The 57671-nt window shown below is 37.8% G+C and carries 47 protein-coding genes and 4 tRNA genes (1 of these 51 running past the window's edge); 38 read left to right on the top strand and 13 right to left on the bottom strand.

The genetic code is table 11. The features are described 5' to 3' along the window. Together AC27H3_RS08925 and AC27H3_RS08920 are read right to left on the bottom strand one after the other, a co-directional pair. On the bottom strand, window positions 1-77 hold the start of the coding sequence (locus AC27H3_RS08925; RefSeq protein WP_487105472.1) for a site-2 protease family protein. The gene continues 1003 nt to the left of window position 1, outside the view; the window shows 77 of its 1080 coding nt (coding positions 1-77); it begins with the start codon at window positions 75-77; its stop codon lies beyond the left edge, outside the window. A 130-nt stretch (window positions 78-207) separates the two neighbouring features. Further along, window positions 208-1533, bottom strand: a complete 1326-nt coding sequence (locus AC27H3_RS08920) for a DEAD/DEAH box helicase (protein ID WP_487105470.1) — start codon at window positions 1531-1533, stop codon at window positions 208-210. Window positions 1534-1875: 342 nt separating this feature from the next. Between AC27H3_RS08920 and AC27H3_RS08915 the strand changes: the two genes are divergently transcribed. After that, window positions 1876-5175: a DEAD/DEAH box helicase gene (locus AC27H3_RS08915; protein WP_487105468.1), complete on the top strand. Its 3300-nt coding sequence runs from the start codon at window positions 1876-1878 to the stop codon at window positions 5173-5175. Window positions 5176-5348: 173 nt separating this feature from the next. On the opposite strand, the gene AC27H3_RS08910 is transcribed toward AC27H3_RS08915, so the two are convergent. Further along, window positions 5349-5954: a DUF1294 domain-containing protein gene (locus AC27H3_RS08910; RefSeq protein WP_487105466.1), complete on the bottom strand. Its 606-nt coding sequence runs from the start codon at window positions 5952-5954 to the stop codon at window positions 5349-5351. 240 nt (window positions 5955-6194) lie between these two features. Here AC27H3_RS08910 and AC27H3_RS08905 point away from each other — a divergent pair, with 240 nt between their 5' ends. After that, on the top strand, window positions 6195-7331 hold the full coding sequence (locus AC27H3_RS08905) for an acetate--CoA ligase (RefSeq protein WP_487105464.1): 1137 nt from the start codon (window positions 6195-6197) through the stop codon (window positions 7329-7331). A gap of 57 nt (window positions 7332-7388) precedes the next feature. Here the strand turns inward: AC27H3_RS08905 and AC27H3_RS08900 are convergent, their stop codons facing one another. From AC27H3_RS08900 to AC27H3_RS08885, 4 genes are all read right to left on the bottom strand, one after another. Next, the gene (locus tag AC27H3_RS08900) at window positions 7389-9293 is read right to left on the bottom strand and encodes a polysaccharide biosynthesis protein (RefSeq protein WP_487105462.1); all 1905 of its coding nucleotides are present in this window, start codon (window positions 9291-9293) and stop codon (window positions 7389-7391) included. Between the two features lie 142 nt (window positions 9294-9435). Beyond that, window positions 9436-10617 (bottom strand): DegT/DnrJ/EryC1/StrS family aminotransferase, encoded by a 1182-nt coding sequence (locus AC27H3_RS08895; RefSeq protein WP_487105460.1) that lies wholly within the window; start codon window positions 10615-10617, stop codon window positions 9436-9438. A 17-nt stretch (window positions 10618-10634) separates the two neighbouring features. After that, complete coding sequence (locus AC27H3_RS08890; protein ID WP_487105458.1) at window positions 10635-11273, bottom strand: acetyltransferase; 639 nt, start codon at window positions 11271-11273, stop codon at window positions 10635-10637. Continuing rightward, window positions 11270-11872, bottom strand: coding sequence for a sugar transferase (locus AC27H3_RS08885; protein ID WP_487105456.1), 603 nt, complete (start codon window positions 11870-11872; stop codon window positions 11270-11272). Before AC27H3_RS08885 ends, AC27H3_RS08890 begins: the two co-directional genes overlap by 4 nt. 233 nt (window positions 11873-12105) lie before the next feature. Here AC27H3_RS08885 and AC27H3_RS08880 point away from each other — a divergent pair, with 233 nt between their 5' ends. The 6 genes from AC27H3_RS08880 to AC27H3_RS08855 all read left to right on the top strand — a co-directional run bounded on the left by AC27H3_RS08880 (window position 12106) and on the right by AC27H3_RS08855 (window position 20686). Next, window positions 12106-13245 carry a glycosyltransferase gene (locus AC27H3_RS08880; protein ID WP_487105454.1) on the top strand — a complete coding sequence of 380 codons (1140 nt, stop codon included), beginning with the start codon at window positions 12106-12108 and terminating at the stop codon, window positions 13243-13245. Then, window positions 13232-14335 (top strand): glycosyltransferase, encoded by a 1104-nt coding sequence (locus tag AC27H3_RS08875; protein ID WP_487105452.1) that lies wholly within the window; start codon window positions 13232-13234, stop codon window positions 14333-14335. Before AC27H3_RS08880 ends, AC27H3_RS08875 begins: the two co-directional genes overlap by 14 nt. Next, entirely contained in the window at window positions 14322-15647 is a 1326-nt protein-coding gene (locus AC27H3_RS08870) for an O-antigen ligase family protein (RefSeq protein WP_487105450.1), read from the top strand. Before AC27H3_RS08875 ends, AC27H3_RS08870 begins: the two co-directional genes overlap by 14 nt. Next, window positions 15648-17162, top strand: a complete 1515-nt coding sequence (locus AC27H3_RS08865; protein ID WP_487105448.1) for an oligosaccharide flippase family protein — start codon at window positions 15648-15650, stop codon at window positions 17160-17162. An 84-nt stretch (window positions 17163-17246) separates the two neighbouring features. Then, a complete protein-coding gene (locus AC27H3_RS08860; protein WP_487105446.1) occupies window positions 17247-18356 on the top strand; it encodes a glycosyltransferase family 4 protein in 1110 nt (369 codons plus the stop codon). Between the two features lie 152 nt (window positions 18357-18508). After that, window positions 18509-20686: a TonB-dependent receptor family protein gene (locus AC27H3_RS08855; RefSeq protein WP_487105444.1), complete on the top strand. Its 2178-nt coding sequence runs from the start codon at window positions 18509-18511 to the stop codon at window positions 20684-20686. Between the two features lie 117 nt (window positions 20687-20803). On the opposite strand, the gene AC27H3_RS08850 is transcribed toward AC27H3_RS08855, so the two are convergent. Next, window positions 20804-21310 (bottom strand): TlpA disulfide reductase family protein, encoded by a 507-nt coding sequence (locus AC27H3_RS08850; RefSeq protein ID WP_487105442.1) that lies wholly within the window; start codon window positions 21308-21310, stop codon window positions 20804-20806. A 184-nt stretch (window positions 21311-21494) separates the two neighbouring features. Between AC27H3_RS08850 and AC27H3_RS08845 the strand changes: the two genes are divergently transcribed. Beyond that, the gene (locus tag AC27H3_RS08845) at window positions 21495-22001 is read left to right on the top strand and encodes a hypothetical protein (RefSeq protein ID WP_487105440.1); all 507 of its coding nucleotides are present in this window, start codon (window positions 21495-21497) and stop codon (window positions 21999-22001) included. Between the two features lie 7 nt (window positions 22002-22008). On the opposite strand, the gene AC27H3_RS08840 is transcribed toward AC27H3_RS08845, so the two are convergent. Then, window positions 22009-22374 (bottom strand): hypothetical protein, encoded by a 366-nt coding sequence (locus tag AC27H3_RS08840; protein WP_085303316.1) that lies wholly within the window; start codon window positions 22372-22374, stop codon window positions 22009-22011. Window positions 22375-22546: 172 nt separating this feature from the next. On the opposite strand from AC27H3_RS08840, the gene ompR reads away from it, so the two are divergent. Both ompR and envZ read left to right on the top strand, forming a co-directional pair. Next, complete coding sequence (ompR, locus tag AC27H3_RS08835; protein ID WP_085303318.1) at window positions 22547-23272, top strand: osmolarity response regulator transcription factor OmpR; 726 nt, start codon at window positions 22547-22549, stop codon at window positions 23270-23272. Window positions 23273-23411: 139 nt separating this feature from the next. Continuing rightward, complete coding sequence (gene envZ, locus AC27H3_RS08830; protein ID WP_487105437.1) at window positions 23412-24710, top strand: two-component system sensor histidine kinase EnvZ; 1299 nt, start codon at window positions 23412-23414, stop codon at window positions 24708-24710. A 232-nt stretch (window positions 24711-24942) separates the two neighbouring features. On the opposite strand, the gene pckA is transcribed toward envZ, so the two are convergent. Together pckA and AC27H3_RS08820 are read right to left on the bottom strand one after the other, a co-directional pair. Next, entirely contained in the window at window positions 24943-26553 is a 1611-nt protein-coding gene (pckA, locus tag AC27H3_RS08825; protein WP_487105435.1) for a phosphoenolpyruvate carboxykinase (ATP), read from the bottom strand. Window positions 26554-27012: 459 nt separating this feature from the next. Further along, window positions 27013-29601 carry a penicillin-binding protein 1A gene (locus AC27H3_RS08820; RefSeq protein WP_487105433.1) on the bottom strand — a complete coding sequence of 863 codons (2589 nt, stop codon included), beginning with the start codon at window positions 29599-29601 and terminating at the stop codon, window positions 27013-27015. A 131-nt stretch (window positions 29602-29732) separates the two neighbouring features. On the opposite strand from AC27H3_RS08820, the gene AC27H3_RS08815 reads away from it, so the two are divergent. The 9 genes from AC27H3_RS08815 (at window position 29733) to AC27H3_RS08775 (ending at window position 38596) form a co-directional block, all read left to right on the top strand. Beyond that, window positions 29733-30812 (top strand): pilus assembly protein PilM, encoded by a 1080-nt coding sequence (locus tag AC27H3_RS08815; RefSeq protein WP_487105431.1) that lies wholly within the window; start codon window positions 29733-29735, stop codon window positions 30810-30812. Continuing rightward, window positions 30800-31378: a PilN domain-containing protein gene (locus tag AC27H3_RS08810; RefSeq protein ID WP_487105429.1), complete on the top strand. Its 579-nt coding sequence runs from the start codon at window positions 30800-30802 to the stop codon at window positions 31376-31378. Before AC27H3_RS08815 ends, AC27H3_RS08810 begins: the two co-directional genes overlap by 13 nt. Then, on the top strand, window positions 31378-31983 hold the full coding sequence (locus AC27H3_RS08805) for a type IV pilus inner membrane component PilO (protein WP_487105428.1): 606 nt from the start codon (window positions 31378-31380) through the stop codon (window positions 31981-31983). Before AC27H3_RS08810 ends, AC27H3_RS08805 begins: the two co-directional genes overlap by 1 nt. After that, complete coding sequence (locus tag AC27H3_RS08800; RefSeq protein WP_487105426.1) at window positions 31983-32516, top strand: pilus assembly protein PilP; 534 nt, start codon at window positions 31983-31985, stop codon at window positions 32514-32516. The genes AC27H3_RS08805 and AC27H3_RS08800 overlap by 1 nt, the downstream gene beginning before the upstream one ends. Before the next feature lie 35 nt (window positions 32517-32551). Further along, entirely contained in the window at window positions 32552-34573 is a 2022-nt protein-coding gene (locus AC27H3_RS08795; protein ID WP_487105424.1) for a type IV pilus secretin PilQ, read from the top strand. Window positions 34574-34717: 144 nt separating this feature from the next. Continuing rightward, window positions 34718-35236, top strand: coding sequence for a shikimate kinase AroK (aroK, locus tag AC27H3_RS08790; RefSeq protein WP_085303335.1), 519 nt, complete (start codon window positions 34718-34720; stop codon window positions 35234-35236). A gap of 11 nt (window positions 35237-35247) precedes the next feature. Further along, a complete protein-coding gene (gene aroB, locus AC27H3_RS08785) occupies window positions 35248-36312 on the top strand; it encodes a 3-dehydroquinate synthase (protein ID WP_487105421.1) in 1065 nt (354 codons plus the stop codon). A 21-nt stretch (window positions 36313-36333) separates the two neighbouring features. Further along, complete coding sequence (locus AC27H3_RS08780; RefSeq protein ID WP_487105419.1) at window positions 36334-37695, top strand: hypothetical protein; 1362 nt, start codon at window positions 36334-36336, stop codon at window positions 37693-37695. Window positions 37696-37774: 79 nt separating this feature from the next. Next, window positions 37775-38596, top strand: a complete 822-nt coding sequence (locus AC27H3_RS08775; protein ID WP_487105417.1) for a Dam family site-specific DNA-(adenine-N6)-methyltransferase — start codon at window positions 37775-37777, stop codon at window positions 38594-38596. A 130-nt stretch (window positions 38597-38726) separates the two neighbouring features. Here the strand turns inward: AC27H3_RS08775 and AC27H3_RS08770 are convergent, their stop codons facing one another. Next, the gene (locus tag AC27H3_RS08770) at window positions 38727-38918 is read right to left on the bottom strand and encodes a DUF2970 domain-containing protein (RefSeq protein ID WP_487105415.1); all 192 of its coding nucleotides are present in this window, start codon (window positions 38916-38918) and stop codon (window positions 38727-38729) included. A 323-nt stretch (window positions 38919-39241) separates the two neighbouring features. Between AC27H3_RS08770 and AC27H3_RS08765 the strand changes: the two genes are divergently transcribed. After that, window positions 39242-40696, top strand: a complete 1455-nt coding sequence (locus AC27H3_RS08765) for a hypothetical protein (protein ID WP_487105413.1) — start codon at window positions 39242-39244, stop codon at window positions 40694-40696. 48 nt (window positions 40697-40744) lie between these two features. Here the strand turns inward: AC27H3_RS08765 and argE are convergent, their stop codons facing one another. Next, window positions 40745-41905, bottom strand: coding sequence for an acetylornithine deacetylase (gene argE / locus AC27H3_RS08760; protein WP_487105411.1), 1161 nt, complete (start codon window positions 41903-41905; stop codon window positions 40745-40747). A gap of 315 nt (window positions 41906-42220) precedes the next feature. Between argE and argC the strand changes: the two genes are divergently transcribed. From argC to AC27H3_RS08675, 17 genes are all read left to right on the top strand, one after another. Then, window positions 42221-43273, top strand: coding sequence for an N-acetyl-gamma-glutamyl-phosphate reductase (argC, locus tag AC27H3_RS08755; protein ID WP_487105409.1), 1053 nt, complete (start codon window positions 42221-42223; stop codon window positions 43271-43273). After that, the gene (gene argB, locus AC27H3_RS08750) at window positions 43273-44064 is read left to right on the top strand and encodes an acetylglutamate kinase (RefSeq protein WP_487105407.1); all 792 of its coding nucleotides are present in this window, start codon (window positions 43273-43275) and stop codon (window positions 44062-44064) included. Before argC ends, argB begins: the two co-directional genes overlap by 1 nt. 50 nt (window positions 44065-44114) lie before the next feature. After that, window positions 44115-45029 carry an ornithine carbamoyltransferase gene (locus AC27H3_RS08745; RefSeq protein ID WP_487105405.1) on the top strand — a complete coding sequence of 305 codons (915 nt, stop codon included), beginning with the start codon at window positions 44115-44117 and terminating at the stop codon, window positions 45027-45029. 113 nt (window positions 45030-45142) lie between these two features. Then, on the top strand, window positions 45143-46387 hold the full coding sequence (locus AC27H3_RS08740; RefSeq protein ID WP_487105403.1) for an argininosuccinate synthase: 1245 nt from the start codon (window positions 45143-45145) through the stop codon (window positions 46385-46387). A gap of 21 nt (window positions 46388-46408) precedes the next feature. Next, the gene (argH, locus tag AC27H3_RS08735; RefSeq protein WP_487105401.1) at window positions 46409-48370 is read left to right on the top strand and encodes an argininosuccinate lyase; all 1962 of its coding nucleotides are present in this window, start codon (window positions 46409-46411) and stop codon (window positions 48368-48370) included. 58 nt (window positions 48371-48428) lie between these two features. Then, window positions 48429-49736, top strand: coding sequence for an amino-acid N-acetyltransferase (gene argA / locus AC27H3_RS08730; protein ID WP_487105399.1), 1308 nt, complete (start codon window positions 48429-48431; stop codon window positions 49734-49736). Between the two features lie 217 nt (window positions 49737-49953). Further along, the gene (locus AC27H3_RS08725) at window positions 49954-51117 is read left to right on the top strand and encodes an outer membrane beta-barrel protein (RefSeq protein WP_487105397.1); all 1164 of its coding nucleotides are present in this window, start codon (window positions 49954-49956) and stop codon (window positions 51115-51117) included. A 156-nt stretch (window positions 51118-51273) separates the two neighbouring features. Then, the gene (locus AC27H3_RS08720) at window positions 51274-51783 is read left to right on the top strand and encodes a polysaccharide biosynthesis/export family protein (RefSeq protein WP_487105396.1); all 510 of its coding nucleotides are present in this window, start codon (window positions 51274-51276) and stop codon (window positions 51781-51783) included. After that, window positions 51780-53939 (top strand): GumC family protein, encoded by a 2160-nt coding sequence (locus tag AC27H3_RS08715; protein WP_487105394.1) that lies wholly within the window; start codon window positions 51780-51782, stop codon window positions 53937-53939. The genes AC27H3_RS08720 and AC27H3_RS08715 overlap by 4 nt, the downstream gene beginning before the upstream one ends. Window positions 53940-54041: 102 nt before the next feature. Beyond that, window positions 54042-55076, top strand: a complete 1035-nt coding sequence (gene murB / locus AC27H3_RS08710; RefSeq protein ID WP_487105392.1) for a UDP-N-acetylmuramate dehydrogenase — start codon at window positions 54042-54044, stop codon at window positions 55074-55076. Further along, window positions 55073-56047 carry a bifunctional biotin--[acetyl-CoA-carboxylase] ligase/biotin operon repressor BirA gene (birA, locus tag AC27H3_RS08705; RefSeq protein ID WP_487105390.1) on the top strand — a complete coding sequence of 325 codons (975 nt, stop codon included), beginning with the start codon at window positions 55073-55075 and terminating at the stop codon, window positions 56045-56047. The genes murB and birA overlap by 4 nt, the downstream gene beginning before the upstream one ends. Further along, window positions 56044-56778 carry a type III pantothenate kinase gene (locus AC27H3_RS08700; protein WP_487105388.1) on the top strand — a complete coding sequence of 245 codons (735 nt, stop codon included), beginning with the start codon at window positions 56044-56046 and terminating at the stop codon, window positions 56776-56778. Before birA ends, AC27H3_RS08700 begins: the two co-directional genes overlap by 4 nt. A 134-nt stretch (window positions 56779-56912) precedes the next feature. Next, window positions 56913-56988, top strand: a tRNA-Thr gene (locus tag AC27H3_RS08695). Between the two features lie 35 nt (window positions 56989-57023). Further along, window positions 57024-57108, top strand: a tRNA-Tyr gene (locus tag AC27H3_RS08690). 26 nt (window positions 57109-57134) lie between these two features. Further along, window positions 57135-57209: transfer RNA gene (locus tag AC27H3_RS08685), tRNA-Gly, on the top strand. 16 nt (window positions 57210-57225) lie between these two features. Beyond that, a tRNA-Thr gene (locus AC27H3_RS08680) sits at window positions 57226-57301 on the top strand. An 82-nt stretch (window positions 57302-57383) separates the two neighbouring features. Continuing rightward, window positions 57384-57671, top strand: a 288-nt coding sequence (locus AC27H3_RS08675) for a GTP-binding protein (protein ID WP_487105386.1), incomplete at its 3' end; no start/stop codon positions are given.

The following is a 57671-nucleotide window of genomic DNA, read 5'->3' as shown; positions in this document are numbered from 1 at the left end:
AATAGCTGTTGCCAGCCCGCCATAGAACCTTCTAATCTTAATGTTTTGCCTAAACACTCTGTTACTAATAACTGCACTGCATTACCTTTACGTGAAAGCTTACCTTAAAGCCTTACCTGACTATCGCTGGTTGTTTGCCGAAGTAGCGAAGGCCTTAGATTTTGGAAAATAATTATATTTTATAGCTAATAAATGATCCAACGTAGCTTATTCTTGGTCGCTATGATCGGCCCAAATATCAGCATTGATGGTTTTTTTCTTTTTACGTTTTTTCTTGCCGCTACCTTCAGGTGCTGCCATCGGCTTACTTTCAGCTAGCAATTGGGCTAATAGTTCGTCATTAAGGGCCTCGTCAACTTCAAAACCCTCAACTTGTTCGCGCTCTAAACGAATTTTATGCTTCTTTTCTATCACTTTAAAGTGATGATAATCTTCATAATCGATCAGTGATAAGGCTAAACCAACTTCACCAGCGCGACCACTTCGGCCAATACGATGCATGTAATCTGACGGGCTTCTTGGCAGATCAAAGTTGATTACAACTGGCAGTTTTTCAATGTCTAAACCACGGGCAGCAATGTCGGTAGCAATTAATACGTCAATCTCACCAGCTTTAAATGCTTCAAGCACTCTACTACGTGCACCTTGGCCTTTATCGCCATGAAACACTTCAGCAGTAATGCCACGTTTAGAGAGTTTTGACGCTAAATGTTCACAGCTGTTTTTAGCATTAACAAAAATAAGCGCTTGTCGCCATTTATGTTGCTGAATTAGATAAGCTAAAAGGGCGGTTTTTTCGCCTTTATTTACGGTGAAAACTCGCTGTACTAAAGTACTGCTATCAGCACTTTGTACTTGTATTTCAATCGGGTTCTTGAGCAATTTTTGCGTTAATTCTTTTACTTGCTCAGGAAATGTCGCTGAAAAAAGTAAGGTTTGTTTTTTAGTTGGCAATAACGCTAACAGTGCAGACAACTCTTCAGTAAATCCTAAACTTAACATTCTGTCGGCTTCGTCAAGCACTAAGGTATTTACTTTATCGAGCTTAATTGCATTACTTGAAATTAAATCGAGTAAACGGCCAGGTGTTGCTACTAAAATATCACTACCGCCACGTAATGCTAGCATTTGTGTGTTGGTAGATACGCCGCCAAAAACCGCAACGGTTTTAATTTTTCCGTTAAAGTGTGCGGCGTAAGACTTAATGCTATCAGCCACTTGTTTAGCTAGTTCGCGGGTAGGTACTAAAATAAGACCCGTAACAAAATTACCTTTTTGTGCTTGCTCTGTGTTTGATTTTTCTGCCTGCACTTTTTGCAAGTGTATTTTTTGCAGCATAGGCAAGGCAAAAGTGGCGGTTTTACCTGATCCGGTATTTGCTCCTGCAATTAAGTCTCGTCCAGCTAACACACTAGGAATAGCTTGCGCTTGAATAGGTGTTGGTTGCTGATAATCTAGCTCGGTTAAGCGAGCTAATAAAGCTGGCACAAGGTTAAGTGCTTTAAAGTTGGCAGGCAAAGTTGCAGTGGTCATTAATGTTGGGGCTCAAACAAGGGTAATTGGGTATTATTTTAGCGTATTTATGGCTTGCTGAGTAAGTTAATTTTGTTAATGCTAACGAGATAAACAGGTTTGCCATTTAGCTAAATTAATGATGATATTGGTGAATCTTTAAATTTAAATTTATTTTTATCGTTTATGCCAATGCTGTACTTATGCATAAGTAGTGATTATGTTACTATTCGTATGAAATATGAGTAATCTGTTGTTAGTTATAGCGCTTAAAAGTACTATAGCTACTTTATCTTTTGAGAAGAAAATCGTCTTAACTTTTCAACTTACCAATAGGCTTAAGTTCTTAATAATTAAAATCTTATGGCAATAAATATCTTCACACCTGAACTACTTGAACGACACTTTAGTAAAAATGAATGGAAAAAAGGCGCGAGAATTTTTCAATCTAAAGGCGTAAAAACATGTGCGCTTGACGGTGAAACTATTCGCGGTGTTGTATCAAGTGAGCGCGCCAATCAGTCAACGTATTTAACACGTTTAGTTTTTGAAGGAAAAAACGGTGATATTGCCAGTTATTGTGATTGTTATATTGGCCGAGACTGTAAGCATGGAGCAGCGCTAGCACAACGCTTTATCGATCAACACTTTGATCCAAACAGCACGGCTTCGCCAGAAAAGGTCATTGAAAAATGGCTTAATCGTTTTCAAGCACAACCGACGAGATATCAGCCGAATAATCTCCAAAAATCGTTATTATATTTCTTAAAGCCAAATAGTTACGTTGACGACGATTATTACACTTTATCGATTAAATCTTCGCGCGCCAAAGTCAGTGGTGGTTGGAGTCAAACATTAAGCACTGAACATTCTGCCAGCTCATTAATCAATAGCGCATACGCGAATAACGATGACGTAGCGATAATTACCGAGCTTATGCGTACTAATCAGTTTGGCGATAATATTAAGTATTTTGATTTATTTGAACAAATTATCAAAACTAATCGTTGTTTCTGGCAAACAAGCTTTCATTTAGACGAAGCGATTACCTTAGGTGAACCTTTAGAGGCGCAATGGCAATGGCAAGCACTGGGTAACCATTTGCACACCTTAGAGCTCGTTTTTAACAAGCCAACTGACCATATTATTATCATTAAAGCGCAGCCACTGTGTTACTACGATGAGCTAGAAAATTGTTTCGGAAAAATTAATACCAATACCCAATGTGACTTTGAAGCTGATTTACTTAATTCGCCGATTTTTGAAGAAGATAAATTACCTTGGGTAATGAATAAACTGTCGATGTCGTTAGGTGATGCAGTACAGCGCTTACCTAAGCCGAAAACAGAATTCTCGCAAGAATTAACTAAACCTGAAGTTTATTTACATTTTTCAACGCCTTCAGAAACTAATCCTGAAACCGGTTATGTAAAAGTTAATTTTTCTTATCAGGGAAGCTTAGTAAACCCACATGATAAAAATGTCACTATTTCGCCAGACAATATCAGCAACGCTAAGGTTAAGCTATATCGAGATTTAGCCTATGAACAAAGTGTTGTAGATAAATTAACGAGCCTAAAATTTAGTGTGCAGCCTGAGCCGAAGCGCTACACTTTTACTAATGAAGACTATTTAAATAAAAAGAAAACCCCGAAATTTTCAATGCTAATGCAAGGGCGATTTTTTTGGCAAGCACTTGTGCATCAAGAAATTCCGTTACTGAAAGAACTCGGTTGGCATATTAGTTTTGCTGACAATTTTTATTATAAAGCCCTTTCAACGGATAGTATTTTTGATGCAGAAGTTATTGAAACCGATGATCATGACTTTTTCTCGTTAGGGTTAAACTTAACGGTTGATGGGAAAAAAATGCCGGCGTTCCCTATTTTACTTGGCGCCATTGAACAATTACCAAAGTCAGCTTTGCTTGATCGAGAAAAAGAGCAACTTATTGCGCCAGAGTCACTTATTTATGTTGATTTAGACAAAGGCGATTTTGTTGCTTTGCGTTACAAAAGTATTCAGCCCTTATTGAAACAGTTTATAGAATTGTTTATGCCGAATGCTTTAAATAGTGACGGTACATTGCAGCTTTCGCGTTTTCAGGGCCATCAAACATTATCAATGTTAGACGATCAAGGCATGATCGCTACGGGTACCAGTAAACTAAGAGCATTGGCTGATAAATTAAAAGGTTTTCAAAAGGTCACCACTGTACCTGTACCTACGGGTTTAAACGCAACCTTAAGAACATATCAGCATCAAGGGTTAAATTGGTTACAGTTTTTGCGCGAATACCAGTTAAACGGTATTTTGGCTGACGATATGGGTTTAGGTAAAACTATTCAAACCTTGGCGCATTTGTTGATTGAAAAACAGCAAGGCCGATTAACCAAGCCTGTTTTAATTGTTGCACCCACCAGTGTTATTTTTAACTGGGCCAACGAAATTGAGAAATTTACGCCACAGCTTTCATATCAGGTTTTACACGGTAGTAAACGCCAGCAGCACTTTAATTGTTTAGACCGAGATGAAGGCCAAGAGCCAGTTGATATTATAATTACTAGCTATGCACTGATTATCAAAGATTTAGAGCTATATCGTGAGCAGCCATTTTATTACCTTATTCTTGATGAAGCACATTACATTAAGAATACAAAAACACAATTGTACCAAGCATTTTTGTTACTTAAAGCTCAACATAAGTTGTGCTTAACCGGTACACCCATGGAAAATCATCTTGGTGAATTTTGGGCACAATTTAACTTTTTATTACCGGGCTTTTTAGGCGGGCAAAAGCAATTTACTAAACTCTTTAGAACGCCAATTGAAAAGCATGCTGATCACGAACGTAAATTATTGCTAAATCAGCGTATTAAGCCATTTATATTACGTCGAACTAAAGACAAAATTGCCACAGAATTGCCGCCAAAAACCGAAATAATTCAAAAGCTGCGTATTGAAGGTAAACAAGCCGAACTGTACGAGTCGGTTAGGCTTGCAATGGACAGTCGCTTAAAAGATATTATTGCTGAAAAGGGCTTAAAACGTAGCCAAATTGAAGTACTTGATGCACTGTTAAAATTAAGACAAGTTTGTAACCACCCTAAGTTGTTATCGCTTGAAGGCGCTAAAAAAGTGGAGCAGTCAGCAAAACTTGATTATTTAATGGAAACATTGCCTGAGCAAATTGATGAAGGCCGTAGAATATTAATCTTTTCGCAGTTCACTAGCATGTTGGGCTTAATTGAAGAGGCGTTAATAGCCGCTAACATTGGTCATGTGAAATTAACCGGCTCAACCACGAAAAGACAAGATGTTGTTGATAAATTTCAGCGCGGTGATGTGCCGGTATTTTTAATCAGCTTACGTGCCGGTGGTGTAGGTTTAAACCTGACGGCTGCCGACACAGTGATACATTTTGACCCATGGTGGAATCCTGCAGTAGAAAACCAAGCCACAGATAGAGCGCATCGTATTGGGCAAAATAAACCTGTTTTTGTTTATAAATACATTATTGAAAATTCAATTGAAGAAAAAATTCAACGTATACAACAAAACAAGGCAGAGCTAGCAAAAGCGCTATTGTCAGAAGAGGTTAGTGATAATAAGCTCAGCTTAACCGATGATATTTTAACGTCGTTACTAGCGCCATTAGATTAGTGCTGTTGGTTTTGTCGTTATTAATATATCGCTAAAACTGCTGGGTTAAGCATATACCGCTAGTTATACTAAGTTATTTCTTACCTGAAAGACTTAACGCTATTTCAGTAGTATAAATCTTAGAAGTTATTGATTTATATTACTGAATTTATATCGACATTTTTGCTTAAACCTCAGTTAAAAATTGCTAAAAATTTAGCTCCAGCCGAAGTTTGTAACCCTATTAACATGCCAAGGTTAATCATAACGGTTAGCCAAAATATAACGCGAAAGTCACGCTTTGATGATTTATGTCGTAATAGTTGCTGGGCTAATGCCGCACCTGGCCAACCGCCAGCTAAAGCAAGTATATGTAAAGTGCCTTCAGATGTTCGCCAAGCTTTGCGCTTTGCTTTAGATTTATCAAAGGCATAAATGAGATACGTTATAAAGCTGAGAGAAAGATAGAACAGCATTATTTTTTGCGGAAAATAACCTAAAAACGCTGTAATCACGAGTAACGCAAGAAAAGTAAGTGATAAGAAAATTGAGAATAGACTAACTTTTTTAGGCTTTTTTTGCTTTAATTTTTCACCGGAAAATGTTGCCTCACACGCGCAATATCTATTGTCGCTATCTTTGGTGATTGAAAAGGTAATAACGTCTTTTAATTTTGGCTCTCTTTGGCGATTTTCAAAAGCGGATTTATGAATAAACACATGGCTTCCGCCGCCAGTAGGGGCAATAAACCCATATGCTTTATCAGCATGCCATTTAATTAACTGTCCTTTTAAACGCACTGTATTGATCCTTCTATACGATATCATCCATGATAAGTTTATAATGAGGTTCCTGGTAAACCAGTTTGGTTTACTTATTCAAGACTACCCCATAATGTAAAAAAAAACACTATGGCTAAATATGAATTTAGTAACAAAAAATATCAAATAATATTTAATTATGATTTATAGATGTCTGTGCTAGCGTAGTTTTTTAGATTGTCATACCATGGTGTTCTGTTTTAATTGGTGATTTTACTGATGCGATTTTCTTTTTCTTTATATTTTTCTTTGCTCTTCTCTATAACAGCAACAGCTCATGCCTTCACAGAAGCCCCAGTGAGCTTTTTTGCGCTAGATAAAGCCCCTGAACTTGGAAAGATGGCGAACTTTAAAGCTAGTGCACTATGCAATGTAGCGGATAAAACTCAGTATTATTTAGCGCATTTTAGTGAAGATAAATTTGCAGTACATGCTGGAAAGGTGTTTGATGAAAGCGTTACGCTTTCGAGGGTTGAGCAAACTTTAGCATTTATTTGCCAAACTTATCGTGAAGATGTTCGAGCTAATCGCCATAGTCGTTTACATGACCCTGACTTTCTCACTAGTCACTTTGATTTCTATCGTTGGACACCTGATATTGCAAGCGCACGCTCAATCGCCCTTAAAAGTACGAACGCTAGAAAAACAAGTATGTTAAATGATATTCCTACAGACAAAATATTTTTAACTAAGTATTACACTAAATTATTAACTGCCAGCGATGTTAAAACGTCGGTTTATAATCAGGCTTTATATGCGTTGCCCTATGATGAGCTAGGCTTAACGTTAGCTGAAGCGAATAATGATCCAACCATTACCCGTAATAAGTTTACGCGCCAAGAAATAATTTCTGGCGTATTAGAAGAGAAAAAATTAGCTAAAGCGTTAATTTGGTTAACAGAAGAAGCACTGCATGACGTGCTATTGCAAGGCACAGGTGTTGTTGACGTTAATGGTGTGCGACGTTACTTTAATGTTCATCGTAATAACGGCATTGCTTATGATTATGCGATAGGTAAGCGTGATCAAGCGCGCTATTGGTATTTTTCAGAAGTGCCTAGCATTATGGGTTATGGTGAAAAGCTTGAAAATAAAATAGCGATTCAACCACAAGTGTCTTTTGCAGGCAATGTTGCTGATCTCGGTTTAGGTAAGTTATTTTTGGTGAGCTATAAACAAGCAGGTAATGATGTATCACGTTTAGGGGTACTGTCTGATCAAGGTGGTGCTTTTGACAATAATTTATTTCAATTAGATTTATTAGTTGATAGTTACTTTGGCTGGAAAGATTATCATCAAGCTAATAAACAGTTACCTGATTATGCCAACGCTTGGCTAATGCTTATTAAGCTGTAGCTCACATTTTAGTGCTAACGGCGTAAGCGCTATTTAAATAGAGCAAGAGAGTATTAGCTAAGCCACAATACTACAAACAGGTTGCTTTTTTTCTGCTTGGTTTATAGTTTCAATTGTTGGTTTGTAATCAAGTGGTGCCGCGATTAATATTTGACGAATTTTAGCTTCATCTTCATCACACATAGCGTCTTTTAATTGATCAATTATTTTTGCTACATCACTATAATGCAATGAACGTTCGTTGGCGGTTAATATACGCTGGTGTTTAGTTTTACTTGCCTGATCACCAATAAGTAATTCCTCGTACAGCTTTTCACCCGGTCGTAAACCGCTGTACTGTATTTCAATATCACCGAGTGGGTTTGCAACATCTTTAACTGTTAAGCCCATTAAATGTGTCATTTTATATGCTAAGTCGACTATTTTTACTGGCTTACCCATGTCTAATACAAAAACGTCACCACCAGTGCCCATAGCTCCTGCTTGAATTACTAACTGTGCAGCTTCTGGAATGGTCATAAAGTAACGAATAATGTCGGGATGGGTAATGGTGATAGGGCCGCCACGCTTAATTTGCTTTTTAAATAACGGCACTACTGAGCCAGAAGAGCCTAATACATTGCCAAAACGTACCATGATAAAACGCGTGTTATGATCTTTTTTAGCAAAACCTTGTAGTACCAATTCAGCTAAGCGTTTAGTGGCACCCATTACATTGGTGGGCCTTACCGCTTTATCGGTAGAAATAAGCACGAAAGTCTCTACCTCACAGTAGATAGCAGCTTGAGCGATTTCATATGTGCCCAATACGTTATTAGTTACCCCAGCAATAACGTTATTCTCAACCATAGGAACATGTTTGTATGCCGCGGCATGATAGATAGTTTGTACTTTGTGCTTATGAAAAATATGGCTCATTAACATGCCATTTTGCACATTGCCAATTAAAGGCTCTATGTGCAGAGGGTTAAGGCTTTCTGCTAATGTTTCAGTTAATTCTTGGTGAATTTCGTATAAGAACGCCTCACTCACATCAAGTAATATCAGTGCCTTGGGCTTGTTTAGTACGATTTGTCGACAAAGCTCTTTACCTATTGAACCACCAGCACCCGACACCATAACGACTTTGTCAGTAATATTGGCACTGAGTAATTCTGTAATTGGCTCAACCGGTTTTCGGCCAAGTAATTCATCAACAGAAACTTCTCTTAGCTCATCAATACCACGTTTACCTGATACTATGTCTGACATATCAGGCACAATTAATAACTCAAGGGCATAGGGCTCTAAGTGCGCAACTATTTGTTTTAAGCGCGCTGGGTCAACGGTAGGTATGGCAATTAATACTTTGAATTGTCCATGCTTTTTAATTAACTTTGCAATATTGTGATGCGAGTGGATTTTAAGTCCTAAAACTCTACGACCTACATAGCGTTTCTTTTCATCGAGAAAAGCTAATGGTTGATACTTTTTACCTTGAGATAAGGCATGCACCAGTTGCCTGCCTGCACTACTAGCCCCATAAATAACCACACCTTCTCGTTCATCAAATAAATTTTTTCTTGAAATTATGCTAACTAATGCTCTTGCCCCAGCAATGTTGATACTGGCAATAACGAAAAATACTATCGGTACAGAACGAGGAATGAATGCGTCAAAAACTAGGCTGCTTAAATAAAAAATAAAACAGGCAACAAGTAGTAATACTTGAACTTTAAGGAAGGCTTTGGCATTGAAAAACCGTACAAAAGAGCTGTAAACATCGAAGATATAAAAGAGTGTAAGTGTTGATGTTGCTACCGCAACGAAAGCAATGTTCTCATGAAGAGAAAACTCAATGTTCTCGATGCCTAAGCGAATAATATAAGCAAAATAAAATGCCACTGCCAATGAGAATAAATCGTATACTAATGCTAATAACAACTTAATAGCACTTGGAATTAAGTCAATTCGTCTAACCATGAAAATGTACCCTACTACACTACACGCCGTTTTTAATGCAAACTGCATCAACGATCTTTGTTAGGTATTCTTGCAACATATAGTTACATTGTCATTACTTAATTTAACTAAAACTATAGATATTTACTCTTACTATAGCGCTTTATAATTTGTTATTAATAATATCAAGCGCTTGGGTGAGTGATTCACATACATTACTTATTTCATTATGAGTAATTGTTGGATGTACTAAGAACATTAAACTTGTCTCACCAAGCGTTTTTGCCTGCTTTAGTGCCACTTTTGGCTGAAGATCGGTGTTATTGAAGGCTTTTTCTTTATAAACTTCTGAGCAGCTTCCAGAGTAACAAGGCACATTAAGCGCATTAATAGCGGTAAGTATATCGTCACGTAAGACACCAGCAGGTAATTTGCTTTGATCGACAAATACGTAACACTTGTAGAAAGCATGTTGAATATAATTTGGCACTGTCGGTACGATTAACCATGAATACTGACGACATACTTGGAATATTTTTTCAGCATTTTCATTACGTAGTTTGGTCCAAGTAGGCATACGCTTAAGTTGGATGCGACCAATGGCTGATTGCATTTCAGTAAGTCGCCAATTGGTACCAAAACTTTCATGTAACCAGCGATAACCAGGTGGGTGCTGTTTTTCATAAACCGCCTCATACGATTTTCCATGATCTTTAAAAGCCCACGCTTTACGCCAAAGGTTTTCGTCGTTAGTTGTTAACATTCCGCCTTCACCACCTGTGGTCATTATTTTGTCTTGGCAAAATGACCAAGCACCAATATGGCCAATACTTCCAACCGATTTTCCTTTGTACTTGGTACCATGAGCTTGCGCACAATCTTCTATTACATATAAATTATGCTGCGTGGCAAGGGCCATAATATCATCCATTTCACAAGGCCAACCGGCTAAGTGAACACATATAATTGCTTTGGTTTTTTCGGTTATTACGGGTTTAATTGTTGCAGCGCTTATGTTTTGACTGTCCAGTTCAACATCAGAAAAAATAGGCGTTGCACCCGCATTAATAATACTACTGATGGAAGCGATAAAGGTTCTGGAAGTTACAATAACTTCATCACCTTGGCTGATATTTAAAGCATGTAAAGCCAGGTCTAACGCCAAAGTACCATTAGCAACAGCCACGGCATATTTACAGTCAGTATACTCGGCAAACTCTTTTTCAAACTCTCGCCCTTGTTGGCCAGTCCAGTAATTAACTTTATTTGATTGTAATACTTGGCTAACCGCAGTTATTTCTTCTTCGCTAAAGCTAGGCCATGGTGACAGATGCGTATTGAGCACAGGTGATCCTATAAAATTTAAATGAGTGAACGAACAGGAAGGGCTGGTACGCCCATGTACAGTTGATTACTTTGGGTAGATTTGGTGATTACTGCGCCTGCACCAGATTGGGTATTTGGGGCAATGGTAATATATTCAACAACGGCACTGCCGATACCCAACCATGATAATTTGCCAACCTTAACACCGCCGGCAATATTCACTCCAGGAGAAATATGGCAATAAGCCTGAATATGACAATCGTGATCTATAGTTGCCGCCGTGTTAATAATACAACCTTCATCAATGCGTGCGCCAATATTAACCACGGCATTGGCAAAAATAACGACGCCATAGCTAATCGAACTATGTTGGCTAACAAAGGCCGTAGGATGAATTAATGTTGCTAGGTAGCACTGTTTGGCCACGAGCTGCGCTATTAATTTAGCCCGTATTGTGTTGCTGCCAATAGCAACAATAAAATCGGCGTTTTCACGGTAATTAACCCAGTTGGCGGTAGGGCCAGACACTTGCCAATGGCTATTCGCGTTGAGTCTATCTAAGCAGTCATCAAGAAATATAATGTCATTGTAGTAACCTAGACTTAAGGCACAGTCGGCGACAACCAAGCCATGACCACCAGCACCAATAATTACTAAGGTTTTATTTTTATTCATGATTGGCCTGTAAATTTGCTCATGGTAGCTTCACCTTCGGCGTTAATGTCGGCTTGTGAGAAAACCTTTTTAATGGTCAGGTAGATAATTTTAATATCTAACCACAAAGATTGGTTCTCAACATACCAAACATCGAGTTCGAATTTTTCTTGCCAGCTGATCGCGTTACGGCCATTAACCTGTGCCCAGCCGGTAATACCTGGTTTTACATCATGCCTTTTTGCTTGTACTTCAGAATATAATGGCAAGTATTCAACCAGTAACGGTCGAGGACCCACTAAGCTCATATCACCTTTTAGTACTGACAAGAGTCCTGGTAGTTCATCTAAACTGGAATTTCTGAGTTTTATGCCAAAAGGCGTTAAACGTTCTTGATCTGGTAAAATATTACCATTTTTGTCTTGAGCATCTCGCATGGAACGAAATTTTTTCATGGTAAAGATTTGACCATTCAATCCAGGGCGTTTTTGGCTGAAAAGTACCGGTTTACCAAGGTTTTTAGCAACTTTAAAAGCAACAATAATATATACGGGTGAGAGAATAATTAGCGCTGATAAAGCCGCTAATATATCAATAATTCGTTTGATAATTTTATACATAATAACTGGCCAGCCTTCAGGAAACCGAAAGCTGAAATGTTCCGTTTTCGCTTTTTGACTTTATTTTCCAATATAACAGGAGTAAATTGAACAGTACAATAATAACAAATCGATTTTCATATCTAAGTTTTCTTATGCACGCTGTTGTTCGTTTATATGATTTATTACGTTGCTGCTCACTTCATGTTAGTTCTATCGCCAGCCAAGCTCATTTATAAAGGCTAACGATTATTATGTTGAATAAAACTGCGCCAAAGCGCGTTTTGCATGTGTTTATGAATTTAAATCTTGGCGGGGCAGAAAGCCGTATTATGGATTTATTTCGTAGCCAAGATGCACATGTTTTGATCAATGACTTTGTGATCATGACTGATGAGCATTGTTATTTTACTGATGAAGTTCTCGATAAAGGCGGTAATATCCATGTAATTGATAGTCCGCGTAAGGGGATTGTCAGAAACCTTAAGCAGTTATATCAACTACTCAAGACTAACCCTCAATATGATGCGCTGCACGCTCATACTTCTTACTATTCTGGTTTGTGTGTTTTTATTGCTTTTTTGGCAGGCATTCCAGCGAGAATAACCCATGCTCGCAATACGAGTACTGGCGCAAATAATTTATCATCTAAGGTTATGTTGTCAGTAGGTCGTTGGTTAAGTGCGGTATTTGCCACTAAGCGTTTTGCCATTTCAACAGACGCTGGCGTTTTTTTGTATGGTAAGGGCAAAAATAAAAGACATTTTGAAGTGGTACCTAATGCTTTTGATTTTCGCAAAGTAAGACATAAAAGTGCTATTAATGGTCAAGAGAAAGTAACATTCAACCTCAAGCCTAATCAACTGAATATTGTTTGTGTTGGCCGTTTTTATGCGGTTAAAAATCATGATTTTTTATTATCAGTGATCAGTGAATTCGTGCAAGTACGCCAAGATTTTTGTTTGCACTTAATTGGTGATGGCGAGCTAAAAGAAAAACTACAAGCTCAGGTTATAGCTTTGAAACTTGAAAACCATGTAAAGTTTTGGGGTAAAAGAGCTGATGTTGATCAGTTATTGTCTTTATTTGATGTGATGGTGATGACTTCAAAAAGTGAGGGTCTTGGCGTTGCAGCATTAGAAGCACAAGCTGCAGGATTGCCTTGTGTGTTATCAACGGGTATTCCTGAAGAAGCCGATATGAGGTTGGGGTTATGTCGTTATATTGATTTAAATGCTGGGTTTGAGCCTTGGGTAAAAGCCATTGAAGAACAAACTGAGTTAGCAACTGTCAGTAAAGTTGTGATTGACCAACAATTCGAACAACGTGGCTATAGTTTGTCAGCAACTCGTCAACGCTATTTGGATGCATATTTACGTAATGAAACAAATTAGAATATTGCAGGTTATTCCTGCGCTGACCTTAGGCGGTATATCGTCTGTGGTGATGAATTGGTATCGACATTTAGATGCCAGCAAATATCAGTTTGATTTTATTAGTTTTAATGATGGCCCACTCAGAGCTGAAATTACAGCTCGAGGGGGGAATATATTTATTATTCCTACGATAAAGCAAAAACCTTTTCAGCACTTAAAAGCGCTAAATGAAATTCTTTCCAACCAGAATAAGTACGATGTTGTGCATGTACATAACAGCTTTAAAAATGGTGTTTTACTGGGGGTGGCAAAACAAAAAGGTATTAAGGTAAGAGTGTGTCATTCTCATACCAGTGGCGTTGAAAACAAATTTTTGTTGCCATTTATGTCGTTATTTAAAGCAATTGTTACTCGCGCAAGTAATGTGCATTTAGCCTGCGGTAAGGAAGCGGGTGAGTTTTTGTATGGCAGTAAGCCTTTTACGGTGATTAATAATGCTATATCAGTACAGCGATATTTAGCAGATAAACAAGATACGAACAAAATAAAAACGCAGTTTTCTTTACCGAAAAATAAACAACTTGTGTTACATGTGGGGCGTTTTTCAATAGTAAAAAATCATCAGTTTTTATTAGAGCTAGCAAAAGATAAAACACTCAACCCTGGTATACATTTTGTTTGTGTTGGCGAAGGGCCACTAAAAGCCGATTTTGCTGAAGCTATTCAACAAGAAGCTGTGCAGTCTCGTTTCACGTTATTACCTGCAACACCTGATATACCTTTATTATTAAAAAGTGCAGATGCTTTTATTATGCCGTCGCTATTTGAAGGCATATCGGTAGCTTTATTAGAAGCACAAGCAGCCGCGCTACCTTGTTTAATTTCAAACACAATCGCGAAAGCATCAGACATGGGGTTAGCGTTAGTAACTTTTAACCCGCTTGACGATCTGTCACCTTGGCTGATGCAATTAAATAATTTACCTCTGGTTGAGCTAACCGCAGATAAAGTTACTGAAGCATTTTTAGAGAAAGGTTTTTCTACCGAAAGCGTGTTAGCACAATTAACGAATATTTATAGCTCACGTGATATGTATGCTCGCAACTAAATTATCGCAATTACTAAAGGTAGAGGTTGGGTTATGCGCTTTGCTTATTGTGTTATATGGCATCACTAATAGCGCACCTTTATTATTAATTGTTGTGCTAATTGGCGTTATTTGTGCATTTTTATTACCCTTTGGGCGTAGCATTCAATTAGCTATTTTTTTGCTACCTTGTACGGAAGTTTTTACCCAGTCACCTTATATTTCCATATCATTACTTACTTGCATTTTTCTGGCGATGTTTGGTCGATATTTAATGACGCATGTGGCACATACACATTACTCTCAGCCTGGTTTGTTATTAATGTTATTAGTACTTGTGTATGAGCTAATGCATATATTATATAACCCAGCAATGGCTTCATTTGTAACTGTGCGTTGGTCTATATTTTTTATTTTTACCTCCTTGCTTTTATTTGATAAGAATAAATATTGTTCGTTTTTTCAGTTGCGTTTTGTGTTGTTATGCGGGGTAATTACCTCAACACTGTTTGGTTTAATGCATCAGTATTTTGGTGCTGCGGCGACACATTCTGTGAAAACTATTGCTCGATTTGCAGGTGGTGCGGGTGATCCTAATAACTTTGGGTTGTTTTGTTTATTACTGATTTATTTCTACTTACCCGTAGTACCAAGAGCAAAGGTATCGAGATCAACATTTTTAATTATTTTACTTATGCTAGCTTTTGGGGCACTTACCGTATCTCGTAGTTTTTTTATTGTTGCGACTTTAAGCTTATTTACCTATTTTATTTTTTATTTTCGTTCAGCAATAGGCGATATCTTTGTAAGATTCCTGCTGTTATTAAATTTTCTCCTGATATTATTTTGTTTATATTGGATAAGCGGTGCGTCGTTTATCGGCGATTTAGATATATTTGTTCGATTCAATGGCAATAATTTATCCGACTTAACTGGCTCTCGAAGTGATATATTGCAAGCTTATCTGCAATTGTTTTTAGATTTACCTTATAATTTTGTGCTATTTGGTGCCGGCATTAATGGTTACTTAGTGCATTATAATCACTATTTTTTACAGGCTGGCCTATTTAACGAAGTTGTAGGGCCGCACAATACCTTACTTGAAATAATGATAAGCTTTGGCTTTATAGGTTTTACCTTGTTTGCGACTTATATCTATTTCGGCTTTCGGGCAGAAAGGAACCGCGTAGCTAGTAACCATATATTTCGTTTAGCTTGGTTACCCATTTTAGTGTTTTTATTGTACTGCTTTAGTCTGCAAAACCTTGGGAAATATAGTAGTTACTTTATTCTAATGTTGATCATATATAACACCTATAGAAAAGACACCTAAATGACAGACTTAAGCCGTGAAAGGCGCAATGGCATTTTATTAAGTTATGGTTCAATTGCCATTCGAAATGTAGCCGCTCTACTTTTAATTCCCTTTATTATAAATCACTTAGGCGTTAGTGATTATGGCATTTATAGCTTAGTTTCGGCCTTGGCTGGTTACCTTATTGTATTGGAATTTGGCTTAGCAAATACCACAATTCGCTTTTTATCGGTATATCAGGCAAATAACGAAAAAGAAAAAGCGTCTGAATTTATCAGTAGTATGCTGGTGATATATGGTGCTTTGGCAGCATGTGTTATTGGCATTGGGTTACTTATTTGGCATAAATTGCCGTCGATATTTCAGCACTCAATGTCGTTACCTGAAATTCAATTACTGCAAGTTGCTTTTTTAGTATTGCTAGTGAATGTGGTTATTACTTTAATGAGTAATTCACTTACTGGCATTATTAGCACTTACCAACGCTTTCGCTTTCAAAAAACCACTGAAATACTCGTGTTTATAGCGCGTTGTATTATTGTTGTTGGCTGTTTAGAGGTAGGTTATGGCGTATTAGCTATTGTTGTTATAGATACGGTGACTAACTTTGTGCACAGCATCATTCGTTTTTGGTATATCAAACGAAATATTGATATTCAATTTAAGGCAAAGTTACCTAATAAAGCGACCTTAAAAGAGATATTTATTTATTCATCTTTTATTGCGCTAAATGTAATTGTTAATCAAATTAATTGGCGCGTAGACAACTTAATCATTGGTACATTAACTAACAGTAAAACGCTGGGTATTTTCAATATTGGTAGCCAACTACTGTTCAGTTTTATTGCGTTTGCTAGTGCAATATCAAATATATTTATGCCCAAAATAGTACAAATGGTAAAACAAGGAGTGAGTAATACGGTACTGATGGCGCAACTTTGTATTATTGGTCGATATCAAATGATAGTACTTGGCTTTGTTTTTGTGGTATTTGCTGCTTTTGGTGAATTATTTATCCAACTATTTGTCGGTGCTGATTTTTCACAAGCCTACTGGGTTACCTTAGTTTCAATGGTGCCGCTGATGTTTGTGTTAGCTCAAACGTCGATAAATGCCGTATTGCAAGCACTGAATAAGCATAAGGTTCGCAGTTTGTTGTTATTGGTGACCGCTATAGCGAACATTATTATTTCTATTATTTTAGTGAAAAAAATCGGCATGGTCGGCGCCTCTTGGGGTACCGCTTTCGCCTTATTTGTTGGTGAGTTATTACTCGTTAATATTTATATGTATCGTGTTATTGAATTAAATATGTGGCACTTATATCGTGAATTAATACGCTACTCTTTACCCGCAATATTACTAACCTTGGCATTTGCTTTTGCCATATCCAATTATATATCCGCTACTTGGTTTGGGTTGTTTTTTGCGTGTGGGCTTACCGGCGTTGTTTACGCAATATGCAGTTATTTCGTGAGTTTAATACCAAGTGAGCGACGAAGGTTGAATCTTTTATTTTTAAAAGTGACATGACCGCCCTTATTTTCTGCACGTATGTTTATGTTGTTGTAAGGAACATAGGGTTATTGAACCGTTACAGTTATTTAAGGCAGTATTTTGAAAATAGTAATTATTGGCGCTTACCCTAATTCTATCATTGGTTTTCGTGGCCCCTTGATCAGCGCATTTGTTAAAGCAGGGCATGACGTTACCGTTATGACAGCACCAGCCTCAGAAGAAGTTGTAAGTGAAGTTACCGCGTTAGGTGCAAGCTTTAGACCTTATTCAGTTGAGCGCAATGGATTAAACCCAGTTGCTGATCTAAGAACATTATTCGAGATTAAAAAAGCTTTAAAATCATTAAAACCCGATCATGTACTCGCCTATACGATAAAACCGATTATTTGGGGCGGAATTGCGGCTCGTTTTATCGGTTTTAAAAACTTCCACGCGATGATCACGGGGTTAGGCTATGCCTTTGAAACAGGCAGTTTTGCCCGTAATTTGGTTAATATAATCGTTAAGCAGTTATATAAATTCTCATTAACCAATGCGAAAAGCGTTATTTTTCAAAACCAAGATAATCGACAGCTATTTGTTGAGTTAGGGTTAGCCGATGCCAACAAGTGTTATCGTGTATTTGGCTCCGGTGTTGATATTTCGGCTTACCAAAAGCAACCCTTACCTGAGCAAGCAACAACCTTTTTACTGATTGCTCGCTTGTTGGGTGATAAAGGTATAAGAGAGTTTGCTGAGGCTGCCAAAATAGTAAAACAAAGTTACCCTAACGTTAAGTTTCAAGTGTTAGGTCCTTACGATAGTTCACCAGATAAAATTAGTGCGAGCGAAGTAGCTCAGTGGCAAAGACAAGGCCATATTGAGTATTTAGGGGAAACAGATAACGTTAAGCCTTATATTCAAGCATGTCATATATACACATTACCTTCTTATCATGAAGGCTTACCAAGAACCGTATTAGAAGCCATGAGCATTGGGCGACCCATATTAACCACCGATGCTGTAGGGTGTCGAGATACAGTAGTGAATGGCGAAAATGGTTGGTTAGTACCTCCGCGTGATGCTGGTGCCTTAGCAGTTAGAATGATTTGGTTTATTGAAAACCCAGAGCAGTGGCAAAAAATGGCAGCAGCTAGCCGACTTATGGTGGAAGAAAAGTTTAATGTAACGCAGGTAAATGAAGCCATTAGTAACATTATGCAACTTTAAACGCGGGTGTTGATGGCGGGTGTTAACTGCTGTATTTTTGAAAGTTTTCTTTGTTAAATAACAACAAATAATACAAATGATATTGATTCCTATTTAGTTTCGTGATTAAATGCGGGCAATTAAAATAATTGTCTCTTTTTATAGGTTTATCCATGCGAATTTCACCTCTTTTTCAGCCAGCGTTAATCGCTCTATCGGTTGTTACTTCTATTGCGAATACTGCTCAAGCAGCTGACGACATAGAGCATTTAGCTATTTTTGGTAATGCTCAAGCGGTAAATGATGTGCCTGGCAGTGCTCACATGATTTCTCAAGCAGAATTAGAGAAATTCGATTTCACCGATATTATGCGTACATTAACCTCGGTTCCTGGCGTTTATGTTCTTGAAGAAGATGGCTATGGTTTACGTCCAAATATTGGTATGCGTGGCACAGGTCAAAATCGCAGTGAAAAAGTTACAATTATGGAAGACGGTGTTTTAGCTGCTCCAGCACCTTATTCAGCTCCGTCTGCTTATTACTTCCCAACTGCCGGTCGTATGCAACAAATTGAAGTACTTAAAGGTACGTCAAGTGCTATGTATGGACCACGTACAACGGGTGGCGTAGTTAACATGCTTTCGCGTAGTATTCCAAGCGAGGCACTTGCAGGACAAGTAAATTTAAGCGCTGGTGAAGATGGTTTTGCTAAAGCACATGCTTATGTTGGTGGTGCTGGCGAAAACGTATCGTCATTATTTGAAGTGTTTCGTTATCAAGCTGATGGTTTTAAAGATGTAAACCATACCGGTGATGATACTGGTTTTGTTAAAAATGACATTATGGCAAAAATTCTTATTAACAGTGATGCCGATGCAAAATATTACCAAGAGTTAGAGTTTAAATTAAAATATTCTGATGAAAGCTCTGATGAAACTTACATGGGGTTAACACAGAGCGATTTTGACGCTAACCCATATTCTCGTTATTCAGCATCGCAGCTTGATGTTATGGACACAGAGCATAAGCAATTTCAGGTAAATCATAGTATTAAGTTGTCTGATCGCTTTGTTTTAGGAACTTCTGCTTACTTTAACGAATTCAGCCGTAACTGGTACAAAACCAATAAAGTGAATGGTAAAAGCTTAAGTGGTGGTGGTATTGATATCGCTTCTGCGTTTGACAATGGTACGTTCGAAGATAACGAAATCAGTGTTGAAGTTAAAGCTAACAGCCGTGATTATGAGTCAAAAGGTATTCAAACGGTTCTAGATGCTGACTTTGGTGCTCATCAAGTTAAATTTGGTGCTCGTTACCACGAAGACAGTATGGACAGATTTCAATGGGTTGATCTTTATCAATTAGATAACGCCAATTATGAAATGAGCTTAACCGATGCTGGTGTTCAAGGCACTGACTCAAACCGTATAGATTCAGCGAAAGCTGTCGCGTTATTCATTCATGATGAATATACCATTGGTGACTTTATTATTAATGCCGGTTTGCGCTACGAAGATATGACTATTTCGCGTAAAGATTGGGCAAAAGGTGTTGTGGATAGAAACGAACCAACATCAAAAGATGTGAGTAACGATGTGGATGTTTTATTGCCTTCACTTGCTGTAACTTATCGTGTAAATACTGATTTAGTGGTTATTGGTGGTGTACAAAAAGGTTTCGCTCCGCCAGCTCCGGGTAACGATAAAACAGAAAATGAAGAAAGTATTAACTATGAGTTAGGGTTACGTTTTAATAAAGACGCGTTAAATGCAGAAGTATTATATTTCTATTCTGATTACGAAAACATGCATGGTAATTGTACGGCGAGCCAAGGTTGTGATGAAGAAAACATTGGTAACCAATATAATGCGGGTGAAGTAAAGGTTTCAGGTATCGAAGCTAAAGCAGGCTATGAGTTTGCTGCAGGCTCGGTAATGATTCCAGTGGGTTTAACTTACACGTTTACTGAAACAGAGTTTCAAAACTCATTTGAATCAGGTTTAGATACTTGGGGTGATGTTGTTGTAGGCGATGAGCTACCGTATGTACCAGAAAATCAATTACAACTGAATGTTGGTGTTGTTGGTGAAAATTGGCGTGGTGATGTTTTAGTACGCTATATGGATGAAATGCGCACAACGGCTGGTCAAGGTGTAATATTACCAAGCGAAGCGATAAAAAGCCGAACAGTGGTAGACTTAGCTGCACATTACAACCTTGCAGAAAACCAAGAAATTACCCTTAATGTTGATAACTTACTTGATAAAGAATACATGGCGACACGTACTCATGGTTCAATCATGGCTGGTAAACCACGCAGCGTTACCTTAGGTTATAAATATAGTTTTTAGTATAAAGAGTTTAATGCTGATGATTTAAAAAGCGAGCTTCGAGCTCGCTTTTTGCTGTCTGATTATTACATCTAACATACAATATAAGGTTAAATGGTAAGCCATTTAAGAAGAACACTAGTTTGAACTATAGGGTATAGTTAATAATGCTTTAAGCTCATTTTCGTAGGCGAGTTGTTTGGTTTTATTAAAACCAACGTGTGTGCTAACGATTTCCCCTTGTCGATTGATAATAAAGCTACTGGGCATTCCTTTAAGTTGATATTTTCTTGCGATTAAACCTTTGGGATCATAAATCACCGGGAAATCTGCGGGTATTTCCGCTAAAAATTCTTTGGCGAGTAATCGACTGTGATCTAAATTAATACTGATGATAGTTAAGCCTAGTTCCTTATACTGTGCTTTTAAATCATTCATCCAAGGAAATGACTTACGACAAGGAATACACCAAGAGGCCCAAAAATCGACATAAACAACCTTGCCTATTTCATTTTCTAACTGCTGGTCTAATAACTCAATTGTATTAGTGCTAGTACTTGCGTTAACATTATCGGTAGCCGATAACGGCTTTGAAAGCGTTAAAATTGTTATAAGAATAAAGCATATGTTTATTTTTTTTATCACGATATAACTAACCTTGTGCGGACTTTATATAGCGCTATTTAACCACGTTAATGGGTATTCACAAAGTTTGGTTGTGAGAGTTTATATCCAGAGCACTAAAAGCTGATATTTCACCTGAGTTTTTGAATTAGCTTACGGTTGAAATCTTTCAGGTTAGGTCAAATATCATTAGTAGGAAGGTTTTATGTTCAGTCAAATAAGTAAACAGATAAGAAGTCGTTTTAGTGCCTTACTGATAACTCTAGCGACAACTATTGTTATGTTTAGTACGTCTTTGCAAGCAGCAGAAAATCAAACACTCGATAGAAACCAATGGTTAAAAGCACGATTTGGTGCTCAGCATGAAGCACTTATCCCTGTGGTTGCTGTGGCAGACATGTTGTTTGGTTGCCAACAACAAAAAAAAATAAATGAAAATTTAACGATTAAAGCGTTAATTACTGAATTAGATCGAAATACCCTAGCTGAAAAACTAATTACCTGTTTGGCAGGAGAGTCGCTTAAATCAGAGGTGTCATTAAATTATGGTTTACATGGTTGCTTTCACGAACAATTTTTACACCTTTCTGACGAGCAAAGGCAGGAAAAAATGCATTTAGTCACCGCAAGTATTGCCGAGTTACCAAAAGTTGAGCGACAAAAAAGCTTTACTAAATGTGTAACCGATCAAGCGATTAATTACTTAAAATAAGTTTAAATTAAGGCTTAGGTGTTTTTTTGTCATCGACAAATGCGCTAGGAAGAATTTCAACACCGACTAATCGGCCGATTTTTATCATCAGAGGAATCGTGATCGGCGCAAAAGGTAAAATAGCGAAAATACCAATACCTAAGCCTTTTAAAATATCAATAAACTGTTGGTTAGCAATACGCATTTCCTCTGCACTTGCGTTACGTTTAGTGTAACGCTTATAAGTACTGAGCATGGCTCTTGTTTCAACTTTTTCTTGTGCTAAGGCGATTTTAACTTTGATCATACTGCGTTTAATGCGGATGATATTACGCCTTTTACTTATGCGTAAAACTCTAAAGGGTACTTTGTGAAAATGGTGCCAAATTCTCATTCGCGTATTCTCCCACAATAATTAACCAAAGCAAGTAATACAATTCTCTAAACTAAGGTGAAACATAATTTGTAACAAATGCTAGGTGCTTGGTACTGCATAGCTTTTTATATTTGAAGTAATATGACTTATAGTTAACATAAGTTTAAAAATAACCAATGGAACAAGTATTATGGGACATGAAACACCGAAAGTTTTGGTAGTAGACGATGATATGCGTTTACGCGCCCTACTAGAGCGGTATTTAGTTGAGCAAGGCTTTGTCGTTCGAAGCGCAGCTAACTCCGAGCAAATGGATAGGTTATTAGAGCGTGAAAACTTTCACTTATTAGTCCTCGATTTAATGTTACCAGGAGAAGATGGCTTATCTATATGTCGTCGTTTACGCCAAAACTCTAACGACATTCCTATTGTTATGTTAACAGCGAAAGGTGATGAGGTTGACCGCATTATTGGTTTAGAGTTGGGCGCCGATGATTATATGCCCAAACCTTTTAACCCGCGTGAATTATTAGCGCGAATTAAAGCCGTATTGCGTCGTAAAGTGCAAGAAGCACCTGGCGCACCATCTCAAGAAGAAAATATTATATCTTTCGGTGACTATCAATTGAATCTTGCTACGCGTGAAATGGTGAAAGGTGATGTAAATATGCCTTTAACGAGTGGTGAATTTGCCGTATTAAAAGCATTAATCACGCATCCCCGAGAACCCTTGTCGCGTGATAAACTAATGAACCTTGCACGTGGTAGAGATTACTCAGCTCTTGAGCGTAGCATTGATGTTCAAGTGTCGCGCTTACGACGTATGTTAGAAATTGACCCTGCAAAACCTCGCTATATTCAAACGGTTTGGGGGTTGGGGTATGTGTTTGTTCCTGAAGGAAAGTCTGTCGCATAGACTTTTAGTCGTTGTTTTATTTTGAAGGCTTTGCTGTTGAGTTCAAGATGGTTTTTACTAAGCCGATTTAGCCGTAAGATTTTATAAAATAAATGGCACTAAATAAAGACATGAAAAATTCTAACAGTAGTAGAGGTTTATGAAAATATTGCCACGCAGTGCCTTTGGTCAAACGGTGCTCTTAATTGGGTTCTTATTATTAATTAACCAAGTAGTATCGTTTATATCTATGTCGATATACATTATTCAACCTAATGCACAACAAGTAAACCAGTTGCTTGCTAAGCAGGTGCGAGTCGTTTTTATCGATATTGAGGATGAAGCGATAAGCCCTGCGATGGGTGAAGCATTTCAACGAGAAACCGGTATTGGGGTTTATCGTGAAGCCGCAGCAATGAAGTTAGGCTTACAAGATGCAATTTTTTACGCTTTTCGTTCTGAAGAAATGTCAGATCTACTCGGCGGGCCTGCAGAGGTTAGGATCTCACAAGGCGATGAGTATTTATTTTGGATCCGCCCACCTCAAGCACCAAACTATTGGGTTAAAATTCCGCTTAATGGTCTAGAAGAAGAAAACTTTTCTCCACTTATTTTTGTGTTAATGATTCTAGGGATTTTGAGCGTCGCGGGAGGATGGGTTTTTGTTCGGCAACTTAATCGACCAATAAGAGCATTACAATATGCTGCTCTTGACGTGGCACGTGGTGACTTCCCCAAGCCATTAAAAGAGCGAGGCACAACTGAAATTGTGGCGGTGACTCGTGCTTTTAATCACATGTCGAAAGGTATCAAACAACTTGAGGATGACCGGAATTTATTGATGGCTGGTATATCGCATGACTTAAGAACGCCATTAACTCGAATTAGATTAGCCACTGAAATGATCTCCCAACGGGATGAGTTTTTGAAAGAGGGTATTGAAGGCGATATTGAAGATATGAACAGCATTATTGATCAATTTATTGATTATATTCGTCATGACAGCAAAGACAAAGCTGAGCTAGATGACATTAATAAATTGATTGACGAAGTGGTTCAGTCAGAGAGTATTTTAGAGCGTGAGATAGTTTTCAACGCCGAACACTTACCGAATATTCCGCTTCGTTATGTTGCAATGAAAAGAGCCGTAGCCAACTTAATTCAAAATGCCCTGCGTTATTCCCAAGGTAAAGTGACGGTAACTACTTATTACGACAAAGATAAACAAGAAGTGTGTTTTTGTGTTTTAGATGAAGGCCCTGGTATTCCTGAACTTGATATTGAACGTTTGTTTCAACCGTTTACCCAGGGTGACCAAGCAAGAGGCACCGAAGGTAGTGGTTTAGGTTTAGCTATTATTAAGCGAATAGTCGACACTCATAGCGGCCGAGTTGAATTATCAAATAGAAAAGAAGGCGGTTTAAAGGCTCAAGTTTGTTTGCCGATTAGCCATGACTAGCATTGGTTTGATAGCAAGTTGATTAATTAGCTGCTCATTTTTAATGGTTAATATAAATAACGCTACTAAATTTTATGCTTTGTAATTCTGCATTTTTACACAGGAAAAAGTAGTTCACTTAATTAATCAGAAGGGTATATTCTCTGCTGTTAAAGCTCAGCATTTAAGAGATAAAAAAACCGTCGAATATTCGACGGTTTTTAAGTTTTTCGCTATTGTAAAACGGGCTTAATTACAGTTTTGGGCCAGCTGCAACCAATGATTTACCGTTATCAGTATCAGTAAACTTATCAAAGTTATTTACAAAGCGTTTAGCTAAGTCAGCAGCTTTACCTTGCCATTGATCGGCTTGGGCATAAGTATTACGAGGATCTAAAATGTTATCGTCAACACCTTCAATGCTGGTTGGGATATCTAAATTAAATAAAGGTAAAACTTGTGTTTGTGCATCGTCAATTGAGCCATCTAAAATAGCATCGATAATTGCACGCGTATCTTTAATTGATATACGCTTGCCGGTGCCATTCCAACCGGTATTAACCAAGTAAGCTTCTGCACCAACAGCTTGCATGCGGTTACGTAATACTTCCGCATATTGCGTTGGGTGTAAGCTTAAAAATGCAGCACCAAAACAGCTTGAGAAAGTTGGTGTTGGCTCAGTAATACCGCGCTCTGTACCCGCTAATTTGGCTGTGAAACCAGATAAGAAGTAATATTCAGTTTGCGCTGGTGTTAACTTGGCAACTGGAGGTAATACACCAAAAGCATCTGCAGTTAAGAAAATAACTTTTTTGGCATGACCTGCACGAGAAACCGGCTTAACAATATTATCAATGTGATGAATAGGGTAAGAAACACGGGTGTTTTCTGTTTTTGAGTTATCGTCAAAGTCAATTTGACCTTTTTCGTTAACCGTAACGTTTTCTAATAATGCATCGCGACGAATAGCATTGTAGATGTCAGGTTCGTTTTCTTTACTCAAATTAATGGTTTTAGCGTAACAACCACCTTCAAAGTTAAATACACCGTTTTCATCCCAACCATGTTCATCATCACCAATTAATTGGCGCTTAGGATCAGTTGAAAGCGTAGTTTTACCCGTACCAGAAAGACCGAAGAACACGGCTGTATCGCCATCTTCACCAACGTTAGCACTACAGTGCATAGATGCTATGCCTTTTAAAGGTAATAGGTAGTTCATCATTGAGAACATACCTTTTTTCATTTCGCCGCCGTACCAAGTGCCACCAATTAACTGAACACGCTCAGTAAGGTTAAAGGCCACGAAATTTTCAGAATTTAAACCTTGCTCTTGCCAGTTAGGGTTAACAGCTTTTGCACCATTCATTACGATGAAATCAGGTTCGTAAGTTTTCAACTCATCATCGCTTGGGCGAATAAACATATTTTTAACAAAATGAGCTTGCCAAGCAACTTCAGTAATAAAACGTACTTTTAAGCGTGTAGATTCATCCGCACCACAGTAGGTATCAACAACAAATAAACGCTTACCTGACAATTGTTCAGTTACTAGGCCTTTTAAACTGTCCCAAGTTTCTTGTGTCATGGGCTTATTGTCGTTTTTACCTTGATCTGACCACCAAACCGTATCACGGGTAGTATCGTCAAGAACAATGTATTTATCTTTTGGAGAGCGGCCGGTAAAAATTCCAGTATCAACTGAAACTGCGCCAAGTTCGGTAACAATGCCTTTATCACAACCTGTGAGGTCTGATCTAGTTTCCTCAGCAAAGAGTAACTCATAAGAAGGATTGTAAACTATCTCTGCAACATTATTGATGCCGTATGAAGATAAATCGATTGAGTTTTCTAAAGCTGCCATTGCGAATTCGCTCCTAAAATTATGACGATAATTAAATGTTTAGTTTCGGTGTTCCGAGTTTGGAGGATAATTTTATGCGATCAATCAGCAAAACGAAAGCGTTTTTTCTTTCGTTTTGAAAGTTTTCATACTTACTTTCATAATTTACAGGCATAAGTATAAAGATAATAGGATGCAGAAAAAATTTCTAAATGGTGCTTAATGTAAGGGGTGGTGCATTATTTGTTTTGAATCAAAGGTTTGTGTATTGTTTGCGTTTGACTATATGGTCAAGAATTTTTAGTTTGATTAGGATTGTTGCAGGGTATAAATAAATAAAATATTCGGGATAAATTTCGAATAGAAACAAATTTTGAGTTTGAATTGTTATATAACGAAACTTATCGTGAGGTTTGTTGACCTTTCAAACATTCAATAGCTTTCGAATTAGCTAGTATGAAAGATCAACATTTGTTGGAACTAGTCGAAAATACTATCTTCAACATTGATGACGGCATCTTCGCCGTCAAGAATTTCACTACTGATATCTTGTCTTATATATTCAGTAGGTGCCGTACCTAATTCAAAATACTCAAAACGGCTAGATTTATCGGTTTTAGTGGTTAATTTTCCTGATGCTTTGTCTATACGTACAGACAATAGCGCTTCAGGTTGCTCAAAAGGCTCAACAGGAAACTCAGTTAATGCCACCTTCATAAAGTTTATCCAGGTAGGTTGTGCTGATTTCGCTCCGAACTCTTTACCTGTGGTTTGGTCTTTATCAAGATTACTGTTATAGCTCGATTGTCCAAGGTTTCGGCTCGGATTGTCAAACCCAATCCATGAGGTTGTAACTATTCTGCGACTGTAACCTGAGAACCATGCATCTTTTGCTTCATTAGTTGTGCCTGTTTTACCGGCGATATCGCGACGTTTTAAGACACGAGCACGAAACCCGGTACCTTGCCAAAACGGTTTAATATTCCAATCTGCACCCCAAATAGCTGAATTAAGTGCTTCTGTTATTAAAAAGGCATTCTGTGCACTAATTATTCTAGGTGCTTTATTTATCGGAGGAGTAGCAAGCGCTAAATCATCAAAACTATCAGAAGTATTTAAATTAAAAATGTCTTCGCTGTTTAAAGGTGCATTTGATGATTCTGAAACTTTATCGATTGACTCATCACAATTATCACAGGCTATGGCTGGGTTCGCTTGAAATAATACTTTGCCAAATGAATCTTCAATACGCTCAATTAAATAAGGCTTAATTAAAAAACCACCATTGGCAAAAGTTGCAAAGCCAGTAGCTACTTCTAATGGTGTTAAAGAGGCTGAGCCTAATGCTAAAGATTCATTACGTGGTAAGTCGTTTGGATTAAAACCAAAAGTAGCCAAATAAGGTATGATCTTGTCGAGACCAACTTCTCTTAGGAGACGAACGGCTATAACGTTTTTCGATTGTGCTAACGCTAACCTAAATCGTATTTCACCATTATAAACCGGCGGTGAGTTTTTCGGTCGCCAAACAACACCTGAACTACGATCCCACTGATTAATAGGAGCATCATTAACTATTGATGCCAAGTTATAACCGTTTTCAAGGGCAGCGGAGTATATAAAAGGTTTTATATTAGAACCGACTTGTCGCTTAGCTTGGGTGACTCGATTAAATTGACTTTGATTAAAACTAAAACCACCAACTGCAGCTTTTATGGCGCCATTATCAGTGGCAAGCGATACTAATGCGGCGCTAACTTCGGGCAATTGGCTTAATCGATAACCTGATTCAACGGCTGAAACCATTACAATATCGCCTGTAGTCAAAATTTCCTTAGCTAACGAAGGCGGTGCTGCTTGTTTGTCGTCATTGATATAAGCTCTGGCCCAAGCAAGACCCTGCCAATCAATATTTACCTCTGAGCCATCTTGAAGTCTAACTTTAGCTGATTGCTCCATTACTTGTGTTACAACAGCCGGTACAATTGAATGATAACTATCAAATGATGAAAGCGCTTCAATTGTTTCATTAGCTGTTATAGGTTTTATTTGGGTGTTATCTGATGCCATTGCGGTCGTTACCATTTCATCAGCAGGGCGTATCGTTGCTAAAGGTCCTCGGTAACCATGACGCTGGTCGTATGCAAAAATGTTATTTACAACGGCTTCTTGGGCTGCAGCTTGTAATTTTGATGTTACGGTTGTAAATACTTTATAGCCACCGGTATATGCCGCTTCTTTGCCAAAACGATCAACCATTTCTTGATGCGCCATTTCGGCAATATATGGTGCGCTTAATTCAATTTCTGCACCATGCTTAACTGCTGTAACAGGCTCTTGATTTGCAGCGGATAATTGCTCTGAGGTAATATATCCTGCCACATACATTCTTTGTAATACCACAGCTCGGCGTTTCAATGCTCTATCAGGACGACTAATAGGGTTCAATGTGGAAGGGGCTTTTGGTAGACCTGCTAAAACGGCAATTTGTGCGAGCGTTAACTCTTTTACTTCTTTTCCGTAATATACTTGCGCAGCAGCACCAAAACCAAAAGATCGATGGCCTAATGAAATTTTGTTCATATAGAGCGTAAGTATTTCATCTTTAGTTAATAAACTCTCAATGTGAAAAGAAATAAATATTTCTCTAATTTTTCGTACATAAGTCTGTTCACGGGTAAGAAAAAAGTTTCGAGCAACCTGCATGGTAATGGTACTTGCACCACCTCTATTTTGCCCGGTTAATTGACCAATAATGGCTCGGCCCATACCGATAGGGTCAACACCAAAATGCAAATAAAAACGGTCATCCTCAGTTGCTAATATCGCATTAATTAATTGCTGCGGCATCTCATCTAAGGTTAAAGGAATTCTTTTCTTTTCACCGAATTGAGAAATGAGTTTGCCATCTGAACTAAAAATTTGCATTGGCGTTTGCCATTGCAAATCTTTCAGTGATTCAACACTCGGCAAACTCGAGCGCATTGAGAGATAAATTCCGGCGAGTGCTAAAAATCCGATAAATATCAACACAGCACCCGTTTTAAACAGGTTTTTTATAGAAAACACAAAAAAATGCTCGATAAAAGTTATAAAATTGGTGTAATAGTACTAGTATATCCTGTAAAAGCATGTAATAAATGTATTTATACCAATTTTTTACCTAATATTATTATAATAAAATGTTCTAGTAGGATTCTATGTTAAGTAGTTTATGGAAAAAAAAGACCTCCTTAATGGTTGGAATTGACATTGGTTCTCACTCTATTAAAGCTGTTTTGCTGAACCAAAATGAAGGCGGATACGTCCTCGAAACTGTCGCGATTGAGCCAATGCCAAGAGGCGCCATTGTTGATAGAGAAATTCAAGATATTGACGCTGTCGGTAAAGTGGTCGCTAAAATAAGAAAAAAAATATCATCTTCGGTGGGGCTCGCAGCTTCAGCTGTTTCGGGTCAAACGGTTATTACTAAGATCATTTATATGGATGTTTCCTTAAATGAGCAAGAATTAGCAAGCCAAATAGAAATTGAAGCAGACAGCCTGATCCCATACCCACTTGATGAAGTAAGCTTAGATTTTGAGTCACTTGATATTAATGAGTCTGATCCAAGTAAAATTAACGTATTACTGAGCGCAGCGCGAACTGAATCTGTAGAAGCAAGAGTGGCAGCTTTAGAGGCAGGTGGCTTTGATACCAAAGTTATTGACGTTGAATCATACGCTATTAGTAGAACGTATGATTTAACCTTAAACCAATTGCCCGATGATGCCGCTGATAAAGTCATAGCTACTGTAGATCTTGGCGCAACAATGACTTTATTTTCAGTCACCGAGGCAGGTAATCATATTTATAGCCGAGATCAATTGTTTGGCGGCGAGCAATATACACGCTCAATTGTCTCTTATTATAATAAATCGTTTGAAGAAGCTGAAATAGCTAAATTAACCGATGATCTTCCCCCTAACTACACTTTTGAAGTTTTAGCTCCATTTCATACCATTTTAGTTCAACAAATTCGTCGCGCGATTCAAATGTTTCTTACAACGAGTGGTAAAGCAAAAATTGATTATTTAGTCATTTCAGGTGGTAGTGCCTTAGTTGAGGGTGTAGAACAACTGCTCACTGAGGAGTTAGGAATTCATACCGTAATTGCTAACCCATTTACCGGTATGGAAATTTCGAGTTTAATTAATAAAGAAGAATTAGCGAAAACTGCACCACGCTTTATGGTAGCAGCAGGTTTAGCGTTAAGGAGTTTTACACCATGGCATATATAAATCTATTACCATGGCGCGAAGAAGCCGAAAAAGCTAAACAACGTGAGTATTTCACTGTTTTAACTGTCGTCGCCTTAGTAGCGTTTGTAATTGTGTTCTCTGTAAATCAATTTTATCAGATGCGAATTGATGGCCAGCAACAACGTAATCAATTTTTACAAAACGAAATACAAATTTTAGACTTACGCATTTCAAAAATAAAATCGCTTAACGAAAAGAAAAAAGAACTTCAAAAGCGCACAAGTGTTGTTGAACAATTACAACGTAGTCGAAATGTAGGTACACAAGTTTTAGACGAAATTGCAAAAGTGGTACCAAATGGTATATACCTTACACGTTTGGAAAAGCAAGGTAACAGTTTAAATATTATCGGCAAAAGTGAATCAAATAACCATTTAGCGAATATGATCAGGGAAATAGAAAGCTCTGATTTATTTGAAGATGCGATACTTGAGTCTATAACTTCAAACGATGCGAAAAGTAAATTATTAAGTGATTTTAAAATGCGTGTTCGAATCAAAGGTTTGATTAATTTAAATGAATCTACTAATCAAGGAGCGCCATAATGAATTTTGACTTATCGGAATTTATGGAGCAATTTGATGGCTTAGAGCTTGATAATATTGGACAATGGCCGAAGGCGGCTAAAATTGTATTATCGATATTCTTAGTTATTTTAGTGTTAGGTTTAGGTTACGTTTTAATGATCAGTGATCAAATTAAACAACTAGAACGTGTAACTTTAGAAGAGACGACACTAAAACAACAATATCAAGCTAAATATCATATCGCCGCTAATTTAGAGTTGTTTGAACAACAAATGATAGAAGCAGAAGCGATGTTTGCTAATCAATTAAAAAGTTTGCCAGAAAGTCATGAAACACCTGGCTTACTTGATGATATAACTTTTGTTGGCACAACAACCGGCCTTGATTTTGTAAAATTGAATTGGCAACCAGAAATAGAGCAAGAGATTTATATTGAGTTACCTATCGATATAGAAGTCATAGGCTCTTATCATGAGTTTGGTCAATTCGTAAGTAGAATTGCTGGGCTACCACGTATTGTTACATTGCACGACTTCGACATTAATTTACAAAAACAAGCATCAGGTGATTTAAAGTTAAAGCTTCAGGCTAAAACCTACCGTTATAGGGAGGCTGCAGAGTAATGAAAAAATTAATTTTATTAAGTGCTGTTATGCTAACTGGCTGTTTTAGTGACACTGACGATTTAAAACAACATATTGCTACAGTACAATCAGGCACCAGCAATACAATTGAGCCGATGCCAGAAGTTAGGGTTTTTGACCATTTTGATTACTCTGCTGATGTTTTACGTAGTCCATTTGACGTACCTAAACCAGAAGCTATTCAAGAAAAAATTCAACAAATGTCAGGTTGTTTAAGTCCAGATCCGCGTAGAAGAAAACAGCCGTTAGAAAAATATTCTCTGAGTAGTTTAGTGATGCGTGGCACGCTAGGTGAGCTAGGTGTTACATGGGCACTCGTAGAAGCGTCTGACAGCACTTTACATAGAGTTGCTGTTGGTAGCTACGTAGGGTTAAATCACGGTAAAATTACCACGGTAAGCCAAGATAATGTAAAAGTATTAGAGTTAATCCCAGATGGCGCTGGGTGCTGGGTTGAGCGTGAAACTGTCGTTACCATGACGCAGACAAGTGCAGAGGGGCAAAGGAATTAATGTTGCTATTTAATAAAATAAAAAATGATAATCTTATGACACATTTCAAAAAAATGAAGTTAGTTACAATCGCTTATTTATGTGCCTTTAGCACTTTTTCTTGGGCAAGTGAATTAACAGGCATCAGCTATAACACTATTCAAAATAATGAAATTGAACTGGTATTTGAGCTTTCAGATAAGATTGTTGTACAACCCGAAGTTAGTACTTCGATGTCACCTGCGCAGGTTAGAATTACCTTTGATGCAGATCAATTTAGCCCTACGGTTGCTGAAACACTGATCGATCACGCTGGCGTTAATAATATTCAAGTACAAAAAATAGCTGGAAAAGTGGTTGCTGACGTTAATTTGCAACATTTGTCAGTTTTTGATGTAGTGCAAAAAGACAATACTTTTGCTTTAACTTTAAATACAGGTCAAGTAAATCAATCGGTAACACAGTTAATTCCGCTTGGGCATGGTTTTATCAATCAAATAGATAATATTGATTTTAAACGTGGTCAAGAAAATGAAGCGCAATTATTGGTTAAACTTATTGATAGCAAAGTAGCGGTTGACGTAAGTGATAAACTTGGCAAGCTTTACATTGAATTTCATAACACTGAGATTTTAGATGACTATATTTATAAATTAGATGTGACTGATTTTGGTACCTTGGTTACCGGAATAGAAACATTTAGAGAAGGGCGTAATGCACGTTTAGTTGTTGATATTAACGGCCCATTTGAGTACAAACATCAACAATTCAATGATGTATTTTCATTAACGGTAAATGCTAAAGTTAAACAAGATGGTTATTTAGGTGAAGAAGAAACTTTTAGTGGCAGAGCTATCTCATTAAACTTTCAGGATATTTCCGTACGTACCGTATTACAAATAGTTGCTGATTATAATGGCTTTAACTTAGTGACCAGTGACACCGTTGCGGGCAATATTACCTTACGACTAGATGGTGTTCCTTGGGACCAAGCACTCGATATAATTTTAAAAGTTAAAGGCTTAGATAAACGCATGGAAGGCAACATTTTAATGGTTGCACCAAGCGATGAATTAGCCGCTCGAGAAGCTAGAGACTTACAAGCACAGCAACAAGTTGAAGAATTAGCGCCGTTATATTCAGAATATGTACAAGTAAATTATGCTAAAGCAGCAGAGTTTGCGGCCCTAATAAAGAATGAAGAAAACAGCATATTATCGCTACGCGGAAGCGTTAGTGTTGATGAAAGAACCAATACCTTATTAATTCGCGATACGGCAACCAGTATTGAAGATATTAAACGTATGGTTTCGGTATTAGATATTCCTGTTCGCCAAGTTATTATTGAATCTCGTATGGTAACGGTAAAAGATAATATTAACGAAGAGTTAGGTATTCGCTGGGGTGTTACGGATACAGGTTCAGACTCTTCAACATCAGGTTCATTAACGGGCGCCGATAATGCAGGTAATGGCATAATACCTTCTTTAAGCGATCGACTTAATGTTAATTTACCTGTAGCTAACCCTGCGGGAAGTATTGCATTTCAAGTTGCGCGTTTAGCCGATGGTACTATATTAGATCTTGAATTGAGTGCGATGGAAAAAGAAAACAAAGGCGAAATAATTGCCAGTCCGCGCATAACTACGGCAAATCAAAAAGAAGCCTACATTGAGCAAGGTGTTGAGATACCTTACCAAGAAGCGGCTTCTAGTGGTGCAACATCAACTCAGTTTAAAAAAGCGGTACTAAGTTTAACGGTAACACCTCACATTACACCGGATGACAGAATTATTTTGGACCTTGTGGTAACGCAAGATACGGTATCTGATGTTTCAAATGGCACAGCACCAGCTATTGATACTCAGCGTATCGGCACACAGGTATTGGTTAATAATGGCGAAACAATCGTACTAGGTGGTATTTATCAGCAACAAATTATTAGTTCTGTATCAAAGGTACCTGTTTTAGGTGATATTCCATATTTTGGTTGGATGTTTAGGAATAGTAGTAACTTCAATGAGAAGAAAGAACTACTAATATTCGTTACACCACGCATAGTTACGGAAAGATTTTAAGTTAATTTGCATGTAAGGTGGTGTTTTCACCTTACATGCTTGCAATTTGTACCCAACAATTGCGATAATTGCGCCCTTGAAATTTTCGAGGGAGGTTCCCTCTTACCTGTTCACGTAATAAATAAACGAGTATTAATTAATCTAATGGCAGAAAAACGTAATATTTTCCTTGTAGGCCCAATGGGCGCAGGCAAAAGCACCATTGGTAGAGAATTAGCAGATAAGCTACATTTAGAGTTTTTTGATTCCGATCAAGAAATTGAGCGCCGTACTGGTGCAGATATCGCATGGGTTTTTGATCTAGAAGGCGAAGAAGGCTTTCGACTAAGAGAAGAATCAGTCATTGAAGACTTAAGTGAAAAACAGGGTATTGTTTTAGCTACTGGCGGTGGATCTGTGATCAGCCCACAAGTACGCAATCGCTTATCAGCACGCGGTATTGTTGTTTATCTAGAAACCACGATAGATAAACAAGTTGCACGTACGCAAAGAGACCGTCGTCGTCCGCTTCTCCAAACTGATGAAGAACCAAGAACTGTACTTGAAAACCTAGCTGTTGAGCGAAATCCGTTATATGAAGAAATTGCCGATGTTATTGTGCAAACGGATGACCAAAGCGCGAAGGTTGTTGCAAGTAAAATAGTAGAACGTTTAGACTTTTAAACATAATACTTATGACCACTCTTCAAGTTAAGCTTGGCAAACGCAGCTACCCAATCTATATAGACAGCGGGTTACTATCAAATAGTAAACTGCTGTCTAGTCATATCCGTAGTAAGCGAGTTTGCATTGTTAGTAATAACATTGTTGCACCACTTTATCTCGAGCAAATGAAAGCCAGCTTAAAGGATTTCGATGTAGATGAAATCGTTTTACCTGATGGCGAAGCTCAGAAAAGTTTAGCAAATTTTGAGCTTATAATGTCTCATCTACTCGCGGGTAATCACGGTAGAGATACTACTTTGATCGCTTTAGGTGGTGGTGTTATTGGTGATATCACCGGTTTTGCTGCCGCATGCTATCAGCGTGGTATTGATTTTATTCAAGTGCCTACCACAGTATTGTCGCAAGTTGATTCCTCTGTTGGCGGTAAAACTGCAGTAAATCATCCATTAGGTAAAAATATGATAGGCGCGTTCTATCAACCTAAGGCTGTTTTTATAGACTTAGCGAGCTTAGTTACATTGCCTGTTAGAGAGTTTAACGCAGGTATGGCTGAAGTGATCAAATATGGCATACTCGGCGATGGTGAGTTTTTTACTTGGCTTGAGCAACATATAGATGCAATTAAAGCCGGTGATAATAAAGTCTTAATGCAAATGATTGAACGTTGTTGCCAATGTAAAGCCAATATAGTTGCTGAAGATGAAACAGAAGCTGGTGTTCGTGCATTATTAAATTTAGGTCACACCTTTGGCCATGCCATTGAGGCTGATCAAGGTTATGGTAATTGGTTGCATGGTGAAGCAGTTGCCACTGGCATGGTACTTGCTGCTAAAACTTCAGTAGCAATGAATTTGCTTGAAGTGTCAGATCTTCGTCGTATTGAAGCTTTACTAAATGCTTTTGATTTACCGTTAATCGCTCCCGAAAATATGGGATTTGATGAATTTATTTGTCATATGCGTCGCGATAAAAAGAATTTAGCCGGTAAACTTCGATTTATCCTTCCGACCGCCATAGGTCGTTCTGAAATCAACGATGATGTTAGCGTGGAGCTCCTTCAGCAAATTCTGTAATTAATTCAGAATAGGTGAAGCATGTCGGCGTTAACAAAAAACATTAATATATCTGACGATAATACCAGCGTCACTAAAATTAGTGCCCAAGCACGCATCGATTATATTTTACGTTTTTCAAAGCAAGCTATTCTTGTTATTGACGAAAGCGTTGAACAGAACACAACCATATCTAATCAACTTTTAGCAAACTTACCTGAGCAGCATAACGTTGCTTATGTTGCGCTCTCTTCGCAGTTCAACAATATTCAAATTCGTTGTCGTATTATCGAACAGCTATATACTGGCGAACTTTTTGATCCAGAAATTTCGTTAGCCGTAAGTGTGATTAATTTAGCAAAAAAATCAAAACAAAGTATCAGCATTGTGCTCGATAGAGCTCAGCATTTATCTTTACAAATTTCACATGAATTAACGCAATTAGCTTTAATTGCTAAAAAATCAAACTTAACTGTAAATGTTGTTATGTTTGGTTCACTACAAGCGGGTAGAAATATTGCTATTAACAAGAGCTTATTTGATAATAAACTCTCATTATTATCATCGCAATCAGGGCAGTTGCTTTCACCAACTTCGACAATATTTAAAAAAAGTTCAATCAAATGGTCTTTCAGTAAACGCAATAAATGGCTATTAAGTGCAGCAATACTTTTAATTTTGATATCTGCATTAGTGATTAAACTATTACAATTAGACAGCTTTAACTTTGCGAAACCAATAACAGCATTAAGTACAGATAATGTATCGCTAACCAAGACTTTGTCGCAACCGCAAACGATGGTGATAGAAAGTAAAAATGTTAGTCAATCAAATTCAGATATCACAACAGATGAAATAATAAAAACATATGAGAGGGCTGTACCAGCAGATATTTATTTATCGCTAGTAAGCCCTAAGACAGTAGTAATTAAGAAAAATGAACCATTACCTGCTACATCATTCGATATTATTTCAGCAATAACTACAAACGAAACAGATACTTTAATAGAGACTCAAATTAAGAATGCAATGAATGTATTGCCGCAAGAAGAACAGAGTGCAGTCACAACTTCTAGAGCAGCGATTAATAGGACGAATAGTTTGCAAGTGGACAATGACTTTTATGCAGATAAAACAGGTTATGTTATCCAACTATCTGCGTTCAGTGATTTAGCCCTTCCTCAGGAATATTTAAAGGCCTTAGATAGCATTGAATATCATATTTATCAGCGGCTATTAAATGATCAGCCACTTATGGTATTCACCAGTAAGGTTTATGCTGAAAAATCAGCTGCACAAGCTGCGTTATCAACTTTACCGGTGTCGCTTTTGTCTAGACAACCATGGATCAAGCCAACGAGTATAGTTAATAACGAAATCAATGCATTTCAGAGCTCCCAATAATAACTAATTCAGGATACAATTCACCCTTACTTTTCAGATACTAATCATCTGGTATTAATTTTTAGAGTTTGTAGGTGTCATGAAGAAGAAACATCGAGCGTTTTTAAAGTGGGCAGGTGGGAAATACGCTTTAAGCGATGTCATAAATTCTATGCTACCAAAAGGAAATCGTCTGATTGAGCCTTTTGTTGGCGCTGGTTCAGTATTTCTCAATAGTAATTACGACGAATATCTGTTGAGCGATATAAATCAAGATCTTGTAAATCTTTATCGTATCGTGCAACGAACACCTGATAAATTTATTGCAGATGCTCGCCGATTTTTTACACCTGAATATAATCAGGCTGAAAAATACTATCAACTTCGTAAAGAGTTTAATGAAAGCACAGATCCCTACTTTAGATCTTTAGTTTTTCTTTACATGAATCGCCATGGTTATAATGGCTTGTGTAGATATAATAAATCAGGTGGTTATAACGTGCCTTTTGGTAAATATAAACGCCCTTATTTTCCTGAAGAGGAACTGATATTTTTTGCTGAAAAAGCTAAGAAAGCTGTATTTATTTGTGATGGATATCGCCAAACTTTTGCTCATGCTAAATCAGGTGATGTGATTTACTGTGATCCGCCTTACGTGCCGTTAAGTAAAACAGCAAGTTTTACCAGTTATTCAGGTAATGGTTTTGGCCTAGATGAACAAGCTGACCTTGCAAATGTTGCTGAAGAAGTCACTAAAGCTAAAACATCTAACATTACAGTACTTATTAGTAACCACGATACGATTTGGACAAGAAAAATATATGAGCACGCAAAAAAGCAGCAATCGATAGAAGTCTCTAGAACTATTAGCCAAAAAGGCAATAAGCGAAATAAAGTCGCTGAACTTCTTGCACTTTACTAAGCTGTATTAGACGTATCAACAATAGTCGTTAGTTACGCTGCTGACGATAAAGTGCTATTACAATGAGTAATAGACTAAATAACGCCGGTACTCTGAAATATCAGCTGATAAAGTTAAGCATAGAGTATGCTTAACTTGGTATAACTAAGCTTACAATAACGACTAATGAAGTTATAAAAAGTACAACGGCTAAAATACCGGCGATAACAAAATGGCTAAATTTACCTTGAGTAAAATCTCTTTTTCTATTTTTATCACTTTGAACACCAAAAAATGCTGCACCTACACTTTTTAGTGTTTCTTTAAAGTTACTTGAAGACATCAATTATCCTTAATGATTAACGAGCTTTACGGCATAGTTATCACAGTATGTTCTAATGCTGGACTGCTATCAAGTTGGTCGTTCTAGCCTAATCAGAAAAAAGTAGCCGCTATGTTTGTTAGCAGTTATTAAATTACCTTAATTAGTAAGATTATGTAATTTGTTATTTTTTATACTTTTATATTGATATTTTCATTATTTTGCTTATGGTTAAGTAGAGTATGTAAAATTAAATAACACGATTTACAACCAATTCAAGGATTGTAAAGTTGTACTGTATTAGCACTATACCAATAGGTATTATTTTTAGTTGAATGGAATTAATGTCAAAATATTTAGCCGGTGATACTAATTTTACAGCTAAGGTCAAAATTTTACTCAGTAAAATTTATGGTCGCAGCCCTTTAAAAGACTCAGTCTTGGAAAGGGCTATTAGTTATTATGAATTAGAAGGAAACGCACAAAATAAAATTCATAAGCTTAATACCGAAATCTCCAAATTAAGCAAAATTGGTAGCGAGAAGAGTAAAAATAAAGTGACGCGTTTGGAACGTGAAAAACGTGATTACCTGCAAGCTTTACGTCAAGAAAGTAACGAAAGAGCTCAGCATTTACAACTTATATGTCGCGATATAATTGAAATATGTGAAGGTGAAACTCGTGCCGATACTAATAAAAAATCGGCAGAACTGCTTGGTACCATACAGCTTTTATCGCCAACAGAAGGAAGCAAGGTTGCCTCAGTAAATGAGCGGAATAAACCCTTATATCGAGGCGTGCTCTCTTTAAGGTTACTCGACCAAATTTGCTTAAAAACACTTACATCAGGGGCTTATTTAACACAAGAGCTCAGTAAAATATCAGGGTATAACTATCAAGAGCTTCGAAGTGAGAACGAAGCAGCGTATCTGGAATTTGTAGACCATGTAAAAATTCCCATCTTAATGGCGGCCATTCTGCAAGATATAGGTAACTATCACCCTGATGCCCAGAAAATTATGAAAGGTATTGATGGCACAAAAAATGTTTTTCGTGGTTTAACAGTAGAAGAGCGAAAAGCTTTATTGCAAATTAATTATCGTGAAACGATGAAATACCTCATTAATGGTATTGGTATCGTCATGTATCTAGGAAACTCTAAAGAAGAGCGAGATACTTTTACAAAAGTTGAAACGAATAAACTACGCTTTGTTAAACAGTTGCTTAAAGGTAGTATTCAACCCAAGCTAGGTGTAGGCAATATATTAAAAATACCTCAAATATATACGGCGATTATTTTATCTACTAAAGAAAACTATAATTACAAATTATTGCCGAAAGTCTATCAAGCGCTATATCAGAACGCGGAACGTGGCAATTGTTGTCGAAGCGTCGTTGATAGCTTATATCAAATAACCGGCGATTTCCCGCAAGGATATGGTGTAATTTATATTCCTAATGATACGGAACAAAGTGTACGGTACGAATATGCGATTGTAACTCAGCTTTACCCAGAAGTACCTAATGAGCCAACATGTCGTATAGCAACTCGGCAATTATCCTTTATTGGACACGGGCATGACCTCGTCGTAAAGAAAACTAATAACCTTTACTTTGTAGAAACTGCGAAAGAGTTTTCTAGTATTAACAAAGAAAGGCTGAATGAAATTTTAGAACTACTATCTTCAAATTATCTTGAGCGAAAAAAACTCGATTTATTGCCACGGTGTTGGCAGCCAGACGAGTTTTTTACACAGAAAGTGAACCAAAAACTTTGGAATCGTATTCGCTATAGTTGAATGCTAGTCATTTTTTTTAGTCTGTCAGCCTTTATAAAAACAATCTAATTAAAAGCAATAGTGATGAATTACTTTTGTCAGTAAGCGCTCTGTTTTTGTAATTTCACTGTGAGCTAAATATTCATTAGGTTGGTGCGCTTGGTCAATTGAACCTGGCCCCATAACAATAGTTTGACAACCCAATTGTTGAATAAAAGGGGCTTCAGTTGCGTAATTTACGGCGCAACAACTATGTCCTGAAAGCTTTTCTGCAGTAAGTACTAAATCACTTGTCGCGGTTTGTTCAAAACTTGGCGAGCTTGGGTCTAGTTCATTGATCGATAATCTACCAGGGTATTTCTCTGCTATAGGTTGTAATGATTTTGATAACCAAGAGACTAATTCTTCGTCTTTCATACCAGGTAAAGATCGCATGTCAATATCGAGTTCACAATGTCCACAAATTCTATTAGCGTTATCGCCACCATGAATGGCACCTAAGTTCATTGTTGGCGTTTGAACATCAAAAGCTTCATTTTGATAACTTAGGTTAAGCTTTTCTCTTAACTTGAATAACTCGCCAATAACTTGATGCATTATTTCAATTGCATTAACCCCACTGGCAGGTTTACTGGAATGGCCAGCTTGCCCTTTAATGCTAATTTTATGAGACATATGCCCCTTATGCATAATTACCGGCACCAAATTCGTTGGCTCACCTATAATGGCAACATCAGGCTTTATAATGCCGCTGTTAGCAAAAAAACGCGCGCCTGCCATGGTGGTTTCTTCATCCGCGGTGGCTAAAACATATAATGGCTTCTTTAATAACTTCAGATCTACTTGCTGGCAAACTTGTAAAATAAATGCAAAGAAGCCTTTCATATCACAACTGCCAAGACCGAAGAGTTTGTTATCGCTATCAGTAACTTTAAGCGGATCAGATAACCATCTATTTTCATCAAAAGGAACGGTATCACTGTGGCCCGCAAGTAATAAGCCTCCATCGCCAGAGCCTAATTTAGCTAGCAAATTAAACTTACCTTTAGTGTTAGGCACGGCTTGAATAGTAATATCAAACCCAAGGGTTTCAAACCAAGCGGCTAATAAGTTGATGACACTTTCGTTACTTTGATCCCAGCTTGCTTGCGATGAACTAATACTAGGTTGTGCTATTAACTGGCTCATAGCTTGAGTAAAGCTGGGTAATTTAAAATGCGTATTTTTCATTATATAGAGTAACCTAAAATTAATTTATGGGTAGTTATGCTATTTAGTTGCATAACTAGTTATATGATGATACTTTAGCTCCATAATGTAAATAGCCTAATTTAACCACACTATGAAAATGTATGTAATGTATTCAACTATGCGACGACGATAGAGTTATATATTAGGTCTTGGAAGTCATGGCTTTTTAGTTAGTCTATTAAATATCTTAATAATAACTAAGAAGTAATCGGTCAAAGTTGAATAGAATTGCAAACGTAGCGTGTAAATAACATAGCCGTTGTAGTTTCTAATCATAAGTTAAATGGTAAGTAAATGAACGTTATAGTTATTGGTGCAAGTGGTTATGTCGGTGCTGAATTAATTGGGTTGCTTACGCAACACAATAAAATATCAATTCAACACTTGTTAGTGTCTGAAAACAGTAGTTCTAGTGGAAAAACTTTTGCTCAACTGCATACTCGCTGGCAGGGGATCTGTGATTTACCCCTGCACTCTTTTTCGCAGCAATGGTTTGATCAACATATAAACTCATCTGAACATGCTTTATCTGGGCATGGTATAGATGCCGTCTTTTTTGCAACTCCCCATGAATTTAGCGCGCAATGGGCACAAGCTTTTATTGATCAAGGTATTAAAGTTTTTGACCTTTCTGGCGGGTTTCGTCTAAAAAATTCGACTCATTACCCTGTTCATTATGGTTTTGAACATCAATCGCTAAAAGCCCTTGAACAAGCTCAGTACGGTTTAGCTGAATGGCAATCCGATGAAATTGCAACCAGTAACCTAATTGCTGTACCGGGTTGTTATCCAACCGCTAGCTTATTGTCTTTAAAGCCCATTACTAGTAATGCATTACATGTAGAGAACTCACTTATTGTCGTTAATGGCATTAGTGGCGTAACGGGCGCGGGTCGTAAAGCATCTTTAGCAACAAGCTTTTGTGAAGTCAGTTTAACGCCTTACAATATTTTACAGCACAGACACCAACCTGAAATCAGTCAAGAAGCGAATGCTGAGGTTATTTTTAACCCGCATTTAGCCCCTTATAAGCGTGGTTTATTAGTCACGGTGACTTCACAGTTAAAACCTGATGTAACAAGTCAACAAGTTGATCAAGCTTTTACTCAAGCATATCAAGACAAACCGCTAGTTCGTATAGTAAATGCTTGGCCTAAAATCGACAATGTTGCTCATACAGCATTTGCAGATGTGCACTGGCAGGTTGATGAAGCTAAGCATGTAGTTGTTGTTAGTTGCGCAATTGATAATTTATTAAAAGGTGCGGCTTCGCAAGCCATTCAATGTGCAAATATTAGCTTAGGTCTGCCAAGTGAATATAGTTTAATAATGTCGGGGAAAAGCTGATGAAAAAACCTGTGGTGATAAAAATTGGTGGCGCTATTTTAGATGGCTACAACCAAGGTAATACCTCAGCATTAACAGCGCTGCTCTCTGTTATCGCCAATTTAAAAGATCAGCCTGTAGTTATTGTACATGGTGGTGGCTGTATTGTTGATGAAATGTTGACACAAGCAGGATTTACAACCGAGAAAAAGCACGGTTTACGCGTGACACCAAAAGCGCAAATGCCAATTATTAGCGGTGCGCTTGCAGGCAATGTTAATAAAGCAATTGTGGCGAGTGCGGCGAGTTTAAAGTTAGCCGCAGTAGGTTTATCTCTTACCGATGGTCAAATGGTGCAGTGTGACTTAAGTCCATTAGCATTAGGGCAAGTAGGTGTGCCTAAACCTTTTAGTAGCGCATTATTAGATACCTTGTTAAAAGCGAAATTTTTGCCAATAGTATCTTCAATTGGGGCGTTGGAAAATGGTGAGCTTGTTAATGTAAATGCGGATGACGCTGCTGTTGCAATTTGTCAGTTATTGAACGCGGAACTGTTTTTACTTACCGATGTAAATGGTGTTAAAGGTGCTACAGGAGAATATTTAAGTTCACTGAATCATGAGCAAGCTGAAGCGCTTATAAGTAGTGGTGTTATTGCCGGTGGCATGACTGCAAAAGTCAATGCAGCGTTGCAAGCGGCAAATAAGTTACGACGAAGTATCGCGGTTGCCAGCTGGCAATCGCCTGAGCAAATTATCGATTTACTCAATGGTGCCAATGTAGGAACCAGAATACAGCCAAGTGTTAGTTAGAAATAACCAAAACACGTCGTAAACGCGTTTTAGAACAGGATAGAATTTTAATGAACTTAGAACATTTCTTAGCTGATGATCAGCTAAATAAACAACAAATACTCGATTTAATTGCCTTAGCACGTGATATTAAACAGCAGCCTAAAAAGTACAATCAAGTATTAGCAGGCAAGTCGGTTGCGATGATTTTCGAAAAGCCGTCTTTAAGAACACATGTTAGTTTTGATATTGGCATTAATAAGTTAGGTGGTCATGCGCTTTATTTAGGCCAGCAAAATGGCAAACTAGGTGAGCGTGAAAGAGTAAGCGATTATGCTAAAAACCTCTCATGTTATGCCGATGCCATTGTTGCGCGTGTGTTTAGTAATAATTCTATTGAACAGTTAGCCGCGCATGGTAGCGTACCCGTTATTAATGCCTTATGTGATGTATACCATCCATGCCAAGCATTAGCTGATTTTGTTACGCTTGCAGAAAACTTCGACGATATTTCAACCATCAAGCTTGCTTATGTTGGTGATGCAAATAATGTTTCAAATTCGTTAATGATTATGGCAGCTATTGTCGGTGTAGATTTCACGTTAGTGTGTCCAGAAGGTCATGGGCCAGATGAAACCATACTGAATAAGGCGATTAAGTTTAGTGAAATATCAGGCAGTAAATTATTGTTTAGCTCAAATATTTCAGCGCTAGGTCAACAAGATGCTATTTATACTGATACTTGGATATCTATGGGCAGTAACACCAATGTCGATGACATTTTAGCCACCTTTAAACCGTATCAAGTTAATCACGAACTCATGGCAAAAGCAGGGGCTAGCATTGTTATGCACTGTCAACCTGCTCATCTCGAAGAGGAAATTACCACCGAATTGTTCGACAGCGAAATGTCAGTGGCATTTCAGTCAGCTGAAAACCGTATGTGGGCGCAAAATGCAGTGTTAGTGACTTTATTAGCTGATTAGCCAAGCGGTTATTATTAAACAAATAAATCAAATTTAATTTAAAAATACTATTCAAACTAGCCTATTTCACAACGTTGGCTAGACTGATAACAAAAATTGTAAAGGAAAAAATCATGGCATTAGCAGCAAAGAAAAACATTAAAAAAGTCGTATTAGCTTATTCTGGCGGTTTAGACACATCAGCCATTATCCCTTGGTTAAAAGAAAATTACGATGGCTGTGAAGTTGTCGCATTTTGTGCAGATGTAGGACAAGGTGAAGAAGAGTTGGTTGGCATAAAAGAAAAAGCCATAGCTTCAGGTGCTTCAGAGTGTTACGTCGTCGATCTTAAAGAAGAATATGTAAAAGATTATATTTACCCAATTCTAAAAACAGGTGCCGTTTATGAGGGGCAGTATTTATTAGGTACATCAATGGCACGTCCTGTTATTGCCAAAGCTCATATCGAAATTGCCTTAAAAGTTGGTGCTGATGCGGTTTGTCATGGTTGTACTGGTAAAGGTAATGACCAAGTACGTTTCGAAGCTTGTTTTGCAGCTTTAGCTCCACAGTTAACCGTTATTGCGCCATGGCGTGAGTGGGATATGGTTTCACGTGAAGATCTTTTAGACTACTTAGCTGAACGTAATATCCCATGTGCCGCTTCGTTAACTAAAATTTATAGTCGTGATGCTAATGCTTGGCACATTTCGCATGAAGGTGGTGAGTTAGAAGACCCTTGGTGTGAGCCTTCAAAAGAAGTTTGGACCATGACCGTTGACCCAATGGATGCACCAAACGAAGCAGGCAAAGTAATGCTAAGCTTTGAAGCTGGTGAATTAGTGGCGGTTGATGGCAAGCCAATGTCAGCGTATCAATCTTTAATGTATTTGAACGACAAAGCTGCTGCCCATGGCGTTGGCCGTATCGATATTGTTGAAAACCGCTTAGTAGGTATGAAATCTCGTGGTTGTTATGAAACTCCAGGCGGCACGGTATTAATGGCGGCATATAAAGGTTTAGAGTCACTTATTTTAGATAAAGAGTCATTAAAGTATCGTGAGTCAGTGGGTCATGAATTTTCACACGTAATTTATGACGGTCGTTGGTTTACACCACTTGCCAAAGCACAGTTAGCTTCAGCCGCATCATTTGCTGAAAAAGTAACGGGTGATGTAGTGGTTAAATTGTATAAAGGTATGGCGCAAGTAACACAACGTCGCTCTCCAAACAGCTTGTATTCAGAAGAGTTTGCAACCTTTGGTGCAGACGATGTTTACGACCAAAAACATGCAGAAGGTTTTATTCGTTTGTTCAGTTTATCAAGTAGAATAACCGCACTTAAGCAAGCAGACTCAGTATTATCTGAAAAGAAATAAAAAAGGTAGAGGAATTTAGCCATGGCATTATGGGGCGGACGGTTTAAAGAGCAAGCTAGTGTACAGTTTAAAAAGTTTAATGACTCTTTACCTGTTGATTATCGTATGGCGGTACAAGACATTGTTGGGTCTATTGCTTGGGCTGAAGCATTAACTACAGTTGATGTACTAAGCCAAGCAGAGTTTGAAGAATTAAAGACGGCATTGTTAGAATTAAAAGCTTCAGTTGAAGAAAATCCGAAGCAAATTTTATTGTCTGACGCTGAAGACATTCACAGCTGGGTAGAAATTAACCTTATCGAAAAAACTGGTGATTTAGGGAAGAAATTGCATACTGGTCGCAGCCGTAATGACCAAGTGGCTACTGACTTAAAACTCTGGTGTAAAGAAAAAGGTAGTGATTTACTTTATGCCTTAGTGAACTTGCAACAAGCCATGCTAGATCTTGCTGAACGTGAACGTAATACCGTACTGCCAGGCTATACGCATTTACAACGTGCGCAACCGATTACTTTTGGTCATTGGTGTTTGGCGTATGTTGAAATGTTTAACCGTGATATAGGGCGTTTAAAAGATGCTTTATACCGTGCCGACACTTCACCATTAGGCTCAGGCGCATTGGCAGGCACAGCTTACCCAATTGATCGTGACAAGTTAGCCCATAATCTTGGCTTTCGAAGCGCAACACTGAATAGTTTAGATGCTGTTTCTGATCGAGATCACGTAATAGAGCTTTTATCTACCGCCAGTATCAGCATGATGCACTTGTCTCGCTTTGCAGAAGATTTAATTTTCTATAACTCTGGTGAAGCAGGCTTTGTTGAAATGAGCGATTTAGTTAGCTCAGGTTCATCATTAATGCCGCAAAAGAAAAACCCTGACGCATGTGAATTACTACGTGGTAAAGCGGGCCGAGTAATGGGCTCTCTAACCGGTATGATGATGACCATGAAAGCCTTACCGCTTGCTTATAATAAAGATATGCAAGAAGACAAAGAAGGTTTGTTTGACGCGCTTGATACCTGGCAAGAATGTATGCAAATGGCAGTTTTGGTTGCAGAAGGTTTAACGGTAAATCGTGCTCGTACTTTAGCCGCAGCACAACAAGGTTATGCAAACTCAACCGAGCTTGCAGATTATCTTGTTAGTAAAGATATTCCATTTCGCGAAGCACATCATATTGTGGGTGAAGTGGTATTGGCAGCAATTGATGCTGGCCATGCATTGGAAGATTTCTCTATTGCACAGTTACAAAAGTATAGCGACAAAATTGAGCAAGATGTTTACCAACATCTATCTATTGAATCTTGTTTAGATAAGCGTGGCGCATTGGGCGGCACATCTCGTCAACAAGTTGAAAAAGCCTTAGCAGAAGTGCAGTCGGGTAATCTTTTATCAGACAACCAAGATACTTTAAATACACAAGTATTAGGGGCACCAAGCAAAACGCAAATCAATATGACTTTAAAGCAAGTTAAGCAACGTTTGAATGCACAACGCGCTGCTGCTATGTCGGTTCGCAGAGCAAAAATGTCAGACATTGATAGTATTTCAGCATTAGTTGATTACTGGGCTGAGCGCGGGGAAATACTGCCACGCAGCCGTGATAATATTATTCATGATGTGCAAAATTTTGTCGTTGCAGAAGTAGCCGGAGCTGTAGTCGGCTGTGCTTCACTTTATATTTACCAAACTGGACTGGCTGAAATACGCTCGGTTGTTATTGATAAAAGTGCACATAAACAAGGACAAGGCCAAGCGTTAGTGCAATATTTGCTAGAGTTTGCTCATCAAATTCAATTACAAAAAATTATTGTGCTGACTTATATCCCGAACTACTTTGAGCAGTTAGGTTTTAACTTAATTGATAAAAACTCATTAGCCGACAATATCATTGAAGACAGTGAGCAAAGCCCACACAAAGATCCGGCTGATGAAGTGGCAATGGAATATATTGTTAATCGTTGTGTAGAAGAAGCCTAAGGTTTCTTCTTGGCTGTAGGTGTTGTTAATCAATGAAAGTTAGTAGCGAAAAGTTGTCATGAATAGTAATGAAGATAATGTAAAGTGGTTTAGAAATGCTGCGCCGTATATTAATGCCCATCGTGGTAAAACCTTTGTTTTAATGTTCGGCGGAGAAGCAGTTCAACATGCTAATTTTGCAAATATTATTCACGATATAGCTTTACTACGAAGCCTAGGTGTTAAGCTAGTTTTAGTACATGGTGCGCGTGTGCAAATTGAAGAACGCCTTAATGCGCTCGCCTTACCACAACAAATTGAAAATAACATTCGAGTTACCGACGCTGAAACTTTGAACGTTGTTAAAGATGCAACAGGTTCGCTGCGTATTCATATTGAAGCCTTGTTGACTATGGGCTTAGTTAATTCGCCTATGCATGGTGCGCAAATACGTGTTAGTACTGGTAATTTTGTTATTGCTAAGCCAATTGGCGTAAGAGACGGGATTGATTTTAAGTATAGTGGAGCCGTTCGCAGAATTGACGCTGAAGGTATTAATACACAACTAAATTTTGGCTCTATGGTTTTGTTATCGCCTGTCGGTTATTCATCAACAGGTGAAGTGTTTAACTTAGCATTAGAAGATGTTGCAGCGCAGACGGCTATTGCCTTAAAAGCAGACAAGTTAATTACATTAACTGAGCAAGCTGGTTTAATTGATAAAAAAGGGGCATTAATAAGAAGTTGTGGTATTGCAACAGTAAGTGAACTTCTTTTACAGCAAAAAGACCACGTTCAACAGTTACTATTAAAAGCGATAATCCAATGTGGTAAACAAGGCGTTGAACGTTGCCATAGCGTAAGTTACGCCAGTGATAGTGCACTTTTACAAGAGCTTTTTACTCGAGATGGTGCCGGCACATTAATCGCTAAAGATTTTCAAGAGCAATTATCTGCAGCTAACATTGATGATGTCGGTGGTATTTTAGAGTTAATTGCCCCATTAGAAGAAGAGGGGGTGCTTGTTAAGCGTTCGCGAGAGTTACTTGAAGTTGAAATCGATCGCTTTACGGTAATTAAAAAAGAAGACGTTATTATCGCTTGCGCAGCACTTTATCCATATCCAGAAGCAAAAACCGGTGAAATTGCTTGTTTAGTTATACATCCTGACTATCGAGGCGGTAATCGAGGTATACGTCTTATTCAAGCGCTTGAACAAACGGCGAAAAGGCAAAACCTTAATTCAATATTTGTACTCACTACGGTTAGTGCTCATTGGTTTATTGAACAAGGCTATAGCGAGCAAGCTATTGAAAAGCTTCCAGAAGGTAAACAAAAAATGTATAACATTCAGCGTAAATCTAAGGCCTTCAGCAAAGAGATTTAATGGTTTAAATTTATCTAGATACATAAAGCAACCTACAAGGTTGCTTTTTTTTAGGCTAATTTAGGCTAAGTATACCTTAAATATTCGTTACAAAATGATAACAAATCATTTCAATAGAATTTGTTTTTGTGCATACTAAGTAATGTAAGCGGCTAAAATGCCAAGCGGATTTTTTACTGATTCGTATAATAATAATAAAAATAGGCAAACTTGAGATATGAGTATTTCTCGATTTTTTGCTATATGTGCAATTTACTGTACGTATAGTACGTCAGCATTGGCAGAATTTGACAATGATTTAGCGATTAATTTATCAACTGAAGCAGGTTATATAGATAACTTTCTATTTCAATCCGAGAATGAAGAAAGCACCGCTTTTTATCGTTTAGCTTCAGACCTAGCTTTTAGCGCTAAAAGCCAGCAATCCGCATTTAATATTAACGCTAATATTGCCACTTACCTTTACGCAAATTTCGACGACGATAATCATACTGATTACTCCATTATTCCTAAATATCAATTTAAGTTTAGCCAGAATCAGCGACTCCATATTTCAGGGCTTTTGCTTAATGACTTCACTTACAGAGGTATGGGCTTATCTTTAGGTCAAGCTGATCAGTTAGAAAAAGGCGATACTCAAGAGACATTAGGGGCGATAATTGGTTATGAGTACGGTACAAAAGAATCTCAAGGCAGGTTAAATTTCGATCTTACCTATCACGAAAGTGAATTTACCACTCGACGTACAGACACCAATCGATTGGATACAGAAATACTGACATTAAAATCAAGCTTTGACTATTTGCTATCAGGCAAAACATTTTTAGCCTTTGACCTCGACTATAAAATTATTGATTACACAAATGATCCACTTATCAGTCGCGATAGTATTTCAGGCCTAATTGGCGTGAAATGGTACACTACAGTGATCAGCGAGCTTAATTTTCTTGTGGGTTATCAGAACTTAAGCTTTGAAGACAGTCGTTTAATTGATGATAGCGCTTTTAAATGGCGATTTGACTACACATGGCGACCTTCTGATTATACTACCCTACACATTGTCTCGAATCGAAAGTTTGATGAGACCTATCGATTAATTAGTAGTTACCGTTTAGCACAAACGCACCAAATTGATGTAATACATGACTTTACCGAGAGTTTATCCGTGCTTTTTGCTATCGGTATTAATAATGACGAATTTATAACTCCTCAGAGCAGTAACGATGAAGACTATGTGGTTGCGGCATTAGAGCTGAACTATCGTTACAGCGAACGATTAAGCTTTAAGTTTGCTTATGACTATAAATCACTCGATGCGAACTATGGTGATATTGATTTTGCGCAGAATAAAGTCGGTATCAGCATAAAGCTTGATTTATAAAGGGTTAAATTACAGTAAGAATAGTAGTGTATAGAATAAATTTTTATTTAAATTTATCAACATTATTAGTAAAATCTTATTACTTGAACTGGTCAGACTAGATCGAGGTGACTGATAGGTGGTTGCTAGAGTGTGTTACTAAAGTGGATAAAAAATGTGAAGGTTATAATAATTAGTTTGTTGTTTTTTTTCGGCAATGTATCAGCTAATGACTATAAGTTAGGTGCTGGCGATAAAATTCAGATCACCGTATATGGTGAGGCTGATTTAACGACTCAGGTGAAAATAGAAAAGTCAGGTGTGATTTCGTTTCCATTTTTGTCTGATATCACCGTAGTTGGCTTAACATCGAAAGAACTGGAAAATAAAGTTGCTAACGGTTTGCGCGGTGATTATTTAATTGATCCACAGGTAACTGTTTCCATTGAAATGTATCGACCTTTTTTTATTCATGGTCAAGTAAAGCGCCCAGGCGGCTATCCGTTTCAAGAAGATTTAACACTAGATAAAGCAATAGCTATTGCAGGTGGTTTAGCGGCAAGAGCATCGAAATCTGCATGGAATATTACAAGATTAGTTAATGGGGAGAAATCGGTTTTCAACGCCAATGTTTCGAGCGTGATTTTACCCGATGATATTATAGAAATTGAGCAAAGCTTTTTTTGAATACTCTAGAGAATAAAGATTTAATATCCATTAATGAAGAGGTAGCTTTAAAAGAAATTTTAACGCCGCTTTGGTCACGTCGATGGAAAATTATATTCTTTACTCTAGTAGTAACGTTACTCGCAGCAGTTTATGTGTCGTTACTAAAACCTTCATATAGTGCCACCGCAATTCTACAGATCGGCACTAACAAACCTGCGAATACATTATCAATTAATGATGCTTTTAACGAGTCAAATGCCAGTAAAGAGCAAATACAAACACAGTTTGAACTATTGCGCTCTAGAAAATTTGCAGAGCGTGTTATTTATCAACTTAATCTTGTTAAACATGAAGAATTTAACAGTGGAAAGTATAACGATAAACTGGCATTTCTTGCTAATGTTGGACAAAGAAAAAAGCAAGCAGCGGTAAGTGAAGTCGTACGAAAATTTCAACAAAAATTAACGATAGTACCTATTGCAGGTACAGAGTTAGTTAAAATATCTTATATGTCCTATTCGGCCCAATTATCACAAAAAATAGCGAATCAAGTAGGTATTACATATTTACAATACCAAGACGAAATTCATAGCGCATCAAAAGAAAGCACATCTCAATGGCTGGTTGATCAACTAGAAGAATTAGGCAAGAAGTTGCAACTATCAGAGTTGTCTTTGCAAACATACCGCGAAGCTGAAGGCATTGTTGATATAAAAGGCGTCGTAGGTTTAGTAGGCTCTCAACTTACCGAGTTAACATCTGAAACCTTAAAAGCAGCTAAGTTAGCGGATGATCTTGCGATTTCATATCAAGATATTCAAAAGCATAATGGCAATATTGAAAAACTGAGTGATCTTCATGAAATCAGTAGTCACTCTACCTTGATGCAATTGCGTCGTGAAGAAGAAAGAATTGAAAGAAAAGTATTTGAGCTGTCTCAACGTTACGGCCCAAAACACCCGAAAAAAATTGCCGTTAATGCTGAGTTAATGTCACTTAAAAATCGTATTACACAGCAAGTTTTCGATATTGTTGTATCCATAGAAAAAGAATATTTTAGTGCTTTAGAAAAAGTAAATGGTACTAAACAGCGTTTAGATATAGCAAAAAAAGATTATTTACGTTTAAGTCGTTTACAGAATAAGTTTTCTCAGTTAACTCGTGAAGTAGAAACCAACAAAGAGCTTTATAATAACTACCTAGTGCGTTTGAAAGAAGCAGATGCAATGGGTAATTATAAAGCAAATTTTTATGTGCGTTTTATAGATAAGGCGACAATACCTAAAAGTCAGTCTGCTCCAAATAAAATCATGGTAATAGTTTTCACTTTTATATTGTCGATTGCTGTGATTTCTTTAGTTATTATCATGCGCGAATTATTAATGGATACCTTAAATTCACGTCGTAAATTAGATAACTTTAATGATGCGCCTATTCTAGCGGTATTGCCGAAAATAAGAGCGAGTGCACATCAGCGAAAAGAAGATGCTTACAGCACAGATAACCGCTTTACGGAAGCAATAAGAACATTACGTACGGCTTTGTTATTTAATAATGAAAAGAAGCCACCTAAGATAATCGCAGTAACGTCTTCAGTGCCCAATGAAGGTAAATCAACGGTTGCTTTACATCTTGCTCGCTCTTTTAGTGAAATGGAAAAGGTACTGTTGATTGAAGCCGATATGCGGCATCCAACAATCGCTAAAAACATGAGTTTGAATGAACATCGCCCAGGGCTTTCGAATTTGTTGGCAAAAACGCATCAAATTAATGAATGTATTATTCGTGATAAAAATGTCAAATTAGACATTTTAACTTCAGGCGTTACACCCGCTAACCCGTTAGCTTTTCTATCCATGAAACGTTTTAATATGCTGATTAAAGTTTTTGGTAACTTTTATGACCGCATTATTATAGAAACGCCACCAGTTCATGCAGTGAGCGATGCGGTTATAATTTCTAAATTAGTCGATAGTGTTATTTATATTGTGCATGGCAATAAAACCAAACGTGAACAAATTTCATCTGGCCTTAGAATGTTGAAGCAAGTAAATGCACCTATAGAAGGCGTAGTGGTCAATCATAGTGAAAACATTGATACCGATAAATACCAGAATAAATATTATACCGAACGTGACAATATTATTAAGCTGGCGGCAAGAAAACGCGGCTAACATAAGTGAGTTTAAATTATATACTTAATTCAATTGCTTTAAAGCAGTTTATGCTTGGAGTATTTATGCGTACAATAGCACAAATTTCTAATAGTCACTGTTATGAAAATACGTACAAACTTCTCCTTACAAACTCTCAATAGCTTTAATGTACCTGTTATCACAGCAGAAATATGTTTCCCTTCTACTTTACAAGAGTTAGCTGAAATAACCGCAGAAAAAGCCACTTCATCTTATATTTTGGGCGAAGGCACAAACTCTTTATTTTGCCAAGAGCGTGCGCCAACAATAATTAAACCTAGCCTAATGGGCATCGAAATAACAGAGAGTGACAAAGACTTTAAAGTTAAAGTTGCTTGCGGACAAAACTGGCATGAATTTGTTCTATTCTGCATTAATAAGGGAATATTTGGTTTAGAGAACTTAGCGCTGATCCCCGGCAGTGTAGGTGCTGCTCCTGTGCAGAACATAGGGGCTTATGGCATTGAAGTAAGTAACTTTATTGACTATGTTTCATGGTTCGATTTTGCCGAACAAAAACAAATAAACTTTTCGAATGAAGAATGTCGATTTGGCTATCGCGAAAGCATTTTTAAGCAGGCTTTGAATGGCAAGGGTATTATCACGCATGTAAACTTTAAATTTGCTAAAGCTTGGCAGCCCGAAAACCGTTATCACGGCCTGAACGATTTACCAACACCAATAACACCTCAAGCCATAATGTCTAAAGTAATACAACTTCGCCAAGCCAAATTACCTGAGCCGAAAGAATTACCCAATGCAGGAAGCTTTTTTAAAAACCCGATAGTTACTGAAGCGGTGTTTAAGCATTTACATCATCAGTATCCTATTATGCCTTATTATTTGCAGGAAAATGGCGCTATTAAATTAGCCGCTGGTTGGTTAATTGAACAATCAGGTCTTAAGGGGTATCGCCAACGTGGTGTTGGTGTTCATGAAAACCAAGCTTTAGTTCTTATAAATTATGAAAGTAAGCAGGGTGAAAACATAGTCGCTCTATCGGTTTATATTCAAGAAAAAATCATGGATAAATTTAATATAAAATTAGTGCCAGAGGTACGTTTTATTGGTGTTAATGGTGAGTTGTCAGCTAGTGATACAGGAAGTGAATCATGAAAGCCATACGTGAGCAATTGATAAAGAGGCTAGTTAAAGGAGAGTTCTTATCAGGCCAAGCTTTAGGTGAGGAACTAGGGGTAAGTCGCGCTGCAATATCAAAACATATTGCTGCTCTACAGGAAATAGGTTTTGATATATTCAGTGTTACTGGTAAGGGCTATCGCTTAGCCAATCCCATAGAGTTACTCGATGAAACTCGTATCGAAAAGCACTTACTTGACCAAAACATGGCAACCAAAGTTGAAGTTCACAACTTAATAGATTCCACTAATAGTTATTTAATGCGCCGTTTACCTAATCAAAATGTTCCCGGACAAGTATGTATAGCAGAATATCAAAGTGCAGGGCGAGGACGAAGAGGCCGACAATGGATTTCACCTTTTGGTTCGCATATTTATTTATCAATGTATTGGTATTTAGAGCAAGGTATGTCGGCTGCTATGGGCTTAAGCGTAGTGGCAGCTTTAGCCGTGAGTGATGCAATAAAATCTTTGTATAATGTTGATGTTGAGCTGAAATGGCCTAACGATATATACTTTAATGGCGTTAAGCTTGCTGGAATTTTAATTGATCTTGAAGGCCAAGCCATGGAGCCGTGTCATTGTGTTATTGGTATTGGTTTAAATATTAAAATGCCAGAACAAAGTGCTGCGTTAGTCGATCAACCTTGGATTGATTTATCAACCGCTTTAGATACGGAGGTTGATCGTAATATGCTAACCGCTAACATTATATCAGCGCTACTTACACGTTTAAAAACCCACAATGAAACAGGAATTAACACCATGATTGCGCAATGGCAATCACAAGATTTTTACTTTAATAAACCGGTTGCTTTAATCACTGGAGAAAAAATTACTCGCGGTATTTCTCGTGGCATTAATGCACAAGGAGCCTTAATGTTAGAAGTTAATGGCCAAGTTGGCCCTGTGTATGGTGGAGAAGTTAGTTTAAGGTCGGGTTTATGAGGCTTTTAGTTGATGTAGGAAACACGCAAGTAAAGTATGTTTTTCAGGGTAAGGAGAGCGATTCTAAACTTTCAAACGTTGTTTATGTTGATTATCAGGCATTTCAACATCAATTGGCTCAAGGTATATTTTCAGCAGTTAATGAAGTCGTTGTTGCCAATGTGCATGCTAGCGAAGTACTCGATGCTATAGAACATTGGGCAAGAAAATATAATATCGCCTGTTTGCAAGTACACAGTAGTGCCAAAGCTTTTGGAATAACTTCATCGTATCTTGAACCTGGGAGCTTAGGAGTTGACCGTTGGTTAGCTATGGTTGGGGCAAAACGACTTTTTCCAGAACAAAATCTATTAATTATTGATGCAGGTACAGCCACAACCATTGATTTATTAGCTGCAAATGGTGAGCATTTTGGGGGGTGGATAATGCCCGGGGTACAAGTGTTATTCAGTAGCTTATTGGCTCGAACCAATAAAATTGTTGCTACACCTAAAGCGAAAGCGAGTGTTGCATTCGGTACTGATAGCTCAAGCTGCTTGAATCATGGCAGTTGGGCAATGACCATTGGCGCGATTAAAGAGGCTATTTCTCAAGCAAATGGGTTGCTCAACCTTGATAAGGTTTTAATCACTGGCGGTAATGCACAGGAAATATCTACACTTATTCCTGGTATCGGGCAGCTAGAGACTAAGCTAATTTTTCACGGCCTAAGCTGTTTTCAGGCTCGTTGAGGTCAATATATACACGCTAAATAAATACGATAGTGTGTAAAAAACCATCAAACGCATAAAAATAGGCTTTTTTTTGCATTTTGGTGTTGCAAGCAAGAAAACATTACTCTAGAATTCGCTCCACTTAATGTAGTGCCGACTTAGCTCAGTTGGTAGAGCAACTGACTTGTAATCAGTAGGTCGCCAGTTCGACTCCGGCAGTCGGCACCATTAATACATTACTTGTAATGTGAACAATAAAATTTGGAGGGGTTCCCGAGTGGCCAAAGGGATCAGACTGTAAATCTGACGGCTCAGCCTTCGGTGGTTCGAATCCACCTCCCTCCACCATTTTAACAGAGATAATCTGTAGATTAGCGGGTGTCGTATACTGGCTATTACCTCAGCCTTCCAAGCTGATGAAGCGGGTTCGATTCCCGCCACCCGCTCCAGTCTTTATAGAGAAATGCTGATATGGCTCAGTTGGTAGAGCGCACCCTTGGTAAGGGTGAGGTCGGCAGTTCGAATCTGCCTATCAGCACCACTTCTTCTTTAGACCTTCTATAGATTAATCAATGTTTAACACAATAAATTAATTTATTTTATATACCCAGAGGTATTTTAAGATGGCTAAAGAAAAATTTGAACGTAATAAACCGCACGTTAACGTTGGTACTATTGGACACGTTGATCACGGTAAAACAACACTAACAGCCGCTATCTCTGCGGTATTAACTAAAGTACACGGTGGTGAAGTTAAAGATTTCGCACAAATCGATAATGCTCCAGAAGAGCGTGAGCGTGGTATTACAATCAATACTTCTCACATCGAGTACGATACAGAAACACGTCACTACGCACACGTAGATTGTCCTGGCCATGCTGATTACATCAAAAACATGATCACAGGTGCA

The sequence above is a fragment of the Colwellia sp. NW0002-52-1 genome (genome assembly GCF_057550865.1).
The sequence above is the reverse complement of the archived record's forward strand: the minus strand, read 5'-3'. Positions and strand labels throughout refer to the sequence as shown.

Coding starts and splice junctions, on each gene's coding strand:
- pckA (WP_487105435.1), bottom strand. CDS start 26,553: ATGGCAGCTTTAGAAAACTCAATCGATTTATCTTCATACGGCATCAAT.
- argB (WP_487105407.1), top strand. CDS start 43,273: ATGAAAAAACCTGTGGTGATAAAAATTGGTGGCGCTATTTTAGATGGC.
- AC27H3_RS08770 (WP_487105415.1), bottom strand. CDS start 38,918: ATGTCTTCAAGTAACTTTAAAGAAACACTAAAAAGTGTAGGTGCAGCA.
- AC27H3_RS08890 (WP_487105458.1), bottom strand. CDS start 11,273: ATGAATAAAAATAAAACCTTAGTAATTATTGGTGCTGGTGGTCATGGC.
- AC27H3_RS08780 (WP_487105419.1), top strand. CDS start 36,334: ATGTCGGCGTTAACAAAAAACATTAATATATCTGACGATAATACCAGC.
- AC27H3_RS08900 (WP_487105462.1), bottom strand. CDS start 9,293: ATGGTTAGACGAATTGACTTAATTCCAAGTGCTATTAAGTTGTTATTA.
- AC27H3_RS08810 (WP_487105429.1), top strand. CDS start 30,800: ATGGCATATATAAATCTATTACCATGGCGCGAAGAAGCCGAAAAAGCT.
- AC27H3_RS08740 (WP_487105403.1), top strand. CDS start 45,143: ATGGCATTAGCAGCAAAGAAAAACATTAAAAAAGTCGTATTAGCTTAT.
- AC27H3_RS08845 (WP_487105440.1), top strand. CDS start 21,495: ATGTTCAGTCAAATAAGTAAACAGATAAGAAGTCGTTTTAGTGCCTTA.
- argE (WP_487105411.1), bottom strand. CDS start 41,905: ATGAAAAATACGCATTTTAAATTACCCAGCTTTACTCAAGCTATGAGC.
- AC27H3_RS08855 (WP_487105444.1), top strand. CDS start 18,509: ATGCGAATTTCACCTCTTTTTCAGCCAGCGTTAATCGCTCTATCGGTT.
- AC27H3_RS08795 (WP_487105424.1), top strand. CDS start 32,552: ATGACACATTTCAAAAAAATGAAGTTAGTTACAATCGCTTATTTATGT.
- AC27H3_RS08885 (WP_487105456.1), bottom strand. CDS start 11,872: ATGTATAAAATTATCAAACGAATTATTGATATATTAGCGGCTTTATCA.
- AC27H3_RS08775 (WP_487105417.1), top strand. CDS start 37,775: ATGAAGAAGAAACATCGAGCGTTTTTAAAGTGGGCAGGTGGGAAATAC.
- AC27H3_RS08700 (WP_487105388.1), top strand. CDS start 56,044: ATGAGGCTTTTAGTTGATGTAGGAAACACGCAAGTAAAGTATGTTTTT.
- AC27H3_RS08920 (WP_487105470.1), bottom strand. CDS start 1,533: ATGACCACTGCAACTTTGCCTGCCAACTTTAAAGCACTTAACCTTGTG.
- AC27H3_RS08905 (WP_487105464.1), top strand. CDS start 6,195: ATGCGATTTTCTTTTTCTTTATATTTTTCTTTGCTCTTCTCTATAACA.
- AC27H3_RS08805 (WP_487105428.1), top strand. CDS start 31,378: ATGAATTTTGACTTATCGGAATTTATGGAGCAATTTGATGGCTTAGAG.
- AC27H3_RS08815 (WP_487105431.1), top strand. CDS start 29,733: ATGTTAAGTAGTTTATGGAAAAAAAAGACCTCCTTAATGGTTGGAATT.
- murB (WP_487105392.1), top strand. CDS start 54,042: ATGAAAATACGTACAAACTTCTCCTTACAAACTCTCAATAGCTTTAAT.
- aroK (WP_085303335.1), top strand. CDS start 34,718: ATGGCAGAAAAACGTAATATTTTCCTTGTAGGCCCAATGGGCGCAGGC.
- AC27H3_RS08880 (WP_487105454.1), top strand. CDS start 12,106: ATGTTGAATAAAACTGCGCCAAAGCGCGTTTTGCATGTGTTTATGAAT.
- AC27H3_RS08840 (WP_085303316.1), bottom strand. CDS start 22,374: ATGAGAATTTGGCACCATTTTCACAAAGTACCCTTTAGAGTTTTACGC.
- birA (WP_487105390.1), top strand. CDS start 55,073: ATGAAAGCCATACGTGAGCAATTGATAAAGAGGCTAGTTAAAGGAGAG.
- aroB (WP_487105421.1), top strand. CDS start 35,248: ATGACCACTCTTCAAGTTAAGCTTGGCAAACGCAGCTACCCAATCTAT.
- AC27H3_RS08725 (WP_487105397.1), top strand. CDS start 49,954: ATGAGTATTTCTCGATTTTTTGCTATATGTGCAATTTACTGTACGTAT.
- argH (WP_487105401.1), top strand. CDS start 46,409: ATGGCATTATGGGGCGGACGGTTTAAAGAGCAAGCTAGTGTACAGTTT.
- AC27H3_RS08915 (WP_487105468.1), top strand. CDS start 1,876: ATGGCAATAAATATCTTCACACCTGAACTACTTGAACGACACTTTAGT.
- envZ (WP_487105437.1), top strand. CDS start 23,412: ATGAAAATATTGCCACGCAGTGCCTTTGGTCAAACGGTGCTCTTAATT.
- AC27H3_RS08875 (WP_487105452.1), top strand. CDS start 13,232: ATGAAACAAATTAGAATATTGCAGGTTATTCCTGCGCTGACCTTAGGC.
- ompR (WP_085303318.1), top strand. CDS start 22,547: ATGGGACATGAAACACCGAAAGTTTTGGTAGTAGACGATGATATGCGT.
- AC27H3_RS08800 (WP_487105426.1), top strand. CDS start 31,983: ATGAAAAAATTAATTTTATTAAGTGCTGTTATGCTAACTGGCTGTTTT.
- argA (WP_487105399.1), top strand. CDS start 48,429: ATGAATAGTAATGAAGATAATGTAAAGTGGTTTAGAAATGCTGCGCCG.
- AC27H3_RS08745 (WP_487105405.1), top strand. CDS start 44,115: ATGAACTTAGAACATTTCTTAGCTGATGATCAGCTAAATAAACAACAA.
- AC27H3_RS08870 (WP_487105450.1), top strand. CDS start 14,322: ATGCTCGCAACTAAATTATCGCAATTACTAAAGGTAGAGGTTGGGTTA.
- argC (WP_487105409.1), top strand. CDS start 42,221: ATGAACGTTATAGTTATTGGTGCAAGTGGTTATGTCGGTGCTGAATTA.
- AC27H3_RS08765 (WP_487105413.1), top strand. CDS start 39,242: ATGTCAAAATATTTAGCCGGTGATACTAATTTTACAGCTAAGGTCAAA.
- AC27H3_RS08865 (WP_487105448.1), top strand. CDS start 15,648: ATGACAGACTTAAGCCGTGAAAGGCGCAATGGCATTTTATTAAGTTAT.